At 52.3% G+C, this 57,671-nt stretch carries 42 protein-coding genes (1 of these 42 running past the window's edge); 33 read left to right on the top strand and 9 right to left on the bottom strand.

All coding sequences use genetic code 11. The features are described 5' to 3' along the window. Positions 1–398, bottom strand: the 5' portion of a protein-coding gene (locus EDD73_RS08425; RefSeq protein ID WP_131919344.1) for a tyrosine-protein phosphatase. It extends 352 nt beyond the left edge of the window; the window shows 398 of its 750 coding nt (coding positions 1–398); its start codon is at positions 396–398; its stop codon lies off the left edge, out of view. Positions 399–496: 98 nt separating this feature from the next. After that, the gene (locus EDD73_RS08420) at positions 497–3,286 is read right to left on the bottom strand and encodes a PAS domain-containing hybrid sensor histidine kinase/response regulator (protein WP_165876408.1); all 2,790 of its coding nucleotides are present in this window, start codon (positions 3,284–3,286) and stop codon (positions 497–499) included. A gap of 243 nt (positions 3,287–3,529) precedes the next feature. Between EDD73_RS08420 and EDD73_RS08415 the strand changes: the two genes are divergently transcribed. From EDD73_RS08415 to EDD73_RS08330, 18 genes are all read left to right on the top strand, one after another. After that, on the top strand, positions 3,530–3,997 hold the full coding sequence (locus EDD73_RS08415; RefSeq protein WP_131919342.1) for a hypothetical protein: 468 nt from the start codon (positions 3,530–3,532) through the stop codon (positions 3,995–3,997). Between the two features lie 26 nt (positions 3,998–4,023). After that, entirely contained in the window at positions 4,024–5,262 is a 1,239-nt protein-coding gene (locus EDD73_RS08410; protein ID WP_131919341.1) for a glutathionylspermidine synthase family protein, read from the top strand. 24 nt (positions 5,263–5,286) lie between these two features. Further along, positions 5,287–5,694, top strand: a complete 408-nt coding sequence (locus EDD73_RS08405) for a DUF350 domain-containing protein (RefSeq protein ID WP_131919340.1) — start codon at positions 5,287–5,289, stop codon at positions 5,692–5,694. A gap of 122 nt (positions 5,695–5,816) precedes the next feature. Then, entirely contained in the window at positions 5,817–6,047 is a 231-nt protein-coding gene (locus tag EDD73_RS08400; RefSeq protein ID WP_243116844.1) for a (2Fe-2S)-binding protein, read from the top strand. Positions 6,048–6,308: 261 nt separating this feature from the next. After that, positions 6,309–7,583: an O-acetylhomoserine aminocarboxypropyltransferase/cysteine synthase family protein gene (locus tag EDD73_RS08395; protein ID WP_131919338.1), complete on the top strand. Its 1,275-nt coding sequence runs from the start codon at positions 6,309–6,311 to the stop codon at positions 7,581–7,583. 446 nt (positions 7,584–8,029) lie between these two features. Further along, on the top strand, positions 8,030–10,636 hold the full coding sequence (locus EDD73_RS08390; RefSeq protein WP_131919337.1) for a right-handed parallel beta-helix repeat-containing protein: 2,607 nt from the start codon (positions 8,030–8,032) through the stop codon (positions 10,634–10,636). A 94-nt stretch (positions 10,637–10,730) separates the two neighbouring features. Then, complete coding sequence (locus EDD73_RS08385; RefSeq protein ID WP_131919336.1) at positions 10,731–11,975, top strand: molybdopterin molybdotransferase MoeA; 1,245 nt, start codon at positions 10,731–10,733, stop codon at positions 11,973–11,975. A 15-nt stretch (positions 11,976–11,990) separates the two neighbouring features. Further along, positions 11,991–14,006, top strand: a complete 2,016-nt coding sequence (locus EDD73_RS08380) for a molybdopterin biosynthesis protein (protein WP_131919335.1) — start codon at positions 11,991–11,993, stop codon at positions 14,004–14,006. A gap of 151 nt (positions 14,007–14,157) precedes the next feature. Next, a complete protein-coding gene (locus EDD73_RS08375; RefSeq protein ID WP_131919334.1) occupies positions 14,158–16,056 on the top strand; it encodes a two-component system sensor histidine kinase NtrB in 1,899 nt (632 codons plus the stop codon). A 63-nt stretch (positions 16,057–16,119) separates the two neighbouring features. Further along, positions 16,120–16,947: a molybdate ABC transporter substrate-binding protein gene (gene modA, locus EDD73_RS08370; protein WP_165876407.1), complete on the top strand. Its 828-nt coding sequence runs from the start codon at positions 16,120–16,122 to the stop codon at positions 16,945–16,947. Continuing rightward, positions 16,944–17,735, top strand: a complete 792-nt coding sequence (locus tag EDD73_RS08365) for an ABC transporter permease (RefSeq protein ID WP_131919332.1) — start codon at positions 16,944–16,946, stop codon at positions 17,733–17,735. The genes modA and EDD73_RS08365 overlap by 4 nt, the downstream gene beginning before the upstream one ends. Then, entirely contained in the window at positions 17,732–18,937 is a 1,206-nt protein-coding gene (locus tag EDD73_RS08360) for an ABC transporter ATP-binding protein (protein ID WP_131919331.1), read from the top strand. The genes EDD73_RS08365 and EDD73_RS08360 overlap by 4 nt, the downstream gene beginning before the upstream one ends. Before the next feature lie 140 nt (positions 18,938–19,077). Beyond that, positions 19,078–19,845 carry a class I SAM-dependent methyltransferase gene (locus EDD73_RS08355; protein ID WP_131919330.1) on the top strand — a complete coding sequence of 256 codons (768 nt, stop codon included), beginning with the start codon at positions 19,078–19,080 and terminating at the stop codon, positions 19,843–19,845. Positions 19,846–19,901: 56 nt separating this feature from the next. Further along, entirely contained in the window at positions 19,902–20,339 is a 438-nt protein-coding gene (locus EDD73_RS08350) for a rhodanese-like domain-containing protein (RefSeq protein ID WP_243116843.1), read from the top strand. A gap of 167 nt (positions 20,340–20,506) precedes the next feature. Continuing rightward, positions 20,507–21,364, top strand: a complete 858-nt coding sequence (locus EDD73_RS08345) for a copper amine oxidase N-terminal domain-containing protein (RefSeq protein ID WP_131919329.1) — start codon at positions 20,507–20,509, stop codon at positions 21,362–21,364. A 21-nt stretch (positions 21,365–21,385) separates the two neighbouring features. After that, the gene (locus tag EDD73_RS08340) at positions 21,386–22,417 is read left to right on the top strand and encodes an aldo/keto reductase (protein WP_131919328.1); all 1,032 of its coding nucleotides are present in this window, start codon (positions 21,386–21,388) and stop codon (positions 22,415–22,417) included. Between the two features lie 106 nt (positions 22,418–22,523). Beyond that, entirely contained in the window at positions 22,524–23,198 is a 675-nt protein-coding gene (locus tag EDD73_RS08335; RefSeq protein WP_131919327.1) for a phosphatase PAP2 family protein, read from the top strand. Positions 23,199–23,253: 55 nt separating this feature from the next. After that, entirely contained in the window at positions 23,254–23,676 is a 423-nt protein-coding gene (locus EDD73_RS08330; protein WP_243116842.1) for a PaaI family thioesterase, read from the top strand. 116 nt (positions 23,677–23,792) lie between these two features. On the opposite strand, the gene exaC is transcribed toward EDD73_RS08330, so the two are convergent. After that, positions 23,793–25,313 carry an acetaldehyde dehydrogenase ExaC gene (gene exaC / locus EDD73_RS08325; protein ID WP_131919326.1) on the bottom strand — a complete coding sequence of 507 codons (1,521 nt, stop codon included), beginning with the start codon at positions 25,311–25,313 and terminating at the stop codon, positions 23,793–23,795. Positions 25,314–25,581: 268 nt separating this feature from the next. Here exaC and EDD73_RS08320 point away from each other — a divergent pair, with 268 nt between their 5' ends. From EDD73_RS08320 to EDD73_RS08300, 5 genes are all read left to right on the top strand, one after another. Then, the gene (locus EDD73_RS08320) at positions 25,582–26,517 is read left to right on the top strand and encodes a family 2A encapsulin nanocompartment shell protein (protein ID WP_131919325.1); all 936 of its coding nucleotides are present in this window, start codon (positions 25,582–25,584) and stop codon (positions 26,515–26,517) included. Continuing rightward, complete coding sequence (locus EDD73_RS08315; protein ID WP_131919324.1) at positions 26,504–28,156, top strand: family 2A encapsulin nanocompartment cargo protein cysteine desulfurase; 1,653 nt, start codon at positions 26,504–26,506, stop codon at positions 28,154–28,156. The genes EDD73_RS08320 and EDD73_RS08315 overlap by 14 nt, the downstream gene beginning before the upstream one ends. Before the next feature lie 203 nt (positions 28,157–28,359). Beyond that, positions 28,360–31,656: a response regulator gene (locus EDD73_RS08310; protein WP_131919323.1), complete on the top strand. Its 3,297-nt coding sequence runs from the start codon at positions 28,360–28,362 to the stop codon at positions 31,654–31,656. Between the two features lie 163 nt (positions 31,657–31,819). Then, complete coding sequence (locus tag EDD73_RS08305; RefSeq protein WP_165876406.1) at positions 31,820–36,451, top strand: AAA domain-containing protein; 4,632 nt, start codon at positions 31,820–31,822, stop codon at positions 36,449–36,451. Next, the gene (locus tag EDD73_RS08300) at positions 36,448–37,353 is read left to right on the top strand and encodes an FAD:protein FMN transferase (protein WP_131919321.1); all 906 of its coding nucleotides are present in this window, start codon (positions 36,448–36,450) and stop codon (positions 37,351–37,353) included. The genes EDD73_RS08305 and EDD73_RS08300 overlap by 4 nt, the downstream gene beginning before the upstream one ends. A 191-nt stretch (positions 37,354–37,544) precedes the next feature. Here EDD73_RS08300 and EDD73_RS08295 read toward each other — a convergent pair whose 3' ends face one another. Next, positions 37,545–37,979 (bottom strand): hypothetical protein, encoded by a 435-nt coding sequence (locus EDD73_RS08295; protein ID WP_131919320.1) that lies wholly within the window; start codon positions 37,977–37,979, stop codon positions 37,545–37,547. Between the two features lie 197 nt (positions 37,980–38,176). On the opposite strand from EDD73_RS08295, the gene EDD73_RS08290 reads away from it, so the two are divergent. Further along, positions 38,177–38,512 carry a L,D-transpeptidase gene (locus EDD73_RS08290; RefSeq protein ID WP_131919319.1) on the top strand — a complete coding sequence of 112 codons (336 nt, stop codon included), beginning with the start codon at positions 38,177–38,179 and terminating at the stop codon, positions 38,510–38,512. A gap of 67 nt (positions 38,513–38,579) precedes the next feature. On the opposite strand, the gene EDD73_RS08285 is transcribed toward EDD73_RS08290, so the two are convergent. Beyond that, positions 38,580–39,089: a hypothetical protein gene (locus EDD73_RS08285; RefSeq protein ID WP_131919318.1), complete on the bottom strand. Its 510-nt coding sequence runs from the start codon at positions 39,087–39,089 to the stop codon at positions 38,580–38,582. 106 nt (positions 39,090–39,195) lie between these two features. Further along, positions 39,196–39,927 (bottom strand): YetF domain-containing protein, encoded by a 732-nt coding sequence (locus tag EDD73_RS08280; RefSeq protein WP_243116841.1) that lies wholly within the window; start codon positions 39,925–39,927, stop codon positions 39,196–39,198. A 252-nt stretch (positions 39,928–40,179) separates the two neighbouring features. On the opposite strand from EDD73_RS08280, the gene EDD73_RS08275 reads away from it, so the two are divergent. From EDD73_RS08275 to EDD73_RS08255, 5 genes are all read left to right on the top strand, one after another. After that, a complete protein-coding gene (locus tag EDD73_RS08275; protein ID WP_131919317.1) occupies positions 40,180–40,872 on the top strand; it encodes a hypothetical protein in 693 nt (230 codons plus the stop codon). 60 nt (positions 40,873–40,932) lie between these two features. After that, positions 40,933–42,300, top strand: a complete 1,368-nt coding sequence (locus EDD73_RS08270) for an efflux RND transporter periplasmic adaptor subunit (protein ID WP_131919316.1) — start codon at positions 40,933–40,935, stop codon at positions 42,298–42,300. A gap of 12 nt (positions 42,301–42,312) precedes the next feature. Continuing rightward, entirely contained in the window at positions 42,313–42,999 is a 687-nt protein-coding gene (locus EDD73_RS08265; RefSeq protein WP_165876405.1) for an ABC transporter ATP-binding protein, read from the top strand. Further along, positions 42,996–44,204, top strand: a complete 1,209-nt coding sequence (locus tag EDD73_RS08260; RefSeq protein WP_131919315.1) for an ABC transporter permease — start codon at positions 42,996–42,998, stop codon at positions 44,202–44,204. Before EDD73_RS08265 ends, EDD73_RS08260 begins: the two co-directional genes overlap by 4 nt. Positions 44,205–44,520: 316 nt before the next feature. Continuing rightward, entirely contained in the window at positions 44,521–45,951 is a 1,431-nt protein-coding gene (locus EDD73_RS08255) for a S8 family serine peptidase (protein ID WP_131919314.1), read from the top strand. A gap of 134 nt (positions 45,952–46,085) precedes the next feature. Here the strand turns inward: EDD73_RS08255 and EDD73_RS08250 are convergent, their stop codons facing one another. The 3 genes from EDD73_RS08250 to EDD73_RS08240 form a co-directional block, all read right to left on the bottom strand. Beyond that, complete coding sequence (locus EDD73_RS08250; RefSeq protein WP_131919313.1) at positions 46,086–47,189, bottom strand: stalk domain-containing protein; 1,104 nt, start codon at positions 47,187–47,189, stop codon at positions 46,086–46,088. Between the two features lie 397 nt (positions 47,190–47,586). Then, positions 47,587–48,258, bottom strand: coding sequence for a SurA N-terminal domain-containing protein (locus EDD73_RS08245; RefSeq protein WP_165876404.1), 672 nt, complete (start codon positions 48,256–48,258; stop codon positions 47,587–47,589). A gap of 169 nt (positions 48,259–48,427) precedes the next feature. Beyond that, positions 48,428–49,114 carry a response regulator transcription factor gene (locus EDD73_RS08240; RefSeq protein ID WP_131919311.1) on the bottom strand — a complete coding sequence of 229 codons (687 nt, stop codon included), beginning with the start codon at positions 49,112–49,114 and terminating at the stop codon, positions 48,428–48,430. Positions 49,115–49,300: 186 nt separating this feature from the next. On the opposite strand from EDD73_RS08240, the gene EDD73_RS08235 reads away from it, so the two are divergent. The 4 genes from EDD73_RS08235 to EDD73_RS08220 all read left to right on the top strand — a co-directional run bounded on the left by EDD73_RS08235 (position 49,301) and on the right by EDD73_RS08220 (position 57,545). Further along, positions 49,301–49,735: a gamma-glutamylcyclotransferase family protein gene (locus EDD73_RS08235; RefSeq protein ID WP_131919310.1), complete on the top strand. Its 435-nt coding sequence runs from the start codon at positions 49,301–49,303 to the stop codon at positions 49,733–49,735. A gap of 121 nt (positions 49,736–49,856) precedes the next feature. Beyond that, entirely contained in the window at positions 49,857–50,453 is a 597-nt protein-coding gene (locus tag EDD73_RS08230) for an HD domain-containing protein (RefSeq protein ID WP_207668845.1), read from the top strand. 283 nt (positions 50,454–50,736) lie between these two features. Then, positions 50,737–56,235: a LamG-like jellyroll fold domain-containing protein gene (locus EDD73_RS08225; RefSeq protein WP_165876403.1), complete on the top strand. Its 5,499-nt coding sequence runs from the start codon at positions 50,737–50,739 to the stop codon at positions 56,233–56,235. Positions 56,236–56,324: 89 nt separating this feature from the next. Next, on the top strand, positions 56,325–57,545 hold the full coding sequence (locus tag EDD73_RS08220; protein ID WP_165876402.1) for an HD domain-containing phosphohydrolase: 1,221 nt from the start codon (positions 56,325–56,327) through the stop codon (positions 57,543–57,545). The last annotated feature ends 126 nt before the right edge of the window (positions 57,546–57,671 follow it).

The raw sequence follows: 57,671 nt of genomic DNA, 5'->3' as shown, positions 1-57,671 counted from the left end.
TCAAGAAGTTCATCCACTTCCGGAGGGACATCATTAAAAGGCAGTTCGATCAACAGGTGCGTGCGTAAGTCGGCAAAGGACTGCACGATTCCTTGATCGAACAAGTGGGGGATCGCCGGATCGTAGGCTATTTCGGCGCCGGCCAGTACGGTTAGGGGAATGGCGGCTTTGCGCAACCGGTATTGGAATTGGTCAAGTTGATGGAGGATTTTTTTACGATGATTATCATAGCGACGCTGGCGGAAATGAGGAGTCATTACCATCACCTGGGTTCCAGACTGAACGGCTTGCCGCGCCATGATCAGGGCGTCATCCCAGAAGGCAGCGCCGTCATCCAGATCGGGCAATAGATGGGCATGGCAGTCGATAATCGGGTACTCCAGCAATTCTTCAGACAACATAGCGAACCTTCTTCCGTCGAATCTTTACATCCTTTTTGTTGCTTCTCAAGAGTTTAATGGAAGGAGAAAAACCCGGACTTGAGCCGGGTTTTTTCTCACTGTTGCAAGATGAGGTCCATGAAAATTTTTCTTACTTCCGTCCATTCCGCGCGAAGGACGGAAAAGTTCACGACCTTGCCCAGATCGTTGGCTCGCCCTGCGGCTTCGTAATGAGCACACATCGATGACAGACGCAGAGCCCCCAGCGCTGCCGAGGCCGATTTGAGGCTGTGGGCCGTTTTCATAAGTTTTGCGGCATCAGCAGCATTAAGGGCCTGTTCGATCTGAAGTAACAGTTCTTTTGACTCGCCGAGAAATGTCTCAAGCAATCGGGCGACTAAGCTCGGTTGTTCTCCGCTATCCAGGTCCTGATACTCCTTGAGGAGCTCGAAGTCAACGGTAGGGATGCCGGCAAAGAGTTGCTCATCAGGGGAGGCATTGGCAGGGGCATCGGCAGCAGCAGCTTTGTCGACGGCACTGACGGCGGCATTAGCATTGGCGACGGGGAGTGAAGATTGCGGGGCCACCTTAAGCCAGCGCTGCAACATTTTTTGCAGGATGGATTTGTTGAGGGGCTTGGAAAGATAATCATCCATGCCGGCAGCCAAACATTTTTCCCGATCGCCTTGCATGGCAAAGGCAGTCATAGCGATGATGAGGATCTTTTTGCCTTTTTCTGTTTGCCGGATACGGCGCGTTGCTTCATAACCATCCATGACCGGCATCTGACAATCCATAAAAACCAGTGAATAATCATCCTTGGACAAGGCATCGAGGGCTTCTTGGCCGTTGGTTGCGACGGTTACGGAAAAACCAAGCTTCTCTAACTGCGTAGAGGCAATGGTGATATTAATTACGTTATCCTCTACAAGCAAAACCTTGCGCATGGCAGGAGGTATGCTTGCGTCGATGCTACTGATGGGGAGATGGTCCTGAACTGCGACCATCGGTTGTTTTGCTGGTTGGAAGGTTATCGTAAACCAAAAACAAGTTCCCTTTCCTTGGTGACTTTGCACGCCCATATCGCCGTGCATCAGTTGCACAAGCCGGTTAGTGATGGCTAAACCCAAGCCGGTTCCGCCATATTTTCGGGTTGTTGATTTTTCTCCTTGGATAAAAGGTTCAAATAAATCGCATTGATTTTCTTCGGAAATGCCGATTCCCGTATCCTGAATGGCGAAACGGATCGTTTGTGCACCATCTTGTTGATCGGCCGCGGTAAGCGATATCTCGACACGTCCATGTTCGGTGAACTTAATCGCATTGCCGATGAGATTAAAGAGAATTTGTTTCAGATGAATGGGATCGCCATTGACCATGGGCATCACAGCGGGATCAATGTGTAAATTAAGTAACAGTCCCTTTTCCATCGCCGTAGGCAACAATATCTTAGCCGTTTCTTGCACGATTTTATAAAGATTAAAATCGATGCTTTCGATGGTCATCTTGCCGGCTTCAATCTTGGAAAAATCTAAAATGTCGTTAATGATGGCTAGTAGCAAGTTGGCAGAGATGATAATGGATTCAACGATCTCTCGTTGTTGCGGCTCGAGTGGTGTATCCAACAGCAGTTCGGTCAGGCCTATGACGCCGTTCAGGGGTGTGCGAATCTCATGGCTCATAGTGGCCAGGAAGTTGCTTTTGGCAAGATTGGCCTTCTCCGCTCCTTCCTTGGCCTGGAACAGATCAGCTTGGATCTGCTTGGTATCACTCATGTTGGTAATGAAGGCGTACGAATAAACTAATTCCCCCGCTTCATTGTGATGGGCAGATACATGAAACCGGGTCGGGATGAGCTTTCCTGATTGGGTACGAACCTCAAAATCGTAGACCTGCTTCGGTGGTAAGGAGATCAAATCGTATTGCCGATTCAAAATTGCTATTGATTCTTCGGTCAAAAAATCACTAAGATTTTTGCCGATGCATTCATGATGCTCATATTCGAGCATGTGGCACAGCGATTCGTTACAATCAATAATCCGCTGTTTGTTGTCAAACATCCCAAAGCCTTCCATTGATGCTTCAATGGCTTGGTGATAGCGGGTTTGGGATTTTGCCAGATCCAACTGGGCCTGACGGCGTTCCGTTACGTCAATCCCCATCGCCAAAAGGAATTGGGTATCGCCATAATGGACCAGTTGAATATGAATTTCGACAGGGTAGGTGGAACCGTCTTTCCGCTGATGAAACAATTCATAAGAAATTTTCTCTTGTTCGCCTTTGATTAAGGATGCTAAGTAGCTGTTAAACGTTGTTTCCGTCAGTGACGGCATGATATCAAAGGGTGTCATGCACGTAAGTTCTTCCATGGAATAGCCCAATTGATTGATCGCACTGGCATTGGCATAACGAAAGTTGAAGGTATGCGGGTAGAGGATATAGATCTCGTTGACGCTGGCTTCTAAAATGGTCGAGAACCATTTATACTCGATTTCGGCTGTTTTACGCGCTTCTTCCGCCAGGTGACGTTCGGTAATATCGCGGGCTATGCCCAGGATCGCATCGACTTGGCCGTTAGCTCCTTTGATCGGGACGAGCTTTGTGTCAAGCCAGAAGTCACCATTACGCAAGGATACTTTTTCTTGAATGGTTATTGAGTTTCCGGTTGCAAGTACCTGATCACGGTTGGCTTTAAATCGAACACCTGTATCGCCGGGAAACAAGTTGCTCATCGGGTTGCCGACAAGAGCGGCAACCGGTAAATGATATCGTTGGGCAAAGGCTTGGTTGGCATAGCGCAGGATGCCGGCGCGATCAATTAGAAAAATATAATCGTCCGCTGCTTCTGCTAATGTACGGTAAAGTTCGTAATTTTTTTCGAGCGATGCTAGACGGGCTCTATCCATGACCGTTTTCACATTCCGAAAAAGCCGATATGGACGTTTGTGCTGAGGTTTTTCGGATGAGTTTCGGGCGTTGGCCATTTGAATCGCTCCTTAGGCATGTTTCGGTTTGTTATATTACATAGTAGCGTTATACTACATATTATAACGTATAATGATCCTTTTGGGTAAAGGGTTGGGGCATCGCATGATTGTCGTGCCGGAGTTATGTTTTTTGGATAGTTGGAGAAAAAGGAGGAGTGAGAGATGCCCGAAAAGTTCTGGTTGCGGGGCAGTCGCGCCGTTGCGATCGCGGCGATGCTCGGCGTTCTTACATTTCCCCTGGCTGGATGCAATGACACAAGCCAAGTTGCTCAGGGTGACTTGGTGGAAGAGGAATATGATGAAGAAGAATACGAAGAAGAATACGAAGAAGAAGATGACGATTCCATCTTCGTGCACGACGGCGTACGTTACATTCCCTACCGTTCGTTTACGGGCCCCTATGTCAGTGGAGCGTCGCTGGTAGCCAAAAAAGGGGATACCTATGTCCCTTATACCGGGGCAAAGTACCCGACCGGGTGGAATGCCAATCCAAACTATGTTGCGAAATCGTCCTCAACGGCGAAGGGCACGGTGGGTCAACGTTCCAGCAGCTTTGGATCATCAAAGGGTAGTTCATCGTCTTTTGGGTCTGCAAGCAGTTCTTCCCGTAGCGGATCATCAAGCGGGTAAAACCAAAAGAGCAAAGGAGCCTTGGGATGCGAATACAGGAACATCCGCTTTTGGGGCAGGGGGATCGGTACATCGATAAGTGGGAAGCCTTCTTTGCCGGGTTAATCGAAGGCGGTTTGTCTTGGGCCTTTGATGCCTGTGGCCACCATTATTTGAATTTATCGGCTATGGTGCTCAACGCCCGTGAGTGCCGGGCCATGGAAGAGGCCCATGGGCGAGTCGTTGTTCTTTACAATGAAATGTTGGCGCTGGTTCGAAAGTTTCCTGAATTGCTATGTGATCTAGGGATCCCCGAGCCATTGCATCGTCTTTGCCTTCGTGATGATATTGCTGCGCTTACTGCCTACGGACGGTTCGATTGGATGGTTGGTGCGGACGGAGAACCGAAGCTTTTGGAGTTTAACGCGGAGACACCGGGAGGAATTCTCGAGGCCACCAGTGCCCAACGCTTAATAACCTGCGAATACCCTGGCTTCTTGGACCCGAACGCCGATACAGCAAGTCGCGTACTTGATTCTTTGGCGAACTCCGTGACCGTTCAGGGTGGAAATTCCCTAAGCTCACCCGTTGCTGTCATCGGTTTTCTGGATGATCCGGAGGAACGGGCGATTTTGCACTATATCGCGCAAGCTTATGGCAACAGTTTTGTCGGTGATATTCGCACCTTAGAAGTGGGCCCCGAGGGAGCGACGGTCGGGGGCCGATGGGCGGAATTGATCTACTCGCACTACTCGGTGGAGTGGATGGCTAAAGACCGGGGCGGTGCTGCCATGATGGCTGCCCTTGAGTCCGGAGTCGTCCGGCTGGTGAACCCGCCAAAGACGCTAATTGCGCACTCCAAAGCGCTTCCGGCAGTGGCTTGGATCGCCAGAGATCGACTTTCCGCGGCGGCGCAGGAGGCCATTGATCGCCATCTGCCGCGCACGGCCTTTGAGCGGGAGGCGCTGATGGACTCGATCACCTTTGAGAAACCTCTTCATGGCCGTGAAGGCCGAGGTATTCGCAAGCTAGAGCCCAGAGAGCCCGGAAGTTCCGGTTTTGGTGACGTTGTGTACCAGGAGGGCGTAAGCGTAACGGCCTTGGAATTTCCGACGGTACGGAACGGACGGGTGGTTCGCGAGCCGCTTTTTCCGACGATCGGCACGTTCTGTATTGCCCGGCAACCGGGAGTTATGGGGGAGTTTGGCGGTTACTTTACCCGCTTGGGTCCTGACGTTATCGGTGCGGCCAATGTACGCTGGGTACCCACCTTGGTGGAGAAGTAATAAGAAGATGGGGAGGGAGTTTGCATGTTGGGCGTTGAAACGGCGAGTATGGCCAATGCGGCACTCTGGACGGTTGTTTGCTTACTGCTCCAAGGCCTGGCACAGCTACTGTTGCACTGGATCACCCCTTATGATGACTGGAAAGAAATTTCTAATGGTAATACGGCTGCTGCCATTGTCGTTGCAGCACAAGCCATCGCCATCGCTTTGATTTTGTACCATGCAGTCATCGGCAATGAGACGATCGTGCAGGCGATAATCTGGGGAATTGTCGGTATTCTTCTCACCGTTGGTTCTTATGTATTGTTTGAATTGGCAACGCCGAAAATCAATATAGGTGAAAAGATTCGCGAAGGGAATGCGGCCGTAGCGCTGGTCGCGGCGGCGTTAATGCTCATGACTGCGATTATCGTCAGTGGGGCGATCTCCTGAACGCGCGCTCTTCTTGAGCGATACGGCAACCCAGCGTCGGCGCGCTCCCCTGTGCCATTGCGCTCATGCCCGGTGACATCCTGTGATTTGCATAACTTTGCGTCCCCAAAGGCAACCTAAAATTGATCAAGCGGTTTGGCTTGAATCTTGGCTGGAAGCTGGGGGATAATTTTATGGATGACAGTGACATCATCTGTGCTTGTGAAGAAATCACCTACGGTGAGATTAAAAGCGCTGTGGCCGGCGGCGCAACATCGTTGGAAAAAGTCCAGGAAATGACCCACGCCGGTACGGTTTGTGGACAGTGTGAAGATGACCTGCGATCCTACGTCGCTCAATTGCTGAAAAAGTAAGTGCCAGGGTCTGCAAAGCCCATTTGATTTTTTGCGGATCAACACAAAAGGCCCGTAAGCGAGAGCGCTTTTTTCAAAGCGTACCTGCTTACGGGCTTATCAACAGGGGAGTTTCGCTTTCTTTCGCGTAATGCTATAATATTTTTCACAAGATTGACATCTGCTTCAACTCTTTCCTCCTGCTTTTGCTTTCTTCATCCTACGAAGATGGACAATCTGCTTGATACCCGAATTCGATACATAGGAGGTTAATCACTAATCATGAAAATCGAAACGAAATGTCTGCACGAAGGCTATAAGCCTGGCAACGGTGAGCCCCGTCAACTGCCGATTTACCAAAGCACCACCTATACCTACGATTCAACTGAACATATTGGTCAACTTTTTGACCTTACCGCGTCCGGTTATTTCTACACCCGTCTGGCCAATCCCACCGTTGGGGCCGTAGAAGAAAAAATCGCTGCCTTAGAAGGCGGCGTCGGTGCGTTATGTACTTCGTCGGGCCAAGCCGCTTCTTTTTTCGCGATCCTGAACATCATGAAATCGGGCGATCACTTTATCAGCGCAGCTACCATCTATGGCGGGACGGTTAATCTCTTTGCCGTAACGCTCAAAAAGATGGGGATTGAATGCACTTTTGTTGATGCCGATGCTTCGGAAGAGGAGATCCAAAAAGCCTTCCGCCCCAATACCAAAGCGGTTTTCGGTGAAACCGTGGCCAACCCGGCGCTGACCGTGTTGGATATCGAAAAATTTGCCGCCATTGCCCATAAAAACGGTGTGCCCTTGATTATCGATAACACCTTTGCTACCCCGGTGCTTTGCCGACCCATCGAACATGGTGCCGATATCGTCATCCACTCGACCACTAAATATATGGACGGACAAGCCGTTCAAGTCGGTGGAGTGATCGTCGACAGCGGCAAATTCGATTGGACCAACGGGAAGTTTCCGGAGTTTACCGAGCCCGATGCATCGTATCATGGGCTGGTCTATACGCAAGCCTTTGGCCCTGCCGCTTTCATCGTCAAGGCACGGGTACAACTGATGCGGGACCTGGGCTCTTCGCCGGCACCGCAGTCCGCCTTTTTGCTGAATTTAGGTCTTGAAACGTTGGCGGTGCGCATGGAAAAACATTGCCGCAATGCCGAGAGGATTGCTTTCTTTTTGAATCAATGTGAAGAAGTGGAATCAGTCAACTATCCTTGGTTAGAAGGAAGTAAGCACAAGGAACTGCAGCAAAAATATTTGCCCCTGGGCTGCAGCGGTGTGCTTTCCTTCGTCGTTAAAGGCGGCCGAGAAAAGGCCGTGAAATTCATGGATTCGTTGAAGCTCGCTTCGAACGTGGTCCATGTGGCCGACATCCGTACTTGCGTACTTCATCCGGCCAGCGCTACCCACCGGCAACTAAGCGATGAGCAGTTGGCAGCCGCGGGGATCTCGCCGGGGATGGTACGGCTTTCGGTAGGTCTGGAAAATGTCGATGATATTATTGAAGACTTAGCCCAAGCGTTGGCGGCAGCCAAGGAAAACTGATTTGCGTAAGAAAAACGAATTGCGTAAGGAAGACGAATTCCATAGGTAAAATCGGTCCCCCTGATGACGGTCCCCCTGATGAGGCAATAAGGCCTTGCAGGGGGACTTTGGTTTGGTATCGGGGAAAAGGGGCGGTAAAGGGGAGGAACTTCCTGGGGATTGTCGAAAACACGATTGAACACAAGATGATGCAGGAGTGGGAAAATTTAAAAAATGGGCTAAACCAATTTCTTGCCATTATCGATATATACAAACAAACAGGAATGTAAGCAAAAAATCTACTTATTTGGAGCGTTGTATCTGGCTGCAACCAGGCTGTAACCGGTTGAACTGCCAAAGGGATGAGAAAGCGTATGAGAAAGGGTGATAAATGATGGAATATGAGCAAATGACGGCAGGAAGCCGAGGAGGGCTTCACCATTAGCTCAATCGTCTGGAGCCTTGGCTTGATTGCTGTAGCGCGTTTGATCGCTGCAGTTTTATGTATGCTCAAATCCCAATTCCAAGGAACGGAGGAACGCGGTGGATCTCCCCAACAGGATCGGGTTGATCCATATCCCTTACCGGGGAGGACCGTCGTTACGGTGGAGACCCTGCCGGCAAAATATTTGGAAGGTTCACCGGAGGAAGTACTGGCCCAGGCGTTGGACAGGATCCCCGATGATCTGGCGCAGTTTCGAGAAATGGCGGAGCATGGGGAAGTTTTTCAGCAGCTTGTGGAGTCAGCCGGTCAAGACAATCAAGGGGAGAGCGCCGGCCAAGGTACAACGCTAAAGGCAGCGCAGCTGATGGCCCGTTTGGGTGATACGGTGACTAACTTAGGCACGTGGCTGGCGCAAAAGGAAAAAGAATACCAGGACGCTTGTGCTGCGATGGACCAAAGTGAAAGAAACAAAAAAGCATTAGAAGACGATAGGGATGAATTGAAGGAACTGGAACGGCGGTGGAGGCCTGTCGAAGCTGTGGCGCCGGGATTCCTTGTGCTTATTGGGGAAACACTTCCGGAGCATTTGGCTCTGTTCCATCAAATCAATCGTCAACTTTATGTGTTAAAGTGGTTCTACGCATCGCTACAAAGGGAATTTGAAAGGATTCATCCAGCCGATCATCAGGTGATGGAAGCGATGAATCAATTCCAGAAGGAATTTGATGAGACGATTGATCCCGATGCGGCAGCCTGGAAAAGACGGTTTGAACGCTATGAGGAAGAGGCCGCGATTTTTTGCGCCACCCTTCGTGACGTGATCCAGCGGGCTACAGAGGAAATCGAACAACAGCTTATCGAAGCAGAGCAAGCTGCCGAAACGGCCGGTGCTGTTGTGGAGCGATTAGCCTGGCTGCGCGATGCGCGGAGCGTCGTTGATACAAGCGTGCGATGGGATGTGGCAAAAGGCGTCGCGGCCATCGAGCGGAATCTTGGTCGGGGTGACGGTACGATCCTTACTGATTGGGAGCAACTGACCCATAGGATCAACGAACTTGCCGAACAATTGGCCATGGAGGAGCCGACTGATAAGGGAGTTACCGTTACGGAGAACGGGGTCACTGATGTGGAGGACGGAGTTGGGCAGGTTAGCACAAGTCAGGAAGGTACACCATGCAGGCTACCTATGTCATCGCTTGTTGAGGGTAATGCCCTTAAACAAGCTATTGAACAAGCGCAGCCGGGCGAGCGACTTTATCTGGCCGCCGGTACGTATCACTTGAACAGCACCTTGCTAATCCGCAAGTCGTTAACGTTGCATGGGGCCGGTGCGGACAAGACGATCCTTACTTACGCGGGAAAAGAAGCAATGATGATCTTTGCCGGTAACCATGAATGGCGCCTACAAGATCTGGCGGTGCAATATACCGGAAGCCACTGGGACGTTAACGGTGTACAGATCACCGGTGGAACGATGGAGATTAACAATTGCTCTTTTCATGGTTTTTATCATGAAGACCAAGAAGCTGATCAGGACGAATCATCCGGCTATGGCTATGGTATGATGATTTCCGGTGATACTCGCGGTACGATTCAGCATAGTCGCTTTTTTGACAATCTTTGTGGCCTGGAGATCAGCGAAAAGGCGGCCATTGATGCCATCGGCAATACATGTTACCAGCAGGCTCGCTCCGGCATTGCCTACAAAGACAACAGTTCCGGTACCCTTCGCCAAAACGAGTGTATTGATAACGGTTTTGGCATTATCGCCGAAACGGAAGGCACGGTTCTCATCGAAAAAAATCGCTGCTGGGGCAACCATATCGGTATTGGCTATGCCGGCTATGATGCGTCGTCACAGGGCTTTATCCGGGAAAATGAGATGGTAGACAATGAATTCGGCATCTATGTCATCGGTGAAAGTGAACCCGGCCCGGAAGTAGAGGGAAACATTTGCTTGCATAACGAATCGGCGATCGTTGTGGGCGAGCAAGCAGCAGGGCTGTTTTGCCAAAATGCCTGTATCCAAAACAAATCTGTGGGTATCTTGGTTATGGAACAGGCCCAGGCGGTCCTGGAAGAAAATTATTGCGCGGCCAACGGGTCAATGGGCATTTGCTTGCAAGAAGAAAGTCACGGCAAAGTCATCGACAACGTCTGTCATCATAATCGGCAGTCAGGGATCAAGACCATGAGCAAAGCACCGCTGCTGATCCAAGGCAACGATTGTCAACAGAATCTCGATGCCGGTATTTATCTGGCCAATGAATCACCGGCCCACGTGTTCGGGAATCATTGCAGCCATAACTTTTGGGGAATTTGTGTAGCCGAAAAAGCCAGTCCCTTGTTGGAGGACAATTATTGCCATGAAAACCAGCATGGGATTACCTTTGGCGATGAGAGCCGGGGCACTTCGACGAAAAACCGATGCGAAGCCAATGAAATGACGGGTTTTTATGTGCTTGATTTTGCGCAACCGACGGTGAAAAAGAACATCTGCAAAAAAAATAAGCTGCAGAGCATTGCGGTCATGGATCATGCCGGCGGCTATATCGCCAAAAATATCTATGAGATGAACGGCGCCGATGAAATATTTATCGATGAAGGGGCCAAGCCGAAAATTGTGTAAGCAGTCAAAATCCATATAGGCTTTCATGAAGCGGTAACATCGATAGTAATGAAGGAATAACACACCAATCGTTGAAAGGATGAACAAAGGGAGCATGGATTTTTTTCAATGTTTGCCGCTGGACAAGGCGCGCGATCGGATTGCGGGCAGCCTTGCCGGTGTGACGGTCGCTCCGGAGACGGTACTGCTCATCGATGCGCTCGGCCGGGTTGCCGCCCAGGATCTTAGGTCTCCCGAGGATTTGCCGCCCTTCAGCCGATCCACCGTCGATGGGTTTGCCGTGCGCAGCGCTGATACCTTTGGCGCCAGTGAAACGGCGCCCGCTTTTTTTGTAGTTATCGGTGAAGTGTTCATGGGGCAGGCGGCGCCAATGGAACTGGCCCCTGGGCAGGCCGTGGCGATTCCAACGGGCGGTATGGTCCCGGCCGGCGCTGATGCCGTGATCATGCTGGAATATACAGAGCAGCCGGACCGGCAAACGCTGCTGGCTTTGAAACCCGTGGCGCCTGGAGAAAATATGGTCGCTAAAGGCGAAGACGTCAGCGCCGGTCGACGGATGGTCAAGCAAGGGCAAAAGATCACACCGGGGCACATCGGTGTGCTGGCGGCGTGTGGCATCACCGAAGTGTTAGTTCGTCAACGGGTCAAAGTCGCCTTGATCTCCACCGGTGATGAACTCGTTGATATTCATGAGACGGTACAGATGGGGCAGATTCGCGACGTCAACTCCTATGCCCTCGGTGCCATGCTAAAGGAAGCCGGGTGTCAAGTGACGCTGATGGGCATCGTCCGGGACTGTGGTGCCGATTTTATCGAGGCTTTGCAAAAAGCCACTAAAGATCATCATCTGGTGATTATCTCCGGAGGCAGTTCCGTCGGTGCTCGCGATTACACTGTTGAAGCGATCAATGCGCTTGGTGATCCGGGGGTACTCTTTCACGGCATCGCCGTAAAACCGGGCAAACCGACGATTTTCGGCATGATCCATCAGGTGCCGATCTTTGGTTTACCGGGCCATCCGGTAGCGGCCATGGTCGTTAGTGAGCAAGTGGTCAAACCGGCGTTGCGCCTGCTGTCGGGGCAAAGCGAGTACACAGAGCCCTATCGCGTTTCGGCCTCTCTCGGGCGCAATCTGGCTTCGACACCGGGCCGAGATGATTTTTTCTGGATACGGCTACACCCGCAGGGAGAAAGCTACCGGGCGGAGCCGATTCTCGGTAAATCGGGGCTGATCGGTTTAATTACGGAGGCCGACGGCATGCTGCATATCCCGGCGGATCAAAGCGGGCTTTATGACGGTGAACAAGTGAAAATCATGCTTACGCGCAGCCGGGAATAAAGGGGGGCGACCACTGTGCTCGGCAACAAATCCTACCTCCATTGCCTACAGCGACAGCAGGCACAAGAGCGGTGGTGGCAAAAGCTGGACGAACAGGGCTATTTTGAGCAGCTTCCCTGTGAAACGGTAGCGGTGGAGTTTTCCCTGGGCCGCATCACCGCCGGTTCCGTTTTTGCCCGGCAATCGGTGCCTCATTATAACGGTGCCGCCATGGACGGGATTGCCCTCTGTGCCCATGATAGCTTCGGGGCCCAAGAAACAGCGCCTAAGCGACTCCGGTTGCTCCAACCGGGGGAACCTTTTGCTGCCGGTGGCTGTTATGCCATCGATACAGGCGATGTGTTGCCCAATGGAACGAATGCCGTGATCATGATCGAAGATGTGCACTGGGCCGACGGCATGGCGGAGATCATCGCGGCAGCAGCGCCGTGGCAGCATGTGCGCATCATCGGAGAAGATATTGTGGCCCGTGAGATGGTCATTGCCGAACATGAAGTGATCACGTCGGCCGATATTGCCGCCTTGCTGGCAGCCGGCGTGGAAGCGATCGAAGTGATTCAGCGGCCGAAAGTGGCCATCATACCGACGGGCGATGAAATTGTAGCCAGCCGGGAGGAACTGCAGGCAGGCAAGATTTTGGATATTAACTCACCGATGCTGGCCGCAGCCTTGACCTCATGGGGGGCTACGGCGCTGCGGCGGCCGATCGTCAAGGACGAGCGCCGGTGTATCGTCGAAGCGATGGAAGCGGCCTTGCGGGAAAGTGACATGGTCATTGTCATTGCCGGTACATCGGCCGGGCGGGACGACTATACAGCCGATGTGCTAAGCGAGCTTGGTGAAGTGCTTGTTCACGGTGTGGCGATGAAGCCGGGCAAACCGGTGATCTTGGCCGTCTGTCAGGGTAAGCCGGTGATCGGCTTGCCGGGCTATCCGGTGTCGGCGATGCTGACGGCTGAGTTGTTTCTGCGTGATGTCGCGCAAGCCCGGCAAAAGCTGCCCCTGACGGCTACTTCGGAAGAGACGGTGACGGCCAGCCTGGTTAAGCCGGTGCCTTCCACGATCGGCATGGAGGAATACCTCCGCGTATCGGTGGGCCAGGTAGAAGGGAAAACCATCGCCGTTCCAGTACGCCGGGGGGCCGGCTTGATCTCCTCGCTCACCAAAGCGCAAGGCATCATGCGCATCGATGCGGCCGATGCCGGTGTCAATACAAGCACACCGCTGCCGATAAGGCTATTACGTCACGCCCGGCCAGCCCAGCATACGATTCTGGCCGTAGGCAGTCACGATTTGGCTTTGGAGATCCTTGGTGTTTATTTGCGGCGCCGGATGCCTCATGTTTCTTTGTCCTGCGCCAATGTGGGCAGTATGGGCGGCATCATGGCCATTCGCAACCATGAAGCTCATATTGCCGGAATTCACATGCTCGATGAAGCTACCGGCCAATATAATCTGCCTTTTGTCCAACGATACGTACCTGGTTTCTTAGCGGATCTGACGGACCCGACGAACCCGATGGATCTGACGAATCCGACGGGGCAAACCGAGCGAACGGGGCGCTTGATCCATCTGGCCCTGCGCCAGCAAGGACTGATCGTGCCGCCAGGGAATCCGCTGGGGATTCACAGTCTTGCCGATTTGACTCGCCCCGGCCTTACTTTTGTCAACCGGCAGCGCGGTTCCGGTACGCGCATGCTTTTGGATAAGGAATTAGGCAAGGCCAATATCGACGGATGTCAAATCAATGGTTACGAAAAAGAAGTGGCCACACACATGGCCGTCGCCGCTTCGGTACTTTCCGGTACAGCTGATGCCGGCCTCGGTGTGCAAGCGGCGGCGCAAGCGTTGGGGTTGGCGTTTATACCGATCGCCCAGGAACAATATGACTTGCTTCTTAATTTTTCCCCTGATGATGAGCGTTTGCAGGCGATTATCGAGATCTTGCATACAATGGAATTTCGCCGGGAAATAGAAGCCTTGGGTGGCTACAGCTTGTGCAAGGCCGGGGAAACGGTGCAGGTACAATAAAGAGAAAGAGCAGACCTGGTGATCATCTCCATGATCCGGGTCTGCTCTTTTTTTGCGTTTGTTATATAATAGGGAGATAGCATGAAAACCTTTGGAGATCATACTGCATGCAGCAAGATGGACGGATACATGTATCCGGAGGTACATAAGGATGAATAATACCATCAAAAAATGGTTGTTTCCCAAGCAGATTACCCGCCGGGTCTATGTGAACGTCGTGTTGGTGGTGGTGATGCACACCTTGTTGCTCACAGGCCTGGTGCATATCGGCTTTTTTAAGAAAGAACGATATGAACGCAAGCTGGATATGCTCAGTGCGATTCAACAGATGGAAAGTCAGTATCCGGCAAGGGCCAATGAATACATAACAGCGTATCAGGCCGGAAAAATAACCAAAGCAGAATTAGAATGGCAGATGCACCGTGTATTGCAACCGGTGGCCAACCAGTTTTCTGAACTTTACCCGAATATTGATTTTGGCTATTACTCCAATGATCTGCAGCAGATTGTGGCTGCCGCGGAAAACAGTCAAAGTTATATTCGTGTTTTTGCTTATTCCTACAAGTTACCGGAGCCAAGCAGAGAAGAAGCAGACTGCCTGGGTACACGTGATCCCCGGCGTTTGTTAGGTTTTGATATCCAAGGCGAGACCGATACGTACAGGTATAATCAATTTTGGGACGAGCCGACCATGTATGCGTTGCGTCCCCTTTATCATGATCAGCAGATTGTTGCCTACGCATGGGCCGCGGTGCACCGCAGTTCCATCAACCGGGCGATCATCTTACGTACGATGGAAATCGTCTCGGTGGAATTCATCTTTGCTTTGACATTTTTGATGGCGGCCCGGCGGATTTATCACCAGATGAAGCGTGAAATCAAAGGCTTCGTGTTAACGGCCCTGGGAATGTCGGAAGCGGCCAAAGCGGTGCAGAAAGATAAAGAAAATGTGCTTCCTGAAATCGAACTCCTGCTCGAAAAAGTTTCAGCCGATAGCCAAGAGATCGCCAAGGTGAGTGAGCAATTGTCCCTGGAGACGGGGCAACGGGTACGTGCCGAAGAAGACATGGTCCATATTTTTTCCCTTACCAATGACGTCTTGTGCATCATCGATGAATCGGGGATCATTCGGCGGCATAATCCCGCACTGGAACGGCTCTTGGGCTTACCGGAAGAGCAGATTGTCAATCATTCACTGTTTGAGTTTATCTCCAATCGGGAAGAAGAAAAAAACATAGAAGGGTCCGCATTGGTCTCCGGAGCCTTTGAAACACTTTTGCAATCCCGTCAAGGAGAACAGCGGTTAATCGCCTGGAATATGGTGCGTTCCGGAGAAAACATCTACGCTTCCGGCCGGGATATTACGGAGGTGCGACGGATTGAAAGAGAAATGGCTCGTTTGGACCGGTTGAGCTTGACGGCGCAAACGGCCGCCGGCATCGCCCACGAAATTCGCAATCCCTTAACGGCAGTGCGCGGATATTTACAATTGCTACAACTCAAACAAGAATGTGCTGCAGCCGGATCGTACTTTAAGATCATGATCGAGGAAATTGATCGTGCCAATGGGATCATCACAGAATTTCTCTCGCTCTCACGTACGCAAATTGCTGATTTGCGGCGCGGGAATCTTAACCGGGCCATCGAATCGATTGCGCCGCTGATGGGGGCCAATGCTGGAAGCTTGATCCTTGAATTGGGCGACGTACCCGATGTGTTGTTTGGGGAAAAGGAATTCCGGCAAGTGCTGTTGAATCTGGTGAAAAACGGCTTTGAAGCCAGCGGTCATGACCAAAAAGTGACGGTAAGAACGTTCGCCGAAGACGACGCCGTCGTGCTCCAAGTGCAAGATCAAGGTCCCGGCATACCGCCGGACGTGCTAAGTAAGCTGGGAACACCTTTTTTCACAACGAAGGACACGGGGACTGGGCTGGGGTTGGCGGTTTGCTTTAATATTATTGCGGCCCATGGAGCCGAATTGAAGATTGATACCGGGAAAAGTGGGACGACCTTTGCGATCCGTTTTCCGCTGATCCAGCAGGATGATTAACGTTTGGTTCGAAAATCTACCTAATATATATTTCCAATGATAGCGAAAGAGGAGGCTTCTTTGATGAAAAGGCACTTTCAAATGATCAGTATTTGCGCGGTGATGACGATGCTGCTTGCCGGTTGTGCATCATCAACGTCGACACCTGCCCAAACAGCGACGAATCTTCCGCCGCAAGGAACAGCAGAACAGGTGAAACCGGTTTTATTTGCTTATGTGGGATCGGGAATTAAGGATCCCATGGTAGAACTGGCTCAGATGTATGAAACCAAGACGGGCATCAAAGTGGAAATGACCTTTAACAGTTCCGGTGCGTTGCTCAGCCAACTTGAGACATCGAAAAAAGGTGATCTGCTGCTCCCCGGCAGTCAGCCTTATGTGGAAAAAGCCCGAAAAGCCGGACTGGTGAGTGAAGTGACCGGTCCGCTGGCGTACCATGTGCCGGTGATCATGACGCCCAAAGGCAACCCGGCCGGTATCACGGGGATTCGGGATTTGACCAAGCCCCACGTGCAATTGATCGTACCCGATTTGGAATCGGCCTCCATCGGCAAACAGGCGTTGCGTATTTTCGAAAAAGCGGGAATTAAGGAAGATGTACTGAAGCGCGTGCTGACGTACGTGGAAACGGGACCGAAAGTGCTTACGACGCTGCAATTAGGACAAGGAAATGCGGGGATTGGCGAGTACAGTTCGGCGATCAAAGCGAAAGATAAGGTCGATATGGTGGAAATTGAGCCGGCCTTGAACGAAATTGAAGCGCTTCCCGGCGCCATGGTTACATATTCGACGCAGCCCGCAGCGGCCAAAGACTTTTTAGACTTTGCGGCCAGTGAGGGGCCGAAAGTATTTGAAAAACACGGATACAAAACCAAAATCGAAAAACCATGAGGCGGCAGGGAGAGCCTTTTTCGACGATCGTTACGTTGATTACGGCAGCCCTGTGTACCCTCTTGCTGGCGGTTTTCGCCGGGCTCCTCGGTTATGGGGAAACCGAGTCGATCAGAGATCTTTTTCAGGAACCGGAATTTCGCTTTGCCCTGCGTTTGTCCTTGCAGACATCAGTGGCGGCGACTTTGCTGGCGACGGTCGTGGCCATTCCTTGCGGCTATTTTTTGGCCCGAAATCATTTTCCCGGCAAAGTCGTTGTGGACAGTTTGCTGGAATTACCGATCGTATTGCCGCCGTTGGTTTCCGGGGTGGCGTTGCTGATTTTCTTTGGGCCTCTGTTGGGCCCCTTTTTGCAAGAGGCAGGCATCGCCATCGTCTTTACGCCGCTGGGGGTAATTGTGGCCCAGTGGTTTGTCGCGCTACCACTGGCGATTCGGTCTTTCCGCCAGGCTTTTGCCGCCGTCGATCCCCGGATGGAAAAAGTAGCCCGAACGCTGGGTTGTACGCCTTTTCAGAGTTTTTGGCGGGTTGTGTTGCCGATCGCCCGCCCGGGGATTTTGGGCGGTATGACGATGACCTGGGCGCGAACGCTTGGTGAGTTTGGCGCTACGGCGATGCTGGCCGGCGTGACGCGGATGAAAACGGAGACGCTGCCGATGGCGATCTATTTGAGTATGACCAACGGCGATCTTTCCTTTGCCTTAGCGATTGCGACCGTACTGCTTTTGGTGGCGCTTTTGGTGCTTACGGCTTTCAAGGTGTTCATGAGAACGGAGGTACAGCTATGAAGAGGGAATTGCTGTTGGACGTGCAGGGCTTGTCCTTGACGGCCGGCGCGTTTTCCTTGCAGTCGCTGTCCTTTCAAGTGCACCGCGATGATTATCTGGTGATCGTCGGGCCGACGGGATCGGGAAAGACGTTGTTGCTAGAAGCGCTGGCCGGGTTGGTGGCTGTGGAAGCGGGGCGGATTTTCTATCAGCAACAAGATATTACAGCGGCGCCGCCGGAAACACGCCGCTTTGGTTTCGCTTATCAAGACAGTTTGCTTTATCCGCACTTGACGGTGCGGGAAAATATCCTCTTTGGCGCGGCCGTACAGGGGCGAGCCAAAGCGCCGGAGATCCGGCGGCGCTTGACGGAACTGGCGGAGGTGCTGGCTATCGGGCCGATTCTCAACCGCCATCCGGAACGGTTGAGCGGGGGGGAACGGCAACGGGTGTCGCTGGCACGGGCGCTTCTTTTGCAGCCGCCGCTGTTGTTGCTGGATGAACCGCTTTCGGCGTTGGATCCGCAGACGCGGGCCGGGTTGCAGCAATTGTTGCGCCATATTCATCGTGATGAAGGCGTGGCCGTCATTCATGTCACTCATGATTTTGCGGAAGCGATGCATCTGGGGACGAATATGTTGTTACTGAACGAGGGGCGCCTTTGGCAGTCGGGAACGCCCCAGGAGCTTTTTGCTCGGCCGAACAGTGAATATGCTGCGCGATTTTTGCGGGTCGAGAACATCATTCCCGGCTCTATCCGCTGGCAGGACGATCAACGGTGGTTTGGTACGGAGCGATCAACCCGGTTGTTCGGGCCGCTGCCGGAGCAAGGGGCCAGTGAGTGGCAAGTAGGTGCACCGAGCTTCCTGGCGATCCGGGCGTCCTATATCCGGCTGACCCGAGAGGCGCAGACGGAATCGGGGCCGGAGTCAGAGTCGGGGCCTGGGCCGAGGTCGGTATCGGCGTCGGTGCCGGCACTGGCGGAAGGACAGGCCAAGGAATGTGGTTGGCCGGCGACGGTGACGGAGATTACTTTTCAAGGATCCTATGTGGAAGTTACCTGTCATGCCGGTGACTGTTGGCTTGTTCATGTGCCGATCGCGCACTGGCGATCATTGCATCTGCAACAAGGCGAGACGGTTTGGTTGGCCTGCCAGGTGAGCGATCTGCATGTGGTTCCACGGGCAGGACAGGAGACGTCGATGGATGATGGGCTTGATTGAGGTAAAACGGTATTAGGATCAGTGGAACAGCGAAGTCGTTGGAGCCGGATGGATACAAAGCGATTTGGTGGTATACTGATAGATGTGATTGCAATACTGCGAAGGTGTTTATCCCGAAAACGGCAAACGGAGGGGAGCCTATGTCCTTTTACCAGCAACTGGCCCGTTACTATGATCTGGTCTTTCCCTATCGTCCGATCCAAGTGGAATTTCTGGAGAAAGCCTTTCGCTCCACCGGTGCCCGGCATTTGCTTGACGTTGCCTGTGGTACGGGAAGTCAAGCGATCCCGCTGGCTGAGCGCGGCTTTCAAGTGTTCGGCGTCGATGCCGGAGTGGAGATGGTGGAACTGGCCCAAAAGAAGGCCGGCGACTTGCCGGTACGCTTTGAGGTGGCACAGATGCAAGATCTCAAGTCATTGCGGCAGCAGTTGTTTGCAGCCGACGGCAAGGCCCCTTGGGACGGCGCTTATTGCATCGGCAACTCACTGCCCCACCTGGAAGATGATCAGGAGATCGTGACGTTTTTATCCGATCTGCGCCGGGATCTGCTGCAACCGGGCAGTTTATTGATCATCCAGATTGTCAATTTTCCGGCCATTCTGTCCGGTCAAGCCGATTTCCCGGTGCTGCGAGGGGAAATGGAAGGTGCGAAAGTGGCCTTTTATCGCAGTTATCAAGAGCTCGATACCCAGCGCGTGACTTTTTGCACCCGGTTAGAAATTGAAGAGCCCGGCCAAGCGCCGGTTCGGTTAGAAAATCAGTTTCCCTTGCGTGCCCTTTCGCAAGTCAAGCTGCAAGTTCTTTTGCAGGATGCCGGCTTTGAACCCTTTGCTTGGTATGGTGATTTTGGCGGCAGCCCCTGGCAAGAAAACAGTCCGGCCATCATCGTGACGAGCCGGGTCTGTTGATTTTTAGAAACGGTGAACGTATAGCCCGGGAGCACGACGCGGAAAGGCGGGGTATGATGGAAAAAATCGCAGCATTCTTGATTGTGCTGATGCTGATGGGTACCGGCTGTTCCCAACGTCCATCTACGGGCAGTGGCGATGCCACACCGGTAACAGGGCAAGGGAGTGAAAAAGCCATGGGCATTGCTTACCAAAAGATATCGCCCTCTGAGGCGAAGAACCGATTGGCATCTGAAGCGGGCATTGTGTTATTAGATGTGCGAACGCCGGAAGAATATGAGGAAAAACATATTCCGAACAGCCTGCTGATCCCCTTGGATGAGCTGGAGGAAGAAGCGGCTGTCCAACTTGCTGATCAAAATGCCACCATCTTTGTGTATTGTCGCAGCGGCCGCCGCAGTGCGACGGCGGCGAAATGGCTGAATACACAAGGGTACAGGAATGTTTATGACCTGGGCGGGATTCTCGATTGGCCTTATGAAGTAGAGCGGTAAGCGGGGACCTGTTTTTTCGATAACGCAAAATAAAGCAAAAAGCCTCGGTTTTTTCGTAAAACCGGGGCTTTTTTATGGTATATAATGAACATAGCCGTAGCTTCTACAAGGCATGGGTTACCGGAGACAGGAGAAAATAAACACTGAAAATCAAAGGAGTAACAGTAATGGATTACAAAGCAAAGAGCAAAAAATGGGCACAAGCCGCGATCCTATCGGTCATGCTCGCGTCTATGGCTACGCCGTCCTATGCCGGCGATGCGATTTCGGTACATATCAACGGCGTACCGATGCAGTTTGACGTACCGGCCACCGTAATCGACGGGCGTACGATGGTGCCTCTCCGCGGGATCTTTGAAGCGCTTGGTGCGGAAATAAGCTGGCATGACGATACGATGACCGTTGAAGCGACCCGGGGGGAACAGCACATTACCTTACCGGTTGGCAGCAAGCAAGCGATCATCAAAGGGCAACTTCGCGATCTCGATGTGCCGGCCATGCTGATGGAAGGCCGAACCATGGTGCCGGCACGGTTCGTCGCTGAAAGCTTGGGATGCAATGTTGCTTGGGATAATGCGACGCGGACAGTGTTGATTACGACAGACGACGGTGCCCCCTATAACTATGAACCGCAACCGTCAACCATCGATGATGTGCCGGCGGTGGGCGAAGCTCCGCTTGTTGATGAGAGTCCGGTTACCCAGGAAGCTTCCGGCGGTGGTGACGCTGCTACGCTGGAGCTCATTGCACAACTTCAGCAAACGCTGGCCATTTACCCCGATATGGCAGGCAGTATCGCCTTTAACATTGCCATGATGCAATTCAAGATTGGTAATTTTGACGAAGGCATTCAAAATGTGTTCCTTGCTGCACAGGCACGACCGAAACTGGCCTACAACACGTTGTCCTCCGGTGCCCAGGCGTTGTTTAACCTGGGACAAACCGAGCGGGGGAATCAAGTTCTTGATGAAGCCATGAGCATCGATCCGGAAAATCAGATGATCTATCAGATGATGAAAAAGTAGAGTCATGGGAGGTTATCGATCATGAACTATACCATGCTGGGGAAAACGGACCTGAAAGTGTCCGAACTGGGCTTTGGTTGCATTCCGATCATCCGGTTGGCTACCGAGGAGGCCGTCAAGGTCCTTCGCCATGCCTTTGATAAAGGAATTACCTTTTACGATACGGCCAATGCCTACCGTGACAGTGAGCAAAAGATCGGGCTGGCTTTTCGCGGCATGCGCCATCAAGTAGTTATCGCCAGCAAGACCATGCGTCGGGACGGTGCCGGGGCGATGGAGCATCTGGAAAACAGCTTGCGCATGTTGCAGACCGATTATATTGACCTCTTCCAACTCCATCAAGTGGCGACGGAACCGGACTGGCAAAAGGTGATTGCCCCGGGCGGTGCTTTAGATGCGCTTCGTAAAGCGCAGGAACAAGGCAAGATCCGCTACATCGGCGTCACCTCCCATAGCCGTGAGATGGCCATGCAACTGATCCGGACCCAACTGTTCAGTACAGTCCAGTTTCCTTTTAACTTCATTGAAGATGCGGCCAAAGATGATTTGCATCCACTGGCCCGTGAACTGGGCCTGGGTATTCTGGTCATGAAACCCTTTGCCGGCGGTATGATCGACAATGCGCCCCTGGCCTACAAGTTTTTACGGCAATATCCGGATCTTTTGACGATTCCGGGATTTGACTCGATCGCTTCGGTCGATGAGATCACGTCATTCTATGCAAAACCGAACCAGGTGACCGAAGAAGACCTGGCCGGGATGGAGCGATATCGTCAGGAACTGGGCCAGCAATTCTGCCGCCGCTGTGAATATTGCCAGCCTTGTCCCCATGGCGTGATGATTACGCCGGCCATGGGTTATCAAGTGGTAGCCTCACGAATGTCACCGCCGGTGGCTGTTGATTTTATCTATACTCCCATGTCCACCGTTCCGAAGTGCACGGAGTGCGGCCTTTGTATCCAGCGCTGCCCCTACGATTTGCCGATCCCGACGATGCTCAAAAAGCACCATCGTATGTGGGAGGAGCATAAGGTAGCCTGTGGAAAGCGGTAGCGATCTACGTCATCTCAGAATAGGTTACACTATAAAAAAAACAGCGTGATCATTGATACGCTGTTTTTTTATAGTCCTCTGTAATGAGAAGGGTTGATGCATCTTCGTGAAAACCAAAGCATATTTGACGAACCGATCGAGAAGTTTCTATATCGCTTTCCTGATAATATTTACCTTTATTTTTGTCTTTTTTAATTTGGCTGAAGAGCTTGTAGAGAATGAACTGACCGCTTTTGATACCTCTATAACAAATTTTATCCTTGGGTTTATGAATGACGCCGTGACTTCTTTCATGAAATTCATTACCAAACTTGGTGCTATGGGTACGATCATCAGTCTACTTCCCATCTGTGCAGGTCTGATGCTTTGGCAAAAGAAAAAGTGGGAAGCGATGGCGTTGATCGCTGCCGTGTCCGGTGGGGCGGTATTCAATCTTGTGCTCAAATTTATTTTTAAGCGGGAACGACCGACGTTACACCGGTTGATTGAAGAGTTTGGATACAGTTTTCCGAGTGGCCATTCCATGATGTCGATGATCTTTTATGGAATGGTTACGTATTTTTTGCTGTTGTTTCTGAAAAACAAGACGGCCAAATCCGTAGTGTTGGTGGCAGGGATAACAGTTGTAAGTTTGATTGGAGTTAGCCGAATCTATCTTGGTGTTCATTACCCGAGTGATGTATTATCGGGCTTCGCCGCCGGAGGAGCGTGGACGATGATTTGCATTTTAGCGCTTCATTTCATTGTTCAAAGGCGCAAGATGAAGAGCGATTACGATTAACCAGCAAAAATGTTAGTAGAGAGCAGAAACAACATGGGGAGGTAGCATAAACATAATGGATAGCGTGAGCAATCAAGAGACGTTTCTCGATTCGGCCGCATATCGGCAAAAGTTTATGGAACAAGATGCGCTGAGTCGCCATTTGGGGATCTCACTCGACGAGGTACGGCCCGGTTATGCTAAGGCCACCCTGGTGGTGACGCCCACCTTGTTGAACGGTGTCGGCGTGACTCACGGCGGTGCTGTGTTTACCTTGGCCGACATCGTGCTGGCCGCAGCCAGTAACAGCCACGGTACAAGTGCGCTGGGGTTAAACGTCAACATCAGTTACATGAAAGCGACCCGCACCGGGGAAACGTTAACGGCGATTGCCCGGGAAGAGAAAATGACTCGTAAGATCGGCTTTTACCGCATGGAGGTTCGCGACAGCACCCAAGATCTGGTGGCTGTTGCCGAAGGGATGGTGTACCGGAAATAAGTAGCTATGAACAGGCGAAGAACCGGCAGATAAAAAGAACTTCATATAGGTAAGCAAAACGGTGCAGTGTACTCCGAGGAGCCATTGCACCGTTTTTTTTGATCCGAAAAAGTTTTTTAGAAGAACCCTAAAGGATCCATGCTGTAACTGGTCAGCACGTTTTTCACTTGTTGATAGTTGCGGAGCGCCATCAGGTGCGTTTCACGGCCGATGCCGGAAATTTTGTACCCGCCAAAAGCGGCATGGGCCGGGTACTGGTGATAGCAGTTGACCCAGATCCGTCCAGCTTGTACGGCCCGCGATACGCGCTGGGCATTGTGAATGTCACGAGTCCAAAGACCGGCACCGAGACCGAAGGCTGTGTCGTTGGCGATGGCGATGGCTTCGGCTTGATCTTTGAAGGTTGTGACGGCCAGGACGGGGCCAAAGATCTCTTCCTGGAAGAGACGCATTTTGTTGTTGCCTTTGAATAAGGTCGGTTGTACATAGTAACCGCCTTGCAAGGACGCGTCCATCGCAGCAGCGCCGCCACCGATGAGGCATTCGGCCCCTTCGTCACGGCCGTGCTGAATATATGTAAGGATCTTATCCAACTGTTCCTGCGATGCTTGGGCGCCGATCATCGTTTCCGTATCGAAGGGGCTGCCTTGTTTGATGGCCCGTACCCGGGCGAGAACACGCTCCATAAAAGCGTCATAGATCGATTCTTGGATCAGTGCCCGCGAAGGACAAGTGCAGACTTCGCCTTGGTTGAGGGCGAACATGACGAGACCTTCTACGGCTTTGTCGAGAAACGCGTCGTCTTGGGCCATGATGTCGGCAAAGAAAATGTTCGGTGATTTGCCGCCCAGTTCCAAGGTGACGGGGATGATGTTTTCAGCAGCATATTGCATGATCAACTTGCCCGTGGAGGTTTCACCGGTAAAAGCGACTTTGGCGATACGCTTGCTGCTGGCCAGCGGTTTGCCCGCTTCTAAGCCAAAACCGTTGACGATATTGACGACGCCAGGCGGCAGCAGATCTTGAATCAGTTCCATGACGTACAAGATGGAAACCGGTGTTTGTTCGGCCGGCTTAAGCACGACACAGTTGCCGGCGGCCAATGCCGGTGCCAGCTTCCAAGCGGCCATGAGAATCGGGAAGTTCCAAGGGATGATCTGGCCAACGACACCAAGGGGCTCATGGTAGTGATAGGAGACGGTATCTTTATCGAGATCGGCCAGGGAGCCTTCCTGGGCGCGAATCACGCCAGCAAAATAGCGGAAATGGTCGATGGCCAGCGGGATATCGGCAGCCAGCGTTTCACGAACAGGTTTGCCGTTTTCCCAGGTCTCGGCTACCGCGATTTTTTCCAGGTTAGCTTCCAGACGATCGGCGATGCGCAGTAAGATGTTGGAACGTTCAGTGACAGACGTTTGTCCCCAAGCCGCTTTGGCGGTATGGGCAGCATCAAGGGCTAATTCAATGTCGGCGGCGTCGGAGCGGGCCACTTCGCAAAACACTTGACCGGTAACCGGCGTGATGTTTTCGAAATACTTGCCGTTGACCGGCGGAACCCATTGACCACCAATGAAGTTGTCGTAACGGGAGCGATAGGTCATGACCGAGCCGGGTTGCCCTGGATGCGCGTAAATCATAGAATCCTCTCCTTAAATGTTTGATTATGTCCTAGGGGGAAGTATATGGGAGAAATGTGACGATTTCAATAGTCGAAATATTGGATATTTTAAGATCCTCTCTGAGTCCTATCCCACAAGGAGCAAGGGAGCAAGGGAGCCAAGCAGCAAGTACGCTGGTGCATGATCAATCCCAGAAAAGGTGATGATAGGGAGTAAATGCGCAGGAAAAAATGGCGACTCCGAAGCAATGCGCCCAATCCTGAGCAAACATGAGGAGGACAGGGAAATGGCAGAACAAATCAATGCACTTGGCGCGGCCGCGGCCTATCAACTGGCCGATGTGGTCAAAACAACGCCGCAATTTGCTTCCATTACGCCACGATGGCTGATTCGCCTGCTCGATTGGAAAGCCTTAGAGACAGGCGTCTTTCGGCTCAATAAAGTCAAAGAAGGCAAGACTCCGCTGGATGTGCTTTGCAGTCAACAAGGCAAGGTCGGCATTCCCGAAGGTTATGTGGATTATGAACTGCAGCCGCGCGAATATCGCATGAATTCGATTTCGACGATCATTAATGTACACACGCGCGTCTCTGATATTTACAACAACCCCTATGATCAGATCCAAGAGCAAATTCGCCTCGCTATCGAAAGCTTAAAGGAAAAACAAGAAAGTGAACTGATCAACAATGAAGATTACGGGCTTCTTTACAATGTGGCTCAGTCCCAGCGGATTGAGTCCCGTACCGGCTATCCCACACCGGATGATCTGGACGAGTTGATCGCGAAAGTATGGAAGGAACCGTCCTTTTTCCTTGCTCACCCGCGGGCCATTGCGGCTATCGGTCGTGAATGCACGCGCCGCGGTGTGCCGCCGGCGACAGTCAACCTCTTTGGTTCGCCCTTTCTCACCTGGCGCGGAATTCCGATCATTCCTTCGAACAAGCTTTTTGTCAATGGGCAGAAAGAGCCCAAAGGCAAGGGCGGCAAAACAAACATTCTGCTGATCCGCACTGGCGAAAGCAAACAAGGCGTGATCGGGCTTTTTCAAGCAAACTTGCCTGGCGAACAATCGCGAGGTTTGTCGGTGCGCTTTATGGGTATCGGGACGAACGGGGTGGGGTCATACTTGCTGTCCCTCTATTGCTCGGCAGCGATTCTGGCCGATGATGCCATCGCCATGTTGGAAAATGTGGATGTAGGCAACTACTATGACTATCAATAGCCTGCATGATCTTGTAGACTTCCCCGTTGACCCCATCGTACAGCTGAGCCAAGATGCCCCGGTCGTGGCGAACCTGTTGCCGGAAGTTTCCGTCATCGCAGCGATGATTCAGGAGTACTTTCCGGAGTTTCAAGTACCGGCGAAAAACGGATCACCGGATCCGGTACTTATTGCAGAGAACGATGGGGAAGGCGGGGCAACAAACCAGGATGAACGAAAGAACCTAGGCCCAGGTGAGCCGACGCCGCTAAGCCTGGTTCCCGTGAAACTGACAACACTTCATCCCGGCAATCCAAACTGGAGCCCCCTTTCGATGGCCACCACTTCGCCGGTTGCTCCTGCGCCTGTGATGTCTGCGCCGGTTGTGCCTGCGTCCGTAGTGCCTGCCCCACATCTCCGGACCGACGGCTTCGAAGTCACGCTGGTGCGCCGCGATTTCCCGATCCTGGCCGAAAAGGTCAATGGCAAAAACTTAATCTGGCTGGACAATGCCGCCACCACCCATAAGCCGCAAAGCGTTATCGATCGCATCAGCTATTTTTACGCCCATGAAAATTCCAACGTACACCGCGGTGCCCATACCTTGGCTGCGCGATCGACCGATGCCTATGAAGGCGCCCGGAAAAAAGTAGCCCAGTTTCTGAACGCTTCCTCACCCCAAGAAATCGTCTTTGTCCGTGGAACGACGGAAGGGATCAATCTGGTGGCCCATAGTTGGGGCCGCTATCACCTGCAAAAAGACGATGAAATCGTCATCACCTGGCTGGAGCATCATGCCAATATGGTGCCCTGGCAGATCTTGTGCCGGGAAACCGGGGCAAACTTGCGCGTTGTACCCGTCGATGAAACGGGACAAGTCCGGCTAGATGAATATGCCCGTATCCTTAGCCCCAAGGCTAAGCTGGTCGCGCTTACCCATGTTTCGAATGCCTTAGGTACGGTGACGCCCGTTGCCGAAATGGCCTTCATGGCCCACCGTCATGGCGCCAAAGTGCTTGTCGACGGTGCGCAAGCGGTGCCCCATCTGAAGGTGGATGTACAGGCCCTTGATTGTGACTTTTATGTATTTTCCGGTCATAAAGTGTTTGGCCCCACCGGCATCGGCGCGTTGTATGCCAAACCGGAGATCCTGGATGCTATGCATCCCTACCAAAGCGGCGGCAATATGATCGCCGATGTGACCTTAGAACGGTCCTTGTACCAACCGGCGCCACAGCGCTTTGAAGCGGGAACCGGCAATATTGCCGACGCCGTCGGCCTCGGCGCGGCCCTCGATTATGTGATGGCCATCGGCATGGAAACCATCGATCGCTATGAACACCGGCTGTTGGCATACGGGATGGAGATGCTGCGGACGATCAACGGACTGCGCTTGATCGGCACGGCCAAAGAAAAAGCCAGTGTCCTTTCCTTTGTGATCGATGGATTCACCACCGAAGAGATTGGACAAGCCCTCAGCCAGGAAGGCATCGCCGTTCGTGCAGGCCATCACTGTGCCCAGCCGATTTTGCGGCGTTTTGGCCTGGAAAGCACCGTACGACCGTCGCTGGCTTTGTATAACACCATCGATGAGATTGACGCCATGGTGGCCGTACTGAAAAAACTCACCTTGTCGCAGCGAACGACAAGGTGGTCATAGCGAAATGATGCCTGGCAAGTTTCCTTCCTTGGTTCAATCGAAACAAAGTGAAACTTGCCAGTTTTTATTTTCCTAAAATAAAGAAAGATATCAACCGGCCCGATTATACATAATTAGGGTATGCTATAATCTACATTAACATTAGAGAGGTAAAAAAATCGTGAGGTAAACATCGTTATTCCGATTAAAAAGGGGTGAGTATCATGGCGATCGATAAGCAAAAAGGAAATGGTGACGTAAAAGAAAAATGGACATCGCTACAGATGCTAATTACGTCCTCCTTTATTGCACTGATGATTACGACGATTGGTTTCATCGCCTATATTGTTTTTTCCAATTGGTATGGTACAGCCGAACGCAATATGAGGAACATGGAAATCGATGCCAATCAAGCGATCGTCGACAAGATTGAAACGCTGATGCAACTCCCTGAATATATCAACAAAATAAACTATGGCCTGATTCAAAACGATGTTATCGATATGAATAATAAGCTGAAAAGAGACGCTTTTTTTGCCGGCGTCATTAAGGCCAACAGCGAAGCGATCTACAGCTTCAGTTATGGGATGGAAAGCGGCGACTATTATGGCGCTCGCAGAAATCCCAATGATCAGCTTGAGGTCTACCGGAATAACGCCGAAACCAAAGGAGATGTTCACTATTACCGGTTGAACGAAAATTTTACCGAAGGTACCTTTGTCGGTAGCGTTGGGAAATTTGATCCGCGCACGCGTGATTGGTATCAACGGGCCAAGGAAATGGGTACCCCCTACTTTTCTCCGGTCTATAAACATTTTGTGAATGAAGAAATAGTACTTACGGCGGCATACCCCATCTACAATCAGAACCATCAACTGCAAGGCGTATTGGGGACCCATATCGCGCTTTCCCGTTTGAATCACTATCTCCAAGAGGTTGCCCAGAAGAATGGTGCGATCTCGTTGATCGTAGAAAAGCAATCCGGTATGCTGATCGCCAATTCATTTGATCAAAGGAATTTTACAACAGAAGCTGACGGAACCATCCAAAGAACGACGGTCGATCAAACTGGCAAACCAGCGATTATCGCAGCCTATCAAAATTATATACAGGGAAAAGGCAACTGCACCGTTATAAACACTGAAAGCAAAACATGTCGTGTAAATGTTGTGGAATACAATAAAGAAGGTTTAAATTGGCTGATCATCACCGCTTTTCCCGAAAGTCTTTTTACAGCGGACATCGATAAAAGTGTCAAAACGGCACTCCTATTATCGTTGTTGGCCCTTGGCCTGGCGATCGTCATTCACCTGAAAAGTACCAAGGTCATCCTGCGACCGATCAACCATTTGATCCATGCGTCTGAGGAATTTTCCAAAGGCAATTTAGCGCAACGAGTGACCGTATTTCGCAATGATGAGATCGGTAACCTGGCCAAGGCCTTCAATCGCATGGCTCACGAATTGGATGTGCTGATCAACAATCTGGAGGATAAAGTCAACGAGAGAACGGCGGAACTTCAAGAAAGCCAAAAGGCACTCGTTCTCGCCAAAGAACTGGCCGAAGAAGCCAACCATGCCAAAAGCCAATTTTTGGCTACTATGAGCCATGAAATCCGGACGCCCATGAACGGCCTGATGGGGTTTCTGCAACTGCTGGAAACAACGAAATTAGACAGCGAACAGTTAGAATTCGTTCAAATCATGAAAACCTCAACGGATAACCTGCTCAAAGTGATCAATGACATCCTCGATCTTTCCAAAATCGAATCGGGCAAGATGGAAGTGGAACAAATCCCCTTTGATATTCGTTCGGCCATTAATGGAACGGTTCGATTGTTTGAGGCTAAAGCGCGGGAAAAAGGCATCGATCTGCAAGTGATGATTCGTTCTGTCGTCCCACCCTATGTGATTGGCGATCCCACACGGTTGTGCCAAGTGCTCAGTAACCTCGTGAACAATGCCATCAAATTTACTGATGACGGAGAAGTGCTGATCGAAGTGTCCCTCTGGGAGCAGTCGGAAAACACCATGGAAGTCGCCTTTGCCATCAAAGATACCGGTATTGGCATGTCGCAAGAAGAGATCCAAAAGCTCTTTCAACCTTTCACTCAAGCTGATGCATCATCGACGCGCAAATACGGTGGAACGGGCCTGGGCCTTTCCATCTGCAAAAAGCTGGTCGAGATGATGGGGGGAACGATCAATGTAGCCAGTGAAAAAGACCAAGGCTCCACGTTTTATTTCACGGTGACCGTGGCCAAAGCAACAGGCGTAGAAATCCCCAGTTTACCCGGCTATTCGGTGCTCCAAGGAAAACAGATCTTGCTGATCGATGACCAAGCCATGGACAGTGATATTGCGAAAAATTATCTGGAGAAAGAAGGATGCCAGGTTGTTACCACCACAGGCGTCGACGAAGAGCTGCACCGGATTGTTGCGGAGCGGGCCGGACAACCTTTTGATGCGATTTTAGTGGACTATGACATGACCGGGGTTGAGGATTTTTATCTTTCGGCAGCACTGCAGACGATGGTGAATGGTCACCATGTGCCGATGATTTTACTAACGGCACTCAATGCGATGGCCGAAGCCAAAAGAGCCAAAGCGAAAGGTTTTGTCGGATATATTTCCAAACCCTATAAGCGCAAGGAACTGCTTGATTGTATCGCCATGGTGCTTGACGGGCAGAAACCGGGCAGCGACAGCGAAGAGCTTTTTATCACCCGCCATACCGTACGAGACGCCAAATTTAACAGTCAACTGAAGATCTTGCTGGTAGAAGATAATGAGATCAATAGGAAGTTTTTCGTTAAGCTGTTGAAAATGAGCGGGCTCCATTGCGATATTGCCGTCAACGGGATGGAGGCCGTCAAAGCTTGCGCGTATAACGACTATGATATTGTCTTTATGGACGGCCAGATGCCGCTGCTGGATGGCTATGAAGCGACAAAGCAGATTCGTGCGGCCGAGGCCGGCAAAAAGCATACAGTGATCATCGCGATGACCGCTGACGCGATGAAGGGTGATCAGGAAAAATGTTTGGAAGCCGGAATGGATGATTACTTAAGCAAACCGGTGCGCATGGATCAGGTGCTGACGATGCTGCGTAAACACGGCAAAGCGCAAGACAGTAAAGCGCGAGACGGCAAAGCGCAAGACGATAAAGGCGATGAAAAAGCAAAAGCTTCCCCAAGCCCCGCTTCCGAGACGATCAAGCGGCTGATGGAGGAAACGGGCCTCCAGGAGGCGGACTGCAAAGAATTGCTCAAGGGATTATGCGACCTAACGAACGGATTGATCCGTGATATTTATAACCAGCTTGCCAAAAATAATTTTGCCGAAGTGCGGTTTCTTCTGCATCAGTTAAAGGGTGCATCGTCCAGTGTCCGGGCGATGGAAATCGCCAAACTGTCCGTAGAAGCGGAGACGTTCGTAAAAGAGGGAAACCGGGAACAGCTTGCGTTGGTGATGGAAAAGCTGACGACGGCGATCGATCGCTTATGTGCGGAAGAAGTGTAAAAAAGATTTCCACCGTTGATAGGCCGCAACCCGTAGCGCAGGTTGGGGCCTTCCTTTTGCACATAAAGGGAAAGTGGAAGGCTTGGCGAAATTTAACCATCATAAAGATGAATAGGGATGACAGTTAAAGGGCAGGGATGCCGAGATGGAAGGGGGAACTTGGGTGGCGGAGGTAGCGCGCCGGCGGTTACGGCAGGTTTTTCAATTTCTCCAGGCAATGAATGAAGTGCGCAATCCGGCGATCACGCAGGTAGAGGAATTGCCCTGGCAGTTGTGGCTGGATGATCTGCCGGTTCATCCCTGTATTGTCCGGGGAATGACCGATGATACAAGTGCAGCGATCGATGGAGAGCAATGGCTGCTCAAAGTGCGCCGTCCGGTCTGCAAAGAAGCACCGCCATTACCGGCGGAATTAGTGGGCTGGGTAGCGGAAGGCTGGCAGCATATCGATAAAAAAGTAACGATTTTCGAGAAACGCATCCTTCGCGATGAGCAAGGTGTGGCCATCGAAGTGCCTTTTACGGCAGGACGGCAACGAGCACGGCTGTGGTCGCGGTGGGCCGCGCAGCGCGATGCCTGGGTCAAGGCCGAAATGCCTGCCTATCGAGTGATGCAACTGTTTACGCGTCTTTTTGAGCTTTATTCGCGTCTGGAACGGGAAGGGGAGCGCTTTGAGATCATCTTGGGTGACGGCCTGTTAGCGTGGAACCGCGAGGATCGGGAGTTCTATCATCCGGTGCTCTTACAGCGTGTACAGTTGCGCTTTGATGCCCAGGTGCCCGAGTTTATTTTTCAAGGTACCGGCCGGATGCCGGAACTCTACACCGATATGCTTGGTTATTTTGGTGACGATGTAGCCACGGCGATTCATCGCGTTCGTGTCGACCTGGAAGGGGGCCGCTTTCATCCCTTGGGCGGGCGGGAAACGGCACGGTTTTTTCAGCGTTTGATCACGCAGTTATCCCCCTATGGCGAGTTCGTGGGCGACAGCCGTCCGCCCAAAGGCGGCGAGATCCCCAGGCTGGGCCGGGCACCGGTGATTTTTCTGCGCTCCCGTACGTTGGGGTACAGCGCGGCGCTGGAGCGGATTCTGGAGGATCTGGATCGGCGGGAAGAATTGCCGGGCTTTTTACAGCAGATCGTCGGCGTGCAGCCAGCAGAGCCAGGGGCGTTAACAGCCTCCGGAGACCAAGACCTTGAAGAAAGCAGCAACGATAGGCAGCCGCTTTTGAATGCGATGGTTAAGGCCTCGGACCACGAGCTGATGGCGGCAATGGACGTGGCCGTTGCGCTGGAACCGGCCGGGGCCGGAACCGGGGCCATCGATCCCAACGGCTATGATGAGCAGGTGTTGCTGAGCAAAGAAGCCAACGGGGAACAACTGCGTATCGCCCGGCAATTGCAGACCCACGGTGCCGTCCTGGTGCAGGGGCCGCCGGGTACCGGCAAGACCCATACGATTGCCAACTTGATCGGCCATTTTTTGGCCGAGGGCAAACGGGTGCTGGTGACCAGCTATACCACGAAGGCCCTGGCGGTTCTCTGGGAAAAGATCGTCGAGCCGCTTCAGCCGCTTTGTATCAGCGTCATGACCGAAAGCCATCGCCAGCAGATGGAGCGCGCCATCGATGCGATTGCCGCGCGGTTGGGCAGCGATGATGAATATACACTGGAACGGGAAGCGACGGAACTGGCCGAGCATCGTGCCGAACTGCTGACCCAGTTGCGGCGTTTGCGGGCCGATTTGCAGCAGGCTCGATGGGATGAATACATACCGGTGGAGGTACTGGGTGAAAAAATTGCCCCCAGCGAAGCGGCGCGCTGGGTCCGAGCGCATGAGACAACCGATGGATGGATCCCCGCGCCGGTACAACTGGGGGCACCGCTGCCGCTGTCACAGACCGAGTGGGAATTTCTTTATGCCAGCAACGGTGTGCTCAGCGCGCAGGATGATCAGGAGTTGCTGGCCGATCTGCCGGCGATGGAGTTGCTTTGGCCGCCGGCGCAATTTGCGACGGTCGTTCAGGAACTGCGGCGGCTCCATGAAAGCACCCGCGAGGAACAGCGCGCCTTTTGGTGTCCGCTGATTGAAGAAAAAACACCGGAGACCTTACGTACCCTCGCCGAACGCCTGGAGCAAGCCGTGGCCGCGCTCCAATATGGCCAAGCACCGCCATGGCAACGGGCGGCGTTGCTGGCCGGTATGAGCGGCGAAGTGGCGATGATGCCCTGGAAAAATTTACTTACCTTGATCGATGAGGTCGCCGGCCGGGCGCTGCAGGCGCAGGAAGACTTCATCACCTATGCACCGGAACTGCCCGCAAGTGACGAGTTGCCGGCCGTTGATGAACTGGCGGCGCTACTTAAAGATATGCGCAGCCAGGTTGCGCAAAAAGGTGCCATCCCGAAAATGACCTTGCTTTGGAAGCAGCCTTGGAAAAAAGTGTTGCAGGCAGCCCGTGTAAACGGCCGCGAGCCGGAATCGGTCGCCGATTTTTCAGCGCTGATTACGCTGGTGGAACTCCGCGCTGCGCAGCAGCGATTACAAGAACGGTGGTCCCGGCAACTGGAGCCCCTCGATGCGCCGGCGCTGGCTACGCTCGGGGAAGCACCGGAGCAGGTGGCGGCGCAAATCGGCATGCAGATTCGGCACTGTTTGTATTGGTACCGGGATAAATGGCTGCCTCTGGTTAATGAACTGGAGAAGTTAGGCTTCACGTGGAGCGCTTTTTGGGAGACCGTGCCGCTGATCGTGGGACCCTTTGGCCCGGTGGAGCGATTGGTTAGGGCGGTGGAAAAAGAGCTTCCACCGATCATGGCGGCGCAGATCGATCGCCTGCGCATGACACGCTTGCAAGGGGAATGGACGGAATTGCGCAAACGGTTGGAGCAAGCGGCGCCGGTTGGGCAAGGCACGACCATCGATGGCTTGATCCAAGCCGTGTTGCTGGGCAATGCGGAAGCGTACCGGCAAGGGTACTTGCGGCTCCATGAACTGGTCACCAAACGGGAAATCAAAAAGCAACGCACGGCCTTATTGGAGAAACTGGCGCTGGTGGCCCCCAACTGGGCACAGCAGATCAAAGAGCGTACCGCACGGCACGGCAGCACAGTAGCTCCCGGTGATGTGGAAAAAGCCTGGAAGTGGCGGCAGTTGTGGACGGCGCTCGAAGCACGGGCCTGCCGGCCTCTGGACGATCTGCAAGGCCAGATTCACAGTGTCAGTGAAGCGTTGCGGCGGACGACGGCGCAGTTGGTCGAGAAAAAAGCCTGGGCGGCCCAAATTAAACGCACCACCGGGCCGCAGCGGCAAGCCTTAATGGGCTGGAAAGCGACAATGCGCAAGATTGGCCGGGGAATGGGGGCCCGTGTACCGGAACTCATGGCGGAAGCACGCAAGTTGATGCTGGACTGTCAAACGGCCGTACCGGTGTGGATCATGCCGCTCAACCGGGTTGTAGAAAATTTTGATCCCATCAAAAACCGCTTTGACATTGTCATCATCGACGAAGCCAGTCAAGCCGATGCCCTGGCCCTGGCGGCGCTCTATATGGGCAGCCAAGTGGTTGTTGTTGGTGATGATCAACAAGTCAGCCCCTTAGCGGTCGGTGCCGATCAAACGCAAGTACAGCGCTTGTCCGATATGTTTTTGGTGGGTATCCCCAACCGCCATCTCTATGACGCCCAGTTTTCCGTTTATGAATTGGCCGGAACCGTTTTTGAGCCGGTGTGCCTCAGGGAACATTTTCGCTGTGTGCCGCCGATCATTCAGTTCAGCAATCAATTATCCTATCAAGGGAAAATCAAGCCCCTCCGTGACAGCAGCGATGTACGGCTTCGCCCTTTTACTGTCGCTCAACAGGTGCAAGGTGCCGTTCGTTCCGGCGATAAGAATCCCCGGGAAGCGGAAACGATTGCATCGCTGTTGCTGGCTTGTACCGAGCAACCGGAGTATGCCCACGCCACCTTTGGCGTGATTTCCTTGCTCGGTGAAGATCAGGCGGCGCTGATTGATGGGTTGCTGCGGCGCATGATGGCACCGGAAGAGTACTTGCGCCGCCGTATCCAATGCGGCAATTCGGCCCATTTCCAAGGTGATGAGCGCGATGTGATCTTTTTATCCATGGTCTATGGGCCGGAGAAAAAAGCCTTGCCGTTATTGACGACAGGACCGCTGGATCGGGAAAAAAAGCGGTACAACGTAGCGGCGAGCCGGGCGCGCGATCAGCTTTGGGTCGTTTATTCGCTGAATCCGGACGTTGATTTAAAACCGGGTGACTTGCGCCGGCAATTGATTCAGCATGCGCTCTATCCGGAAGCGATCGACGGCGCGGAAGCAAATACAGAAGATACCTCATCGTTTGTTCAGATGGTGCGGGACTGGCTCGGGCAGCGTGGTTATCGCGTGACCATACAGTGGCCTGTGGGCGAGTACCGGATCGATCTGGTCTTGGAAGGCGCCACCGGGCGTGTGGCCCTTGAGTGTGAAGGTGATCGCTTCTCCACGCCGGCGACGGTGGCCAAGGAAGTGGAGCGGCAGGCGATTTTGGAACGGCTCGGTTGGCGCTTTGTGCGCATTCGGGGCAGCCAGTTTTTCCGCGATCCCGAGGGAACGATGGCCGTTGTGGTCGCCCGCATGGCTCAACTGGGGATCTTGCCGGAAGCAGGACGATCTTTGCCGGAGGAGGCGATGGTGCCGGTGCCGGCTGAACAACCGGTACCCTTGCAAGAACGGGTGAGCCGTCGCGCCGCAGAGATTCGCCAAGCCTGGGCAAGCCATGGGAAAGGAGGGTGAACGGGATCTATCCATTTAAAGCAATGAACACCTCCTTTGCGATTTTCGGTGCTGACGACCGGCTTTGCTGGGAAATCGAAGTTTGGATTCGTACGGTCGAGCAGACCTTGAGCCGGTTTTTGGCGGACAGTGATGTGACGAAATATAATGAAGGCAAAAGCACCGTCGACGAATTATCGCCGATCTTTCGTGAAGTATGGACGGAAGCACGGCGGGGGTTTGAAGATTCGGGCGGATTGTTTAATCCGTATCTGGGGCATCGGTTGATCGGGGAGGGTTATGGTGTAAGCTTTGATGAGTTGGGCCAGCCCTCCCGCGCTGGGCAGTTTGCGGCGGGTGATCCCTCCATCCCCTCAAGATCTCCGCACCAACCGATGGTCGACTTCGGCGGCATCGCCAAAGGTTGGAGTGCGCAAAAAGCCAAAGAAAAGTTCTTTCCGCCGGTGCATCCTGGTGCTTGTATCAATGCTGGCGGCGATTTATTGCTTTGGGGCCGCGATCCCGATGGGGAGCCATGGTCGGTGGGCATTGCCCATCCGCAGGAACCGGAAAGAGATATGGCTTTTTTGGTGCTCAAGGGCACCGTTGCTGTGGCGACAAGCAATACGATCAAGCGCAGTTGGCAAAAGGCCGATGGAACGTCGGCTCACCATATCATCGATCCGCGTACCGGTCGTTCGCTGACTTCGGATTGGATCCAAGTGACGATTGTGGCTCCGCAGTTGGCCACGGCCGAGATCTATGCGAAAACGCTTTTGATTCTCGGTCCCGACGAGGGGCCACGGTGGATGAAAGCGCACCAGCCGGAACTGGCGTACATCGCAGTCGATCGGCAGCACAAGGTGATGTACAGTGATAATCTGGGTGCCTATTGCCTGGAATACGAGGTATATCAGGATTAAGCTACCACTGGCCCTATCCATGCTCGGCCCTATGGCGTATGCAGAGAGGCCGCGACAGTTCTGGATTGTATGCAAAAAAATGTGCCCCCTTGCTGACTGGCAGGGGGGCACATTTTCTTTATTAGATTCAGTTAGCATGGAGCTAACCCGGTGAAGTGTTGCCGGCGATGTGAGGAAGCTATGCTCCGGTGTTACGAAGCAGAAGAACGAATGGTAGAAGTCCGGCGATTTTCGGTGCTTGCTTGCGTTGTGTAGCTGCTACCGCGATTTTGCGATGATGGTGTTACTTGCGATGCACCGGCATTGGCTTGAAGGGAGGAGGGACGATGTTTTTTTCCTTTGGAGGGTGGTGGAGTGGTTGGTGTTGTTGCCGAAGCCGAAGCTACATAAGAAGCGCTGTTGCTGTTGGCAGATCCCGTGGTTGTCTTTGGTGCCGGGGCTGCTGGTGAAGATGCTTGGGCAGCGGCCGGGGCCTTGGAAGGGGTTGCCGAATCGGTAGTTGTCACCGAAGTAGATACAGGAATCGACGAGAAGGTCGCTTCGTTGTCACCGAAAACGGACATGGTGGCGATAGAAGCGGCAATCACCCCGCTGATAATGGCGCCGCTGGCGATGATTTTCTTCATATTATAATTCCTCCTATTAATCATCGTAATTCCTTGATGATGAAGAGTATAACTGCAGGGTCTGAAAAACAAATGAAAAGGGCGAGTGAATATTTCTTACGATTCGATGCCGTAGCGCAGAGTGTTATTGCGGACCAACCATATTATGGATCACCTCGTTTATGCTGGCGAATAGGCTGTACTGAGGTGATGAACAGATGGCATATCGCATCAATGTGCAGGTGGGCCGACGACAATTGCTCTTGTACCAAGACAACCGGTTGATCAAGACCTATCCAATCGCCGTTGGCAAGATGTTGACGCCGACACCGACGGGAAGCTACCGGATCATCAATAAACAGGCGAATCCCGGAGGTCCTTATGGTGCCATGTGGATGGGATTGAGCCGGCGCGGTTATGGCATTCATGGAACGAACGACCCCAGTTCAATCGGGAAATCCGTTTCCCATGGCTGTATTCGCATGTATAACCAGGATGTGCTGGAGTTATCGCGGATGGTGCCGATCGGAACGCAGGTCGTCATCAGCAGGTAAGCTGATCAAAGATCAAAAAGCACCGCAGGAAACGCTTGTTCCTGCGGTGCTTTTGCTTACTTAAAGGTTAGGCCCGGCGAGGTTGACGAACGGGGTAGAGGTAACCTGGAACCCCTTCATAGACATAACCGTTTCTACCTGTGCCCAATTCGTTAAAATTGGCGGTGTAAAAATGATCGGTAATCTGGGGATTCCAATATCGATGAAGCGGAACCGTACCGGGGCGCTGATTCGGGAACATATAACCGACAATGCCTTCGAAGCGATAGCCATTGCCGCCGCGGCCTAATTCGTTAAAATTCGTCGTATAGAAATGATCGCTAATCGTCGGGTTCCAGTAGCGATACAGCGGGACCGTGTTCGGGCGTCGTTCGGAGAGAACATAACCGGCAATTCCTTCAAAGGTATAACCGTTTCTGCCCCGGCCTAGTTCGCCGAAATTGGTTGTATAAAAATGATCCGTAATGCTTGGATTCCAGTACCGATATAAGGGCATAAGCCGTGCTTGCTGCTGTTGGTAGAAATCGGCGGCATCAAAAGAGTCCTCGTGATTGGCATACCCATCTTCATAAAACATCAAAGCCACACCTCTCCAAAGTTATAAGTGTCGTGACAGTGATATTTTATGGAAAAGTTAGCCACTGGTGATTATTTTTGTTATTTCGGTGATTGTTTTTACCATTTTAATGAAGCATCGGCGTTGCCGGGTGATCCGGTACATCTTTGGACACATAAAGTGTGCCGTCCGTATTGAGTGCCGCATAAAACACCTCGTCCGCGGAGGTAACCTGATAATTCTGCAGTTCAGCCATCAGCCAACTTCGATCGAGGTTCAGGCGCTGCAAGGATTGATCATAAATCTTTCCCTCTACAATCAACGGAGTAGGCAAGCCTTTATAGCCGGTAGCCATGTGCATGGTGCTGGGAGTGAGCGCTTGATGTTGTGATTTTTTAAGAACACTCAGTTTCCCCGATGATTCAATCACCGCGAACTCCACTTCGTTAAGGTCAAAAATGTCTTTTTCACGCAGCATCATCAAGATGTTATCGACGGTGTACTTGAGATAGGCAAGATTTTTTTTGACCAATTGACCGTTTTCAATGACCACAACGGGATCGAAATTCACGGCGTTACCGAACTTCCGGCTTTTCAGGACAAAATAGCTGTAGGCAGTTTGCAGCAAAATGATCACCGTTATTGCGTATAACACGTCAAAATGAGGCAGTTTAAAATCGGCAATGTCGGAACCAACGACGGAGCCCAAGGTGATAACAACGAGAAAATCAAAAACCGGCAGTTCGCCGATCTTTCTCCTGCCCGTCAACAACGTAAGCACCAGAAGCAACATCATGATCGAAACGATGCGTAATGTCAGGGATGCATAAAAGGCCAGCGGGCTGTTCCAGTCGAACACCATCGAACACTCCTTGTAGTTGCCTCGCTCCTTAGCAGGAGGGATGAAGAAGTAGCTTTTGCTTGGAAGGGGTACCGGCAAGCGTGGGTGATATGGTTAGCATGTCCCAGGGGCGAAGGGGGTACACAAAAAAACGACCACGTTGCTGTAGATTTATAAAAAACCTAAAAAATAAACACAAAAAATTCACAAGTTAGACACATAAAAACACTATACTTACCTCATAAGAAATCATGATTGAGGTGTTGTTTCATGAACAGTTCTGTAATGAAAAAAGGGATACTCCTTTTTACGATGGTTGTAGCAACGACCGCTTTGACTGCCTGTGGCAATAGTGGTTCCGCGCTGACCGATCCGGCATCAAAATCCGTTAGTGAAAGACAAAATGTCGGCATGAATCGCCCGCAACGTCCGCCGGAACTGACCGGGAAAGTAAAAGAGATCAACGGCAACACCGTCGTTGTCTATAAAGCAGCCGTCGATGAAAGCCAGGCCGTCCCTGCATCGGGCAATTCCGCTAATAATCCCGCGCCTCCTACGGCACCGGGACAAGGTCTCCGTGGCAACGGCCAGGGACAAGGCCCCCGCGGCAATGGTCCGAACGCCGATGACCCGAATGGTCCGGATCAAGGTCAACGCAGCAACGGTCCCAATGGCCAAGGACTGCGCCGAGGTACACCGATGACGTTCACGGAAGAAACAGAAACCTTGACCATCCCCGAAGGCACAACGATCACGCAAATGCAACGGGGCCAGGGGCAAACAACACTCCAAGTGGCTGAACTGAAAAAAGACCAGATCCTTCATGTCTGGAAAACCGACAACACCATCGAATTGATTCAAGTCATGAGTGATCGCAGCAATGGCGGGAATGGCGGAAACGGCGGCAATGGCCAGGACCCCCTCAATGGTGCAACCGCCGGTGCCAATCAAGGGACAAAGTAATCCGAGCCGCAAGGATACCTTGTATGTATGTACATAGTTCAATGCAAGGGAGTTTAACTCATGGCCAGTAACGATCAAATCCCAACTCCGGCCCAGCCTGCTTGGATGCAAACGCTGTGGAAGAAAAAAACGGTCATCGCCTTGGCCCTTGTCCTGATCGTCGGTGCCGGCGGCGGCTATAACTACTGGAAAAACCAGCAAGCCACGTCCATGTCGGCAGCCACCTATCGTGAACAAGTGGTAAAACGAGCGACAGTCACCAAGAAAATCACGGCCCTCGGCACCCTGAAGCCGATCCGGACGCAAGAGATCCGGGCCAAAGCAGACGGAACCATCCTGCAGCAATTGGTGCAAGAAACCGATGCTGTTGCCCCCAATCAACCCATATTGACGATGGACAACTCTTCCTCGGAAGCCCAACTGGCCGGCAAACAAGCCGCCCTGGCGCAGGCCCGCTACAACTTGAAAGCCGCCCTTGACGGCGCCGAGCCGGAAGAGATAACCAAATCAGAAGCCACACTGCGCCAAGATGAGCTTAACCGGGCACAAGCGGAAGCCAAAGTAAAACGAGTCCAAACGCTCTATGATAGCGGCGCCAGCACCAAAGAAGAGTTGGAGCAAGCACAAACCGAATTGGCCACCATTGAGCAAAAGTTAATCGCCGATCAGGCAGCGCTGGATCTGCTGCGTAAAGGCAAAAAGCCGGAAGAGATCGCCGCCCTCCGCGCCAAAGTCACTGAGGCAGAAGCCGCGCTCAAAGCAGCGATGCGTGATTTTGCCGATACGGAAATCAGCGTTCCCTTCGCCGGACGAGTGTTAACGATTCCCGTCAAGGCCGGTGAGTTCGTGGCCCAAGAAACAGTGCTGGCCACGGTCGCCGACTTGAGCGTCATCCAAGGCAGCTTTTACATCAAAGAAATTGACATCGCCAAAATCAAACTGGGCATGGAAGCCGTGATTACCGTCGATGCCTTGGAAGGGAAGGTCTTTAAAGGAAAAGTCAGCCGCGTCGGTCAAAACCCCAAAACCATTGACAATGTCGTCAACTATGAAGTGCTCGTCGACATCGACAACACCGACGGCCAGCTTCGTTCCGGTATGACCATGTCGACGGACATCGCACTTGATCAAAAGACCGATGTTCTGACAGTACCCCTGGATGCCATCATCAACCGTAACGGTACGGACGGCGTCATGGTGTCTGGCCCGCAAGGCCCCGCATTTGTGCCGGTGAAAATGGGATTGCGTGATGACAGCAATGTGGAAATCATCGAAGGGCTGCAAGAGGGCGACCGCCTGCTGATTGAAACCCAGCCTGTCCAGAAAACAACCACTTCCACAAGTAAAAAATCAACGACGAACAGCACAAGAAGAAATTCCTCGCCCATACCAGGCATGGGTGGCCCCCCTGGTATGGGACCACCGTAAGGGGGTGATGCCGTGATCACCCTCCAAGGCATCTACAAAACCTACCAGATGGGCGCGGAAACCGTCTATGCCCTCCGGGACGTAGACTTACAGATCGGTGAAAACGAGTTCATCGCCATCATCGGCCCCTCCGGATCCGGCAAAACCACGATGATGAACATCCTCGGTTGCCTCGACACACCGACGACCGGCTGCTATGAATTGGCCGGGGAAGAAGTTTCTCAACTTGATGACGATCAACTGGCCGACGTGCGCAACCGCCATATCGGCTTCATCTACCAGAGCTTTAACTTGCTGCCCAAACTGACGGCGCTGCAAAACGTCGAACTGCCGATGATCTACGCCGGCGCTCCGGCAGTCGAACGGCGTCAGCGGGCCGAGCAGGCCTTGATCAATGTCGGTCTCAAGGAGCGCATGCACCACTTGCCGACGGAGATGTCCGGTGGGCAGCGCCAGCGGGTGGCCATCGCCCGGGCGTTGGTCAACAATCCGGTGATCCTGCTGGCCGACGAACCGACGGGCAACCTCGATACCAAAACGGGCGAAGAGATCATGGCCCTTTTTCACCGGCTTCACAGAGAAGGCAAAACCATCGTGCTCGTTACCCACGAGCCGGAGATTTCTCGCCAGGCCCGCCGCATCATCACCTTCCGGGACGGTCAAATTGTCGCGGACCAGATGAATGAGGTGACATCATGATCTTCTTGGAAAGCTGCAAAATGGCGCTGGCCAGCTTGTTGTCCAACAAATTGCGCTCCCTCTTGACCATGCTCGGCATCATTATCGGCGTCAGTTCCGTCGTTACCATGATCTCCGTCGGGCAAGGCGCTCAGAAAAGCGTCACCAGCCAGATCGGCTCGCTGGGCTCCAATGTGCTGTACGTCAATTCCGGCCGCGTGGCCGCCATGCCCGGCGCGTCCCAGGGCGCCCGGGGCGCTACGCAGTTGCTGACGATGGCCGAGTATGAATTGATCCGCCAGGCCAAAGGCGACTTGATTCAAGATGTCGTTCCCGAAGCCGGTACGCAGAGCACGGTGCAGTTTGGCAAGACAACGACCACGACGACCGTCACCGGAACCACGGCGGACTACGCCCGTGTCCGTAACTTCAAGGCTACGTCGGGCCGTTTTCTCAAAGAGCAAGAAGTGACCAACCGCGAGAACGTGGCTGTCCTCGGCAGCACCGTCGCCGACGATCTCTTTGCCGGAGCCAATCCGCTGGGTCAGAAGATCCGTGTTGGCCGTGAAGCCTTTACCGTGATCGGTGTTATGGAGGCGAAAAAGTCCGGCCCGCAAGATCTGGGTGACCAAATTTTCATTCCCCTTACGACGGCCCAAAAACGCCTCACCGGCAGCAACGGCATCAAACAAATCATCGTCACTGCCGTATCAGCCGAGAAAATGGACAGTGCCCAGGGGCAGATTGAAAAGATCCTGACCCGCAAGCTGGGCAGTGCAGAAAAATTTACGATTCGCAATCAACAAGACATCATTGAAACGGTCCAAAGCACCACCGAAACGCTGACCTTGCTTCTCGCCGGCATCACCGGGATTTCCCTGCTCGTCGGCGGCATCGGGATCATGAACATCATGCTGGTCTCGGTGACGGAACGAACGCGGGAAATCGGCATCCGCAAAGCCCTGGGCGCGAAGCAAAAGCATATCCTCTTTCAATTTCTCGTCGAATCGACGACGCTTTCCAGCCTCGGCGGGCTTATCGGTGTCCTTGTCGGTATCGGCGCGTCTTCCTTAATCGCTTCCCTAGGCCAATGGACAACCAGCATCTCGCCGGCATCCGTATTGATTTCGTTTGGTTTTTCCAGCCTCGTTGGCGTATTCTTCGGGATTTACCCGGCCAAACGGGCGGCGTCGTTACATCCGATTGATGCCCTTCGCTATGAATAAATCGAACGACCGCCGATGATCGTTTGCAAAACTTCCTCTCTAAGCCATGGATTAAACTCCATGGCTTTTGCAAAAGAGCCAATTTGCAGCACCGTTCATCGTCTTGTTTTTATCGCCTGTTTGGGTGTATGATTATTATATTAGAATTTAATCATCATCACTTGATTGCCTCGATGGTTACACTGGTACGTGGCAAGTGCATCACCGGTACATAGCAAGCGGTAGTTCAATTATTCAATTTATGTCTCTTATCGGCTGCTACTTAATCTCTTATCGGCTACTACAGTTATTATCAAAAAGGAGAGGCTGGATGCTTATGAAGAAATTGTTTTGTTTGATGCTTGTGTTGGTGATGATGATGGCACAGACGACGGTCGGTTTTGCCGCTGTGCAAACTCCTACTGGTGCTACGGAGCGTGTGATTGTCAAGTACAAAGCTTCCAAAGCAAAGTCCAAGATTGTCAACTTGAAAGCCAAGGTACGGCATGAATACAAGCATGTCAACGCGATGGCCCTATCGCTTACGCGTCAGCAGATCAATAAACTTGAGGAAGATCCCGATATCAAGGTTGAACCGGACGTCGTCGTTCGTGCGACCGCGCAAACGGCCGATTGGGGCATTGCCCAAACAACTGCTCCCACGGCATGGAGTTCCGGTTATACCGGAAAAGGCGTGAAAGTGGCCGTCATCGATACCGGTGTGGCAACGCACTCCGACATTCCTGTGGCTGGCGGGGCAAGTTTTGGCTATAATTCCTACATCGATGACAATGGTCATGGCACGCATGTTGCGGGCATCATCGGTGCAAGAAATAATACTTTAGGTACAGTAGGAATTGCCCCGGACGCACAAATCTACGCGGTGAAGGTGCTTGATGCATCGGGATCCGGGTATCTGTCCGATGTCATTGCCGGCGTCGATTGGGCCATTACCAATCAGATGCATATCATCAATATGAGTTTGGGGATGAGTACCTCGTCTTCACTGCTTGAATCAGCCGTCAATAAGGCTTACAGTCAAGGCATCTTAGTGGTGGCCGCCGCCGGGAACAGTGGCACCAGCACAGGGACAAGTGATTCCGTGGAGTATCCGGCGAAATATGATTCGGTCATTGCGGTAGCTGCGACGGATTCCGCCAACCAGCGTGGGTATTTTTCCTCCACCGGACCGGATGTGGAAGTGGCTGCTCCCGGTGTCAATATCTACAGCACCTATTTGAATAATACCTATGCCACCATGTCAGGGACGTCGATGGCTGCACCTTATGTGGCCGGTGACTTGGCTTTGTTGAAAGAAGCGAACGCGGGAGCCAGCGCGGCTCAACTGCGGCAAATGCTTCAACAACGTGTGCTTGATCTGGGAACGGCCGGGAAAGATACCTGGTTCGGCTATGGCTTAATTCAAGCACCTGTGTCGACGGTAACACCGCCAGAGCCGCCAGCAGAGCAGCAAGCTACTGTCACGACCGTAAGCACCGACAAAGCGATCTATCGAGTCGGGAATATCGTGACCATAAAAACGAAAGTAACCAACGCAAGCGGTACTGCCTTATCCGGTGCGACCGTGGTGCTGACGGTCACTAATCCGAAAGGCGTTATCCAAAAGTTTACCGGAACGACCAACAGCTTAGGTGTGTTTACAGTAAATCCGAAATACAGTGTAAAAGGAACCTACAAAGTAAATGCTGCAGGAAGTTATACCGGGTATACATCAAGCAACCAAACGAAGACCTTCATCATGAAGTAGAAATCTTGCTGGAATCCCGCTTGAAGCACTTGAGCTTATAGCCGATCGGGTACAAATAAGGCCATGGGAAAATAAACTTCCCATGGCCTTTACTTTATTTGTTTAATTCAGCTTTTGAATCTTGCGAAGCCGGATCAGGACTCGCTGTCAATGATGATTTTGCTTTCCTCCGGCTGCCATTGCACTTTATAACCGAGGCATTCGGAGATAAAGCGCAGAGGGATCAAAGTGCGACCGTTGATGATTTGCGCTGCATCCTGCATGGCCACCGGTTGTCCATTGACCAGGGCTTCCTTGGAATCAAGTGTCAAGACGATTACATTATCGCCTTGCTTGATCGTAACTTGTCGTGTGTCACCGTTCCATTCCAGTGTTCCGCCTATTTTGTCAAAGAGGCCGCGCACCGGGATCAGCGTATAACCGTTCGGAGCCGTCGGGGCGACGTCCAGGGTAGTTGTTTCGGTTTGGTCACCTTCACCGAGCGTCACGAGAGGGCTGCCGAGCTTCATGGTGACTTTCGGTGCTTTGCGGCCCATCGGATTGGGGCCGCGGCCAACGGCACCGTTATGATTCGGGGTTATCTGGCGAATCGCGTCAGCTTGTTCTTGCGTTAATGTGCCATCGGCGACCAAGGAGCCCAGCATCTCATCGATGTTGATCGGTCCTGGGGTTTTTTCACCGGGTTTGGGGAACTTGCTCATGAGCGCGTCAACTTGCGCTTGGGTGATGACACCGTCGCTGATCAGTTGGCCAAAGTAGTTTTCATGTCTTTGCTCGGGCGGTGCCGGTGGTTTTAACGCCAAAATGGCATCGGCCTGCGTTTGGGTAATGGTACCGTCGGTCACGAGAGCACTCAGGATACCCTCCATCTGTACTGGTTCTCGGGTGCCATCACCGGGTTTGGGGAATTTGCTCATTATGGCGTCGGCTTGTTCCTGGGTGATAACACCATCAGAAACCAGTTTGGCCAGAGGGCCGCCTTGTCTCATACCGGCTTGATCGGGAAATTGAGGTCGTTGACCCTGGCGCTGATCTTGTCCTTGCATCTGACCCTGGCGTTGATCTTGCCCTTGCATCTGACCCGGGCGTTGGCCTTGATCCTGACCCTGAAATTGCCGCTGGCCATGGAACGGCATGGGTGAAGTTGCAGTGTCACTGGCATAGGCGATGCTGCCGGTTAGCAGGATCGTACTCATCAGTAAGCCGCCGGTGATTTTGCCCATGTTCGAACGTTTCATACTTGATTTGCCTCCCTTACGAACTCATTCCCATCGTTCTGTAATACCCAGTGTAAGCGTTGAAGTTGTGCATTCTGTGAGCAAGTTGTGAAGTTTTTTGTGTTTTTTTTTAAGAATTTTTTAGGCAGCGAACGGAAAGTATATGTTTAGCCAAGTTGCATATTTCAATGTTGCTAACATTATTTCCTGCTGTACTAAAGCAACCGGATTATTTACCGTAAATCTATAGTAAATACAAAAAAGGGAGTAGCAGGATGGCTTCGTGGTAACGTAAAAGAACCTCAGGTATGGACCAAACGGTCTGCCTGAGGTTCTTCTTTGCGTCAGCGGTCATTTCTTGTGCAATGAAATCATGCTAAACCGCTTCTTTTGTTGCGGTAAAATCGTGCCAACTCGCTTAATTCAAAAAGGTCTCTACCTTATATTCGCTGTAGAGCTGGCTCAACCAAGATTCATATTGCTCTTGTACCTTTTGGGTAAAGAGAATGCCTTTGATTTTTTCTTTGCTTGCTTCAAAGGTAATCGCCGGCACTTCTTGATTTTTGGCACCGGTAGAAGCTTCAGCACCGGAGGCCGCAGCTTCTTGGGCCAGGATTTCTTTGTTTTCATTAAAGAAATTGAGCATTTCTTCGTCAGTGACAACGATTTGCGGCGCAATTAACTTTTCAACGCGGATGTTCCGGGCGATATTTTCTTTAAGCTGTTCTTCCGTTAAGCCACTCAAGGACAGGGCTTGAAGGAAGGCTTCTTTACCGCCGTACGATGCTTCGATTTCAGTAAGCTTGCCGGCAATTTCATCATCCGTTACCGTGACGTTCTGCTTTTTGGCTTCGGCGTCAATCATCTTTTGCGCGATTAATGCGTCCAGAGCTTGCTTACCTTGTTCTTTGACCATGGTTGCATAAAGGTCATCTTTGGTGACAGTTTCCCCATTGACGCGAGCGACAATGTTCCCATTGGCATCATTGGCATAGCCGTTGCTGATGGCAAAAGCACCAAGAAGTAATATCCCGGCTACGACAACCAGCAAAAGCTGCGCTTGCTTGCTTTGTTTAATCTTTTCGAACATGGTTGTTTTCCTCCCCGGAAAGACTGAATTTGCAGCGTCTTCCCATCTAAGGATGGTAACACACCAATGTGTCAGGACCGTGTCGATGAGACTGTAACTTAATGGATACATATATATGTCAATCGCCGCAAGTGAAACAGCGCTGCAATGCGGCAGTGAGTGACCATGGTTATTGTTCATAAACGGACAGTTGATAGCCCAAGCCACGGAAGGTGCGAATCGCTCCCTCGGCAGCGGGCCAGTTTTCCAAGTTCTTGCGTAGCCGTTTCACGGCCAAGTCGACAGCGCGATCACTGCCAGCGTAATCGGGGCCCCATACTTGTTCAATCAATTGCCGGCGCGTAAAGGTTTGATTGGGATGGCGGGCCATAAAGAGAAAAAGCGCCAGATCGCGAGGCGTCAAGAGAACTTCCTTGCCCTGTAACCAGAGGGTGTGCCCGGTAAAGTCCACTTTCAAACTGCCAAAGTGGGCACTGTCGGGGGTAGTCAGGAACTGGGTCGAACGGCGCAGCACCGCATGAATGCGCGCTACCACTTCCCCGGGGTTAAAGGGCTTGGTGATGCAGTCATCGGCACCGCGGTTCAATGCAGTGATTATTTCCTGCACATCGCCCAGAGCCGTCAGCATGATGACGGGGCAAGAACCAGCTTGGCGGATCGCTTGCAGCACATCCCAGCCGCTACGTTTCGGCAGCATCACATCCAGAAGCACCAGGGAAGGAGAGAGGCGGGAAAAAGCCTCCAGCGCACGGTCACCGTCGGCCACCAGTTCCACCGGATAACCGGCTTTATTAATGTAAGCTGTTAGCACGCGACCGATGGCAGGTTCATCTTCGACGATCAGGATGGGGTTCACGGGCCTTGCCTCCGCTGATTTTTGGTGCTTATTATTTACATAAGATTAGTTGGTATTCAAATACAAAAAATTTTTTTCGCAAAAGTTCGATTCATGCAGGATTCATGTAAACAAAAGAGGAAAAATAACCATAGGGCATAGCGGGTATCTCCTCGAGAAAAGTGAAGAAGCGAGGGTGATTCGGATATGGAAACGAAAATTAACAAGGTGTTTCTCTACGGCACTTTACGGAGCGGGATGATTAACCATTCGGTCATTGCTCCTTTTATTGAGACCATCACCAAAGGAGAAATCAAAGGCCAGCTTTTTCACCTTTCCTATGGTTACCCCGCCTTGCGTCAAGGAAACGGCAAAGTGAAAGGTGAACTGGTACAAATTAAAGATGTAGCTAACGCACTCATCCGGCTCGACGATCTGGAAGGGTATGTGGAGCCGCCGTCGAAGCGTAATTTGTATAACCGGGAGTTGGTTACTGTCTGGACGGAAGACGATGAAATGCCCCATGCCGCTTATGCCTACTTCTGGGCCAATTCTTCAGAGCTGGATAATCTGGGCACATTGATTCCTGACGGAGACTGGCCGGCCTACCTTAACCATCAGGGTTTGACTTGTACAAAGTAGTGAACGGACGTGACATAAACAAACACAAAAGAAGCAACCGGACGCCCAAGATGGGCACGGTTGCTTCCTTATCTATAAGGAAAATCTATAAGAAAACGATACTACAAGGAAGGGAAAAACGATGGATCACCTGTTGAATGCACGCTTTCGGGAAGCGTTGCTCTTTGCCTCCCAACTTCATGCGTCGCAATATCGCAAGCTTGCGAAAGAAGAAAAAGCTGGTAATGCCAAAAAGATCCCCTATGTGGGTCATCTCTTGGCGGTAGCCGCCTTGGTCATCGATGACGGTGGAACGGAAGATGAAGCGATTGCGGCACTGCTGCACGATGCGGCGGAGGATCAAGGAGGAGAAGCGACATTACTGCGGATCGAAGCGCTCTTCGGGAATGAAGTGGCGGCCATCGTCAGCGCGTGCAGTGATACGATGGAAGAACCGAAGCCGGAATGGGAAGTGCGCAAAAGGCGCTATCTGGAGCATTTGAGCGATGCGCCGCAGAAGGTGCTGCGTGTGTCTTGTGCCGATAAAGTACACAATGCCCAATCGATCATCCATGATCACCGGCGTGTAGGGGACGTGGTTTGGAACCGTTTTCACCGGCCCAAGGACAGGGTGATCTGGTATTATGATGAATTGGCGAAGATCTTTCGTTTGAAGTTACAGGAAAGTATTCTGCCCTATGAGCTGGAACGATTGGTAGCGGAGATGAAGAGGCTGTAAGTCTTTAATACAATCACGAAGAAAGGGCTTGCAGTAATGCAAGCCCTTGATCATGAACGTGCTCATGGGGCATCAAATAAGTTGTGAAGATTTTGTGTGTTTTTTTAGAAGTAGGTAAAAGGGATGTTTTTTGCGAAAAATTCTCGTACCGGCAGGATTGCGTTCGTGAAGAGAGGAAGAAATGGGGGAACAACAGAGATTATGGCGATAGCGTTGCGAAACGAGTATGAAGGGACAAGAAGGGAATAACCAGGGAACTAATTGGCTAAAGGGGAGACTGCCGATGGTATTGAAAAAGACAAGCCGTCGATCAGGGTGGTTGCTGGCCATCACGGTGGGACTTTGGTGCTTGTCCGGGTGGAGCGTAATCGCGGCGGAAGCAGCGACAATTTCTAAGGAAGCGGTGACAATTTCTAAGGAAGCGACAACCATCGCTACGGAACCGCCGCTGAATGTGATCCAGGGAGAAGCGGTATTTAAGGTCACCGGGACGATCGCCTCCGATAAGGTTGAACCAGTCGGTGTCAACGGCATGGGTGACGGCGGCGGTCTTACCGTGTCCAGCAACAACCTCAGCGCCGTATCCAACTTTGAACCCATTTCCATCCGGGCCAAACGCGTCATCACCGCCGTCGGCCCCAACAACGAATGGATTGAAATCGACAACGGCGGAACTTCCGGTTGGGATTCCTTTCGCAGCGGCTACTTAAGCGGCGCTGAAGTGCGCATCTATCGCCTTGTCGATACTGCCGGCAATCCGTTGCCGTATAACGATAAGGGCGAACTGACGACCGACAATGCGGCCAACGTCATCAAAGTCCTTGACGATAGGGTTCCGGTACCGGGCGAGAACGGTTTTGCCAACGGCGGCTGGATCGCCTACAGGTACACCAATCCTGGTAATCTGGACGGCATTTTTCATAACCTTGATTTTACCGATCAGCATTACATAACCAATGGCGTGCCTAATTACTACATCGTTCGAGCGGTTGATCGCGCCGGCAACCTGTCTGCCCCGTCGGAGGAAGTTATGGCTACCGTCGATGCATCGACGGCCAGTGACGGGCCGAAAATCCTCGGTACCGGCAAATTATCGTTTCCCATCAATACGCAGCAGCGGATCAATATCGATGTTATCGGCGGGGAAGCCCCTTTCAGCTTTGAAGTGACCGATCTCCAGGGGCAGCCCTTGCAACTGCCGGAAGGCCTTTCCGTTACGACTGATCCGTCGGGTCGGTTATCCTTGCTGGGCAAAACAGCGACGGCCATCACCAATTTCCAAATGCGGGTCACTGTCACCGATCAGCGCATGCGGCAAGGCAGCCGTAACTTTATGATCAACCCGGAAAATCCAGCCGGCAACCCTGACGACAAAGAAGCACCCTCGCCGCCAACCAATGTCCGTGCTATCGCCCAAAACGGCCACATCTATCTTGTCTGGGATGCCAGCCCAAGCAGCGATGTGGCGTCCTACCGAATTTTTCGTTCCGAAGTTCCCGGAAGTAAGCAAGAAGAGCGCTGCTACCTCAACAATCCCAACCGTGTGCCGCTCCGCAAAGGCGATATCGTTTTTTTCTCCAAGGTGACTGACGGCGTCGATAAGGAAATGATCAGCCCCCGCATCCGCCAATGGTCCGGCAATCAATCGGAATTTAGCGGCAGTTTGAACCAAGAGCGCGTACCCCATCCCCAACCGATACCACCGGACATGGAAAAAAACGCCGGCAAGACGGCGCTCAAAGTGACGATTCCCAACGGCACCCATACGATCTGGCAGTATGTGTTCGGCAATCAGCAAGACCGTTGGTACGGCCAATTGGAACCGGGAAAAAGCTATACCCTTTCCCTTTGGATGCGCCAGGAAGGTTTAGCGGAAGGCAAGGTGGGCTTTGATCTCGGCACACCTACCTATGAAACGGCCAAGCACACTTTCACCGGCATCAACGGCGATTGGCAGTTGTTTACCCATACATTTACAGCGCCGTCGGCACGGCCCACACAGGCCCCCGTCTTTGGCCCGCGGTTAACCTTTTACGGACCCGGTACGGTGTGGCTCGATCAACTGGTGCTTTACTGCAGCGATAACGATCCTGACGATCCGACGATGAACCGTCCCTATATGCCGGATCGACGCTTACTCGATGAGCTGATCGCCAGTCAGCCACCGGTAGGGCATAAGGGGGCGCTGCGCTTTTTCGGACCCATGTTCGGTCAGGGGACGATGGACGGTTACCTAAGCTATACACCCGATGCCAACTTTAATATGGGTGTCAGTGAACCGAACACATCGCTGCCGGTTTTTTTGGAGTGGGCCTTGCGCACCGGGAGCAGCCCCGAGACGCGCATGGTGCCTTTTATAACTTGGAATGTGTACTTCAGTGAAGATGAATGGAAGAATTGCCTCGAATACTTGGCAGCGCCTTATGATCCGGCCGTTGACACACCGGAGAGCAAACCTTATGCCTACCGGCGGTATCAGCAGCGCGGTGTGACGACGCCGTGGGTGCAGGAATTCCGGCAGATGATCGTTGAATTTGGCAACGAAACCTGGCACAACGGGTTGTATGGTTTTGAAGGTTTTGGTTCCGGCAAGGCCTATGGGCTGTTTGCCCGGCATTTTTTCTCCCAGTGGACGGCAAGTCCGTACTGGGCTTCCGAACAGTTGGGCGATAAAATCAAGTTGAACCTTGGCGGCTTTTATGATTCGGGTTTGAAAGCCTACGCGGAAACGGCCCTTCGCCAGGCGCCCATGGTAGCGCAAATCGGCCATGCCACTTATGTCGGACCGAAATGGGAGACCGGCGATGCATCGCCGTCCACGTTTGACGATGCCGGTATCCAGGAAACCTTAGTCGGTCTGGTCACAGCGAATCAAAACCTTTTTGCAGCGCAGGCCAAAACGCGCGATGACATGGCCGCCCAGGGCTATGCCTATGATCTGACGGCCTATGAGGGCGGGCCGAGCGGCTACGCCTTGTCGAACCTGTCCGATGAAGTCAATGAAAAGTACGGCAAATCGCTGGCCATGGGCGTTGCGTCTGTTGATTCTTTTCTTTACGCATCCTATATGGGTTGGACGTACCAAAACTTTTTCTCCTATGGTCAAGGTGTGAGTTGGAACAGTCATACGCTGCGACAGAACGGTTTTCGTCCGACACCGGGCTGGCTGGGCGTAGGCTTACGCAATCAAGCGTCCGGTGCCATGCTGGTGACGCAGGAATTAAGCAATGTCTATTACGATCGTAACGCGCAAAAAATCCCGCTGATCGGGACGTATGTATTGCGAAATGGTAATCAATATGCCTTGTTTGTTCTCTCCCGTAAGCTCGACGGTCGCCATGGCGGCGCTGATTTTGGCGATGGCTATACGCCGGTGACGGTGGAACTGCCCTTTACCCATCCCCAAGCGATCAAGTTATTTACGTTGACCGGTGATCCCCGCGAGAACAACCTGACGGCGATGAAGATCACCATCAGCCCGGAAATCGCTGTTCCCGTGGCAGCTTACGACAGTGTGAACCGGCGGTTTACGATCAATGAAGCGACCGGTGGGGGAGCGCAGGGGATGCCGCCTGGTTCGGTTTTTCTTTATCTCTTTGAAGACACCACATCGCTGAATGGGTTGTCGTCGCGTCCGCAAGTTACCCTTGCGCTTGATCAAGGTGCGCCGGCGGAACAAAAGGCGGCCAATGGGGAGGCCCAGTCCGTTGCCGGTTTTTATGTGCATTTTGATCGCCCCGTGACGGGTTTTGATGATCCCCAGACTGACCTGGTGCTGGGTGGGACGGCGGAACCGTCTGGCGCGGTGATTACGGAGGTCTACGGATCGAAGCGAACGAGCTACAAGGTGACGGTGACCGGGATGAAACAAAGCGGTACGGTGACGGTCGCTGTGCCCGAGGGAGCGGCCTTGGCGGTAGACGGTGGACAAGCCAGTGATGCCGCCGCGCCGCTATCGGCTTCCTTTGATTATCTGCCGGTGGCGGTGGCCGCTGTCGATCAAACCAGTGGACCGGCGCTTTTTCGGGTGCGCTTTTCCCATGACCAATCCTATCAGCATGATCCGGCGGCGTCGCTCGTGAATTTCACCTGGGATTTCGGTGACGGAAGTGATCCGGTCACTGTTACCGACCAGGAAGCCGTGGTTACCCATACCTATACAGCGGCAGGAACCTATAAAGCCAAGCTGCTGGTGACAGACAGCAAGAACCGGCAAGCCGGCGATGATCGGGTGATCACGGTCAAGGCACCGCTGACCGGCAAGGACTTGTTTACCTGTACGGCGATTGAGGATACCTTTTTCAATGCGGAGAAACCTTCGACCCCTGGAGGCAAAGAACGGAGCGCCGGGCTCGGAACGGGCAATCATTTGCTGGTGAAGTTTGATTTGATGCCCTTGAAGGATAAAACCATTACTTCGGCCAAGCTGCGGGTCTATTTTTCCAATACCTTTATGGAGGATGCTTTTTCGGTAGCACTGCGCGATCTTGCGCCATCGTCATGGTCAGAAAACAAGGCAACGCCGGAAACTATCGACCTCAATGGCCCGGTGTTGGGGGAAGCGGTGATTCCCAAAAATACGGGAAGTGCATGGCGCAAAGATTGGGTCGAGTGGGATGTGACCGGCACTCTCCAAGGGATCGTGGCTAATGATCCGGCGCTGCTGGCTTCGTTTGCCTTGGATCCGACGGGACGTGATCTTCAACGCGGTTTTTTTCACACCCGTGAAAATGGGGCCGATCTGGCGGCCAAATTGCTGGTTACTTATGAAGATAATGAAACAGTGATGCCGCTAGTCGTAACTTCGGCCGTATGGTCGGACGGGGATGGGCATCCGGTGGATCGCAAGCATCCCCCGGCTACGGTGAAGCCGCAGATTCGGCTTTGGAACAATAGTTCTGAGGGGGCCACCGTCACGATGGTTTTTGCCCTGTATGATCAGCAAAATGTCATGAACGATGTGATGTATGAGACCCAGGAGGTGCCGGCCAGGGCCTTTGCGGAGTTTCAGCCGCTTTTGTCGATACCAGCCGATCCGCAGGGTTGCTATCTGAAGGTTTTTCTTTGGAGTGGTCTGGATACGATGCAACCCTTGACCAATGGGGGCCTTACCTTTTCGCTGGATCGTGGGGAGAAGGATCTGAATGCCGATGTAGATTTAATCGGGTACTGGAATTTTAATGATGCCAGCGGCAACACAGTAAAGGATCTCTCCGGCCATGGCAACGATGGTACGGTGGAGCAATTGCGCTTAAACGAAGGACCGGATGGTTCCCGTGCCCTTGAGGTCAAGGATCTGAGCAATATGGTCAGGGTGCCGACGAGCGAGAGCTTGAACAGTGTCGATACCTGGCAGCGTTATACCGTTTCCCTGTGGCTTTATTTAAACCCGGTTGACCGGCCAAAGTCGCGAGGATACATCAAGCGAGGCGGGTTTAAGTTATATCTCAATGATCCGCGGCAGTTTGTTGCCTTTGCCGATCTCGGCTATATGCAACTGCCGCAAGTGGTGATTCCGGAAAATAAGTGGGTACATATTGTCACCATATTGGATGGAATCTTCTTGCGCGTTTATGTCGATGGACAATTGGTTGCTTCCTCTTTTATGGGCGTTCAGAATTTTACCATCAAAGAGGATTTGTTACTGGGGGCGCCTAATGAAAAGTGGATTGCACCGATCGATGGCCGGCTCGATGATGTGCGGATCTATCGCCGGGTGCTGACGATCGATGAGATCCGGCGGCTGGGGAGCCTGGGCAGCCTAGAGGGCCTGGGAAGGTAACGTGCGCAAGAAATAATGTTGGAAACCAATACATGAGCGGGGAAAATGAAAACGAAATGTTGGAATCGACAGAGGAGAAGGTTATTACTATGATGAAAATGAATCTCCCTCATTTGCTGACAACGTTTTCGACAGCGCTGGATTTAGGGATACATGATCTTCGCAATCATCACAAACGAGTAGCTTATATTGCGGTTTGCATGGGGGAAGCCATGAAGCTGCCACCGCAAGATCTGCTCGATCTCTATTGTTCCGCAAGCATGCACGACATTGGCGCGGTAACTTTTGATGAAAAAAAGAGCTTACTGACTTTTCAGGCTCCCAATGATCACGCCGTAAGAGGGTATCATTTGCTCAAAAATGTTCCTCACTTCGAACGCATGGCGGAAATTATTTTGTATCATCATGAATATTGGGATAAAGACAAAGAAAAAAATCCCCAAAAACTGCTAAGTAATATTGTGCAGATTGCCGATCGCATCGTTGTATTATTGAATGATGAATATGTGCTGCACCAGCGAGGGGCCATCCTGGATAAAGTGGATAAAGATTTTGGCACGATGATTTGTTCGGATCTCCAAGGGGTGGTTTCAGAGATTGGAAAAAAACAAAGTTTTTGGCTGGATCTCATGTCGCCGTTTATTGACGAGTTGGCCCAGGATAAACTTGACCGAAAAAGTTTTGAAGTGAATTTTACTTTTGATGAATTACGAAGTTTGTTTCAAGTCTATACGAAAATCATTGATATGAAAAATAAGTTCACCTATCGTCACTCCATGCTGGTGACCAATTCAGCGGTACAACTGGGGATGCTGGCGGGGTTTTCAACAGAGCAACTGCGGCGACTGGAACTGGCCGGTTTGGTTCACGATCTCGGGAAACTGAGCATCCCCGAGTCGATTCTGGAGAAAAACGGGCCATTAACCAATGAAGAAATGCAACTGATGCATCAGCATGTCTATCACACGTACCACATTATCCGTAGGCTTCCCGAGTTTGCGAACATTGCCCGCTGGGCGGCATTCCATCATGAACGGTTGGATGGGCGAGGGTATCCTTTTCATATTGCCGGTGCTGATTTGGATGTAGGTTGCCGCATCATGGCGGTGGCCGATATCTTCTCGGCCCTGATTGAAGATCGGCCGTACCGGGCGGGATTAACGAAAGACAAAATTGAAGCCATCCTGGTGAAAATGGTGAAGGACAATGCCATTGACGGTGATATTGTCCATTTGCTGTTGGAGAATTATGAACGGTTTGAACGTGTGAAAGAGGTTACCACGGAGGCGCTGCACCGGGCAAGGCTATAAAAAATGACACTCTTCGATCACGAAGAGTGTCATTTGTGCGCCCGGCATGGGCGCTGTCTCTAGGGTGCAAGTCCCGAACACCGAAGGTGGCAGTAGGTGTAGCTTAAGGCAAGGGTGTCCGTCGCG

The organism is Heliophilum fasciatum, assembly GCF_004341395.1.
GTDB classification, from domain to species: Bacteria; Bacillota; Desulfitobacteriia; order Heliobacteriales; family Heliobacteriaceae; genus Heliophilum; species Heliophilum fasciatum.
The sequence above is the reverse complement of the archived record's forward strand: the minus strand, read 5'-3'. Positions and strand labels throughout refer to the sequence as shown.

What these genes read in the sequence shown, in the direction of transcription:
- EDD73_RS08420 (WP_165876408.1), bottom strand. Translation starts at nt 3,286, where the DNA reads ATGGATAGAGCCCGTCTAGCATCGCTCGAAAAAAATTACGAACTTTAC.
- EDD73_RS08415 (WP_131919342.1), top strand. Translation starts at nt 3,530, where the DNA reads ATGCCCGAAAAGTTCTGGTTGCGGGGCAGTCGCGCCGTTGCGATCGCG.
- EDD73_RS08410 (WP_131919341.1), top strand. Translation starts at nt 4,024, where the DNA reads ATGCGAATACAGGAACATCCGCTTTTGGGGCAGGGGGATCGGTACATC.
- EDD73_RS08405 (WP_131919340.1), top strand. Translation starts at nt 5,287, where the DNA reads ATGTTGGGCGTTGAAACGGCGAGTATGGCCAATGCGGCACTCTGGACG.
- EDD73_RS08395 (WP_131919338.1), top strand. Translation starts at nt 6,309, where the DNA reads ATGAAAATCGAAACGAAATGTCTGCACGAAGGCTATAAGCCTGGCAAC.
- EDD73_RS08385 (WP_131919336.1), top strand. Translation starts at nt 10,731, where the DNA reads ATGGATTTTTTTCAATGTTTGCCGCTGGACAAGGCGCGCGATCGGATT.
- EDD73_RS08375 (WP_131919334.1), top strand. Translation starts at nt 14,158, where the DNA reads ATGAATAATACCATCAAAAAATGGTTGTTTCCCAAGCAGATTACCCGC.
- modA (WP_165876407.1), top strand. Translation starts at nt 16,120, where the DNA reads ATGAAAAGGCACTTTCAAATGATCAGTATTTGCGCGGTGATGACGATG.
- EDD73_RS08365 (WP_131919332.1), top strand. Translation starts at nt 16,944, where the DNA reads ATGAGGCGGCAGGGAGAGCCTTTTTCGACGATCGTTACGTTGATTACG.
- EDD73_RS08360 (WP_131919331.1), top strand. Translation starts at nt 17,732, where the DNA reads ATGAAGAGGGAATTGCTGTTGGACGTGCAGGGCTTGTCCTTGACGGCC.
- EDD73_RS08355 (WP_131919330.1), top strand. Translation starts at nt 19,078, where the DNA reads ATGTCCTTTTACCAGCAACTGGCCCGTTACTATGATCTGGTCTTTCCC.
- EDD73_RS08350 (WP_243116843.1), top strand. Translation starts at nt 19,902, where the DNA reads ATGGAAAAAATCGCAGCATTCTTGATTGTGCTGATGCTGATGGGTACC.
- EDD73_RS08345 (WP_131919329.1), top strand. Translation starts at nt 20,507, where the DNA reads ATGGATTACAAAGCAAAGAGCAAAAAATGGGCACAAGCCGCGATCCTA.
- EDD73_RS08340 (WP_131919328.1), top strand. Translation starts at nt 21,386, where the DNA reads ATGAACTATACCATGCTGGGGAAAACGGACCTGAAAGTGTCCGAACTG.
- EDD73_RS08330 (WP_243116842.1), top strand. Translation starts at nt 23,254, where the DNA reads ATGGATAGCGTGAGCAATCAAGAGACGTTTCTCGATTCGGCCGCATAT.
- exaC (WP_131919326.1), bottom strand. Translation starts at nt 25,313, where the DNA reads ATGATTTACGCGCATCCAGGGCAACCCGGCTCGGTCATGACCTATCGC.
- EDD73_RS08320 (WP_131919325.1), top strand. Translation starts at nt 25,582, where the DNA reads ATGGCAGAACAAATCAATGCACTTGGCGCGGCCGCGGCCTATCAACTG.
- EDD73_RS08315 (WP_131919324.1), top strand. Translation starts at nt 26,504, where the DNA reads ATGACTATCAATAGCCTGCATGATCTTGTAGACTTCCCCGTTGACCCC.
- EDD73_RS08310 (WP_131919323.1), top strand. Translation starts at nt 28,360, where the DNA reads ATGGCGATCGATAAGCAAAAAGGAAATGGTGACGTAAAAGAAAAATGG.
- EDD73_RS08295 (WP_131919320.1), bottom strand. Translation starts at nt 37,979, where the DNA reads ATGAAGAAAATCATCGCCAGCGGCGCCATTATCAGCGGGGTGATTGCC.
- EDD73_RS08290 (WP_131919319.1), top strand. Translation starts at nt 38,177, where the DNA reads ATGGCATATCGCATCAATGTGCAGGTGGGCCGACGACAATTGCTCTTG.
- EDD73_RS08285 (WP_131919318.1), bottom strand. Translation starts at nt 39,089, where the DNA reads ATGTTTTATGAAGATGGGTATGCCAATCACGAGGACTCTTTTGATGCC.
- EDD73_RS08275 (WP_131919317.1), top strand. Translation starts at nt 40,180, where the DNA reads ATGAACAGTTCTGTAATGAAAAAAGGGATACTCCTTTTTACGATGGTT.
- EDD73_RS08270 (WP_131919316.1), top strand. Translation starts at nt 40,933, where the DNA reads ATGGCCAGTAACGATCAAATCCCAACTCCGGCCCAGCCTGCTTGGATG.
- EDD73_RS08260 (WP_131919315.1), top strand. Translation starts at nt 42,996, where the DNA reads ATGATCTTCTTGGAAAGCTGCAAAATGGCGCTGGCCAGCTTGTTGTCC.
- EDD73_RS08255 (WP_131919314.1), top strand. Translation starts at nt 44,521, where the DNA reads ATGAAGAAATTGTTTTGTTTGATGCTTGTGTTGGTGATGATGATGGCA.
- EDD73_RS08250 (WP_131919313.1), bottom strand. Translation starts at nt 47,189, where the DNA reads ATGAAACGTTCGAACATGGGCAAAATCACCGGCGGCTTACTGATGAGT.
- EDD73_RS08245 (WP_165876404.1), bottom strand. Translation starts at nt 48,258, where the DNA reads ATGTTCGAAAAGATTAAACAAAGCAAGCAAGCGCAGCTTTTGCTGGTT.
- EDD73_RS08235 (WP_131919310.1), top strand. Translation starts at nt 49,301, where the DNA reads ATGGAAACGAAAATTAACAAGGTGTTTCTCTACGGCACTTTACGGAGC.
- EDD73_RS08230 (WP_207668845.1), top strand. Translation starts at nt 49,857, where the DNA reads ATGGATCACCTGTTGAATGCACGCTTTCGGGAAGCGTTGCTCTTTGCC.
- EDD73_RS08225 (WP_165876403.1), top strand. Translation starts at nt 50,737, where the DNA reads ATGGTATTGAAAAAGACAAGCCGTCGATCAGGGTGGTTGCTGGCCATC.
- EDD73_RS08220 (WP_165876402.1), top strand. Translation starts at nt 56,325, where the DNA reads ATGATGAAAATGAATCTCCCTCATTTGCTGACAACGTTTTCGACAGCG.